The 57,671-nt window shown below is 50.4% G+C and carries 39 protein-coding genes (2 of these 39 cut by a window edge); 14 read left to right on the top strand and 25 right to left on the bottom strand.

The window, feature by feature from the left end:
* The 4 genes from ACYVB1_RS10000 to ACYVB1_RS09985 form a co-directional block, all read right to left on the bottom strand.
* Window positions 1-943 carry the 5' portion of a TonB-dependent receptor domain-containing protein gene (locus tag ACYVB1_RS10000; protein WP_460923398.1) on the bottom strand. Its footprint begins 1,469 nt before the window's first position, so the window shows 943 of its 2,412 coding nt (coding positions 1-943); the start codon lies at window positions 941-943; its stop codon lies beyond the left edge, outside the window.
* A 6-nt stretch (window positions 944-949) separates the two neighbouring features.
* Window positions 950-2,323 carry an HTTM domain-containing protein gene (locus tag ACYVB1_RS09995; protein WP_460923396.1) on the bottom strand — a complete coding sequence of 458 codons (1,374 nt, stop codon included), beginning with the start codon at window positions 2,321-2,323 and terminating at the stop codon, window positions 950-952.
* 148 nt (window positions 2,324-2,471) lie between these two features.
* Window positions 2,472-3,587 carry an imelysin family protein gene (locus tag ACYVB1_RS09990; protein ID WP_460923394.1) on the bottom strand — a complete coding sequence of 372 codons (1,116 nt, stop codon included), beginning with the start codon at window positions 3,585-3,587 and terminating at the stop codon, window positions 2,472-2,474.
* 91 nt (window positions 3,588-3,678) lie between these two features.
* On the bottom strand, window positions 3,679-4,788 hold the full coding sequence (locus ACYVB1_RS09985) for a DUF4856 domain-containing protein (protein WP_460923392.1): 1,110 nt from the start codon (window positions 4,786-4,788) through the stop codon (window positions 3,679-3,681).
* Between the two features lie 386 nt (window positions 4,789-5,174).
* Between ACYVB1_RS09985 and ACYVB1_RS09980 the strand changes: the two genes are divergently transcribed.
* Window positions 5,175-5,453 carry a hypothetical protein gene (locus ACYVB1_RS09980; RefSeq protein WP_460923390.1) on the top strand — a complete coding sequence of 93 codons (279 nt, stop codon included), beginning with the start codon at window positions 5,175-5,177 and terminating at the stop codon, window positions 5,451-5,453.
* Between the two features lies 1 nt (window position 5,454).
* Window positions 5,455-5,946 (top strand): DUF2231 domain-containing protein, encoded by a 492-nt coding sequence (locus tag ACYVB1_RS09975; protein ID WP_460923388.1) that lies wholly within the window; start codon window positions 5,455-5,457, stop codon window positions 5,944-5,946.
* A 200-nt stretch (window positions 5,947-6,146) separates the two neighbouring features.
* Here ACYVB1_RS09975 and ACYVB1_RS09970 read toward each other — a convergent pair whose 3' ends face one another.
* From ACYVB1_RS09970 to fucP, 6 genes are all read right to left on the bottom strand, one after another.
* Window positions 6,147-6,935, bottom strand: coding sequence for an L-fucose dehydrogenase (locus ACYVB1_RS09970; RefSeq protein WP_460923386.1), 789 nt, complete (start codon window positions 6,933-6,935; stop codon window positions 6,147-6,149).
* A gap of 8 nt (window positions 6,936-6,943) precedes the next feature.
* A complete protein-coding gene (locus ACYVB1_RS09965) occupies window positions 6,944-7,777 on the bottom strand; it encodes an amidohydrolase family protein (protein WP_460923384.1) in 834 nt (277 codons plus the stop codon).
* Complete coding sequence (locus ACYVB1_RS09960; protein ID WP_460923382.1) at window positions 7,764-8,621, bottom strand: fumarylacetoacetate hydrolase family protein; 858 nt, start codon at window positions 8,619-8,621, stop codon at window positions 7,764-7,766. Before ACYVB1_RS09960 ends, ACYVB1_RS09965 begins: the two co-directional genes overlap by 14 nt.
* A gap of 263 nt (window positions 8,622-8,884) precedes the next feature.
* Entirely contained in the window at window positions 8,885-9,649 is a 765-nt protein-coding gene (locus tag ACYVB1_RS09955; protein ID WP_460923380.1) for an SDR family NAD(P)-dependent oxidoreductase, read from the bottom strand.
* Between the two features lie 21 nt (window positions 9,650-9,670).
* Window positions 9,671-10,012 (bottom strand): L-rhamnose mutarotase, encoded by a 342-nt coding sequence (locus ACYVB1_RS09950; protein WP_460923378.1) that lies wholly within the window; start codon window positions 10,010-10,012, stop codon window positions 9,671-9,673.
* 194 nt (window positions 10,013-10,206) lie between these two features.
* Window positions 10,207-11,544 carry an L-fucose:H+ symporter permease gene (gene fucP, locus ACYVB1_RS09945; RefSeq protein WP_460923375.1) on the bottom strand — a complete coding sequence of 446 codons (1,338 nt, stop codon included), beginning with the start codon at window positions 11,542-11,544 and terminating at the stop codon, window positions 10,207-10,209.
* Window positions 11,545-11,785: 241 nt separating this feature from the next.
* On the opposite strand from fucP, the gene ACYVB1_RS09940 reads away from it, so the two are divergent.
* From ACYVB1_RS09940 to ACYVB1_RS09925, 4 genes are all read left to right on the top strand, one after another.
* Complete coding sequence (locus ACYVB1_RS09940; RefSeq protein ID WP_460923373.1) at window positions 11,786-12,691, top strand: ChbG/HpnK family deacetylase; 906 nt, start codon at window positions 11,786-11,788, stop codon at window positions 12,689-12,691.
* A gap of 114 nt (window positions 12,692-12,805) precedes the next feature.
* On the top strand, window positions 12,806-13,789 hold the full coding sequence (locus ACYVB1_RS09935) for a nitrilase family protein (protein WP_460923371.1): 984 nt from the start codon (window positions 12,806-12,808) through the stop codon (window positions 13,787-13,789).
* Window positions 13,790-13,823: 34 nt separating this feature from the next.
* Window positions 13,824-14,435 (top strand): DapH/DapD/GlmU-related protein, encoded by a 612-nt coding sequence (locus ACYVB1_RS09930; RefSeq protein WP_460923369.1) that lies wholly within the window; start codon window positions 13,824-13,826, stop codon window positions 14,433-14,435.
* 276 nt (window positions 14,436-14,711) lie between these two features.
* Window positions 14,712-15,983 carry a hypothetical protein gene (locus ACYVB1_RS09925; RefSeq protein ID WP_460923367.1) on the top strand — a complete coding sequence of 424 codons (1,272 nt, stop codon included), beginning with the start codon at window positions 14,712-14,714 and terminating at the stop codon, window positions 15,981-15,983.
* A gap of 138 nt (window positions 15,984-16,121) precedes the next feature.
* Here the strand turns inward: ACYVB1_RS09925 and ACYVB1_RS09920 are convergent, their stop codons facing one another.
* Window positions 16,122-17,297, bottom strand: coding sequence for an acyltransferase family protein (locus ACYVB1_RS09920; RefSeq protein ID WP_460923365.1), 1,176 nt, complete (start codon window positions 17,295-17,297; stop codon window positions 16,122-16,124).
* Window positions 17,298-17,366: 69 nt separating this feature from the next.
* Window positions 17,367-18,236 (bottom strand): creatininase family protein, encoded by an 870-nt coding sequence (locus ACYVB1_RS09915; protein WP_460923363.1) that lies wholly within the window; start codon window positions 18,234-18,236, stop codon window positions 17,367-17,369.
* Window positions 18,237-18,449: 213 nt separating this feature from the next.
* Between ACYVB1_RS09915 and ACYVB1_RS09910 the strand changes: the two genes are divergently transcribed.
* Window positions 18,450-19,211, top strand: a complete 762-nt coding sequence (locus tag ACYVB1_RS09910; protein WP_460923361.1) for a creatininase family protein — start codon at window positions 18,450-18,452, stop codon at window positions 19,209-19,211.
* Between the two features lie 54 nt (window positions 19,212-19,265).
* On the opposite strand, the gene ACYVB1_RS09905 is transcribed toward ACYVB1_RS09910, so the two are convergent.
* Together ACYVB1_RS09905 and ACYVB1_RS09900 are read right to left on the bottom strand one after the other, a co-directional pair.
* Window positions 19,266-19,811, bottom strand: coding sequence for a TlpA family protein disulfide reductase (locus tag ACYVB1_RS09905; RefSeq protein ID WP_460923359.1), 546 nt, complete (start codon window positions 19,809-19,811; stop codon window positions 19,266-19,268).
* 169 nt (window positions 19,812-19,980) lie between these two features.
* Window positions 19,981-20,748, bottom strand: a complete 768-nt coding sequence (locus ACYVB1_RS09900) for an NUDIX hydrolase (protein WP_460923357.1) — start codon at window positions 20,746-20,748, stop codon at window positions 19,981-19,983.
* Window positions 20,749-20,899: 151 nt separating this feature from the next.
* Between ACYVB1_RS09900 and ACYVB1_RS09895 the strand changes: the two genes are divergently transcribed.
* From ACYVB1_RS09895 to ACYVB1_RS09885, 3 genes are all read left to right on the top strand, one after another.
* Entirely contained in the window at window positions 20,900-22,801 is a 1,902-nt protein-coding gene (locus ACYVB1_RS09895; RefSeq protein WP_460923355.1) for a glycoside hydrolase family 3 protein, read from the top strand.
* Window positions 22,802-22,837: 36 nt separating this feature from the next.
* Window positions 22,838-24,352, top strand: a complete 1,515-nt coding sequence (locus ACYVB1_RS09890) for a DUF1593 domain-containing protein (RefSeq protein ID WP_460923353.1) — start codon at window positions 22,838-22,840, stop codon at window positions 24,350-24,352.
* A gap of 141 nt (window positions 24,353-24,493) precedes the next feature.
* Window positions 24,494-25,447, top strand: a complete 954-nt coding sequence (locus ACYVB1_RS09885; RefSeq protein WP_460923351.1) for a sugar phosphate isomerase/epimerase family protein — start codon at window positions 24,494-24,496, stop codon at window positions 25,445-25,447.
* Between the two features lie 65 nt (window positions 25,448-25,512).
* On the opposite strand, the gene ACYVB1_RS09880 is transcribed toward ACYVB1_RS09885, so the two are convergent.
* The 8 genes from ACYVB1_RS09880 to ACYVB1_RS09845 form a co-directional block, all read right to left on the bottom strand.
* Window positions 25,513-27,858 (bottom strand): DUF7133 domain-containing protein, encoded by a 2,346-nt coding sequence (locus tag ACYVB1_RS09880; RefSeq protein WP_460923349.1) that lies wholly within the window; start codon window positions 27,856-27,858, stop codon window positions 25,513-25,515.
* Between the two features lie 150 nt (window positions 27,859-28,008).
* On the bottom strand, window positions 28,009-29,730 hold the full coding sequence (locus ACYVB1_RS09875) for an IlvD/Edd family dehydratase (RefSeq protein ID WP_460923347.1): 1,722 nt from the start codon (window positions 29,728-29,730) through the stop codon (window positions 28,009-28,011).
* Between the two features lie 338 nt (window positions 29,731-30,068).
* On the bottom strand, window positions 30,069-30,905 hold the full coding sequence (locus ACYVB1_RS09870) for a fumarylacetoacetate hydrolase family protein (RefSeq protein ID WP_460923345.1): 837 nt from the start codon (window positions 30,903-30,905) through the stop codon (window positions 30,069-30,071).
* Between the two features lie 40 nt (window positions 30,906-30,945).
* Entirely contained in the window at window positions 30,946-32,277 is a 1,332-nt protein-coding gene (locus tag ACYVB1_RS09865; RefSeq protein ID WP_460923343.1) for a GntP family permease, read from the bottom strand.
* 72 nt (window positions 32,278-32,349) lie between these two features.
* Entirely contained in the window at window positions 32,350-33,252 is a 903-nt protein-coding gene (locus tag ACYVB1_RS09860) for a sugar phosphate isomerase/epimerase family protein (protein ID WP_460923341.1), read from the bottom strand.
* Between the two features lie 69 nt (window positions 33,253-33,321).
* A complete protein-coding gene (locus ACYVB1_RS09855) occupies window positions 33,322-35,634 on the bottom strand; it encodes an outer membrane protein assembly factor BamB family protein (protein ID WP_460923339.1) in 2,313 nt (770 codons plus the stop codon).
* Between the two features lie 204 nt (window positions 35,635-35,838).
* Window positions 35,839-36,816, bottom strand: coding sequence for a ThuA domain-containing protein (locus ACYVB1_RS09850; RefSeq protein WP_460923337.1), 978 nt, complete (start codon window positions 36,814-36,816; stop codon window positions 35,839-35,841).
* Window positions 36,817-37,436: 620 nt separating this feature from the next.
* Window positions 37,437-40,823, bottom strand: coding sequence for a ThuA domain-containing protein (locus ACYVB1_RS09845; RefSeq protein ID WP_460923335.1), 3,387 nt, complete (start codon window positions 40,821-40,823; stop codon window positions 37,437-37,439).
* A 642-nt stretch (window positions 40,824-41,465) separates the two neighbouring features.
* Between ACYVB1_RS09845 and ACYVB1_RS09840 the strand changes: the two genes are divergently transcribed.
* The 4 genes from ACYVB1_RS09840 (at window position 41,466) to ACYVB1_RS09825 (ending at window position 52,532) form a co-directional block, all read left to right on the top strand.
* Window positions 41,466-44,975, top strand: a complete 3,510-nt coding sequence (locus tag ACYVB1_RS09840; RefSeq protein ID WP_460923333.1) for a VCBS repeat-containing protein — start codon at window positions 41,466-41,468, stop codon at window positions 44,973-44,975.
* 223 nt (window positions 44,976-45,198) lie between these two features.
* Window positions 45,199-46,551, top strand: coding sequence for a vanadium-dependent haloperoxidase (locus ACYVB1_RS09835; RefSeq protein WP_460923331.1), 1,353 nt, complete (start codon window positions 45,199-45,201; stop codon window positions 46,549-46,551).
* Between the two features lie 120 nt (window positions 46,552-46,671).
* Window positions 46,672-50,205 carry a VCBS repeat-containing protein gene (locus ACYVB1_RS09830; RefSeq protein WP_460923329.1) on the top strand — a complete coding sequence of 1,178 codons (3,534 nt, stop codon included), beginning with the start codon at window positions 46,672-46,674 and terminating at the stop codon, window positions 50,203-50,205.
* An 80-nt stretch (window positions 50,206-50,285) separates the two neighbouring features.
* Window positions 50,286-52,532 (top strand): FG-GAP-like repeat-containing protein, encoded by a 2,247-nt coding sequence (locus ACYVB1_RS09825; RefSeq protein WP_460923327.1) that lies wholly within the window; start codon window positions 50,286-50,288, stop codon window positions 52,530-52,532.
* Window positions 52,533-52,548: 16 nt separating this feature from the next.
* Here ACYVB1_RS09825 and ACYVB1_RS09820 read toward each other — a convergent pair whose 3' ends face one another.
* From ACYVB1_RS09820 to ACYVB1_RS09810, 3 genes are all read right to left on the bottom strand, one after another.
* Entirely contained in the window at window positions 52,549-56,154 is a 3,606-nt protein-coding gene (locus ACYVB1_RS09820) for a VCBS repeat-containing protein (protein ID WP_460923325.1), read from the bottom strand.
* Between the two features lie 124 nt (window positions 56,155-56,278).
* Entirely contained in the window at window positions 56,279-56,836 is a 558-nt protein-coding gene (locus tag ACYVB1_RS09815; RefSeq protein ID WP_460923323.1) for a hypothetical protein, read from the bottom strand.
* Window positions 56,837-56,947: 111 nt separating this feature from the next.
* Window positions 56,948-57,671 carry the final stretch of a RagB/SusD family nutrient uptake outer membrane protein gene (locus ACYVB1_RS09810; RefSeq protein WP_460923321.1) on the bottom strand. The gene runs 914 nt beyond the window's last position, so only the last 724 of its 1,638 coding nucleotides appear in the window; its start codon lies beyond the right edge, outside the window — the gene reads right to left on this strand; the stop codon is at window positions 56,948-56,950.

The following is a 57,671-nucleotide window of genomic DNA, read 5'->3' as shown; positions in this document are numbered from 1 at the left end:
TTGGCTTATAGTGCAGCGAGCCAAAGGCAGTATGGGCATTAAACTCAGAGTTCTCGCGCCAGCCATCGCCGCGCTTATACTGGTAGAAACCGTAGTAGTGCAGCTTGCCTTTGGTGCCGCCAATGCTGTTGAAGGTGTTGAGTAGACCCCAGGAGCCAACTGTCTGGCGGGACGTCAACTCAAAAGGCTTGTCCTCCGGACCTTCCTTCATCACAAAGTTGATCATGCCACCAAACTGCGTACCGTACTGCAGCGAGGCCGCACCACGTACCACCTCAATCCGGTCCAGTGCCTCAACCGGCGGAGTATAGTAACTTTCAGGGTAGCCGAGGGCATCCGCCGAAATATCATAGCCGTTCTGGCGGGTGTTGAAGTTAGAAGTGCGGTTCGGGCTGAGACCACGCCCCCCGATGCCGAGCTGCAGGCCTGCTCCGTCGCTCTCCCAGATGTTGAGGCCGGCTACTTTGGCAAATACCTGGCGGCTGTTGTTGGTGGCCTTATTTGCGGTGATGTCGCTGATTACCACCACTTCGCTTTTCTTTCCCTCGTAAATGGCGGCACCCTCCACAGAATTGAGGCGGGTAATGCCGAAGGTTTTCTCCCGCTCTCCTTTTACGTTTACTTCGCGCAGTTGTCCTTCCAGCGGCTTCAGCGAGAAATCAACTACTTTATCTCTGCTGCTGATAGTTACCTGCTGCGTAACCGACCCCCAGCCTACGCTGTAGGCCGTCAGGGTATAGGTGCCGGGAACCAGGTTGGGGATGGCGTAATTCCCCTGCGCATCGGCTCTGAACAAAGAACCGGTGTTCGTGAGCAGCACCTCGGCCTGTGGCACAGCTTGCTGCGAGGCAGTACTGGTGATTTTACCAGTAACAGAGAATGTTTGTGCCAGAGCAGCCACATAGCTGCAGAGCACCAGAGCGATAGTGAACGTAATGCGCATTTTTATCTATTTCTGCCCGACCGCCTGTTGCGGAAGAGCCTCTTTATCTAAAGGTAAAATCCAGGGCTTTGGCAAAAAGCTTTCTTTTTCGGCTGCTAAATTAACAGTCGGGTCGATAAAAAGCCTGCTGCCACGTCCGTTCATACTCACATACACCTCAGCACGCACCTGCGTGTTGGGTATACCACGGGAGGCAAAATCCTGCTGCAGCATGTGGGCATACTGCAGCAGCATGTCGGGCTGCATGGCCATCTGCTTCTCCTGCGTAATGGTCAGATAGTCGCGGTTGTTGATTTCTACTTCGTAGCCTGTCTTCGGGTCGCGGACATAGAAAAAGGCTGTGCCGGACTTCTCCATCAGCATCACGCGCCACGAAAAGCGGTAGCCCTGCTCGGTCCAGAAAAGCGGGCCGGGGTACAGCAAGAAGCGCCATGGCACCAGCACCTGCAGCACGAAGTATACCGCCAGCAGGCTTAGAAGCAGTGGCTGCGCCCTTACGTTTGCAAAAGCAGGAGCGGCAGGCATACGCACTTTTGCCACATTCCGGAACCAGCCTAGCAGGCGCTCATGAAAGCTTTCAGAGAAGAAAATCAGCGTGCTCACCATCATGATGTAAGGGAACATTCCTATCTGGAACAGCACCGCCGTGAGGACATGAAACACCACTACCGTGAGATAAGCCAATATCCTGCTTTTGCGCCAGTTCAGGAAAAGCGGGATGGTCAAATCATAGAAAGCGCCGAACCAGCAGAATACAAAAGCTACCCACACTTCATCCAGCAGCGGACCAATAAGCGGCAGGTGTGTGTGAGCAGGCAGCCAGTAGCGCAGCGGCATAGCCTCCAATAGCCAATCGGGGTTTAGCTTGGCGATGCCTGCATAGAAGTACACCAGCCCCAGCTGCAGCTTAAAAATCAGCACGGCCCAGCGCGGCACATGGCTCACCCAAGTGTGTGGTTTGCGCAGCACATCCAGCGAGAAATGCCGGTGTGCCGGCACCAGCACCAGCAGCAGCGCCACGATGCTTACAAAGTAGTAGTGGTTGAGGTAGTTGGTTTTGTCGATAAGCTCGACATAGGTAAAACTGAGGAAAAACAACAGCGCCGAAAGGCGGTAAAACAGCCCCACCATGATGCCTAAAGTAGCCACAGCCATCACAGAAAAGAGGGCATACATGCCTGTTTCACCCAACGGCTGCACCCACTCAAACCCATAGTAGGTAAAGTATACCTTCGGCTGCACATACAGTTCTGTCACCCAACCCTTCCAAATGAAACGCAGTACACTGGCCAGCATCATTCCGCCGAAAATAATGCGGAATACGGCCAGGGGTGCTGCGGATACTGGTGCGGTAAGGTATGGCTTTAGCTTCTGAAGCATGTAAACTGTTGCTCTTGAACTTCTGGCTTTATTGAAGGAATTCTTACTATCTAATCAGTCCTCAAAGTTGTCATCGCTACCGGAGGGAGAAATCTGAAATATTTCATTCTGCTCTCTCCCTCCGGTAGCGATGACAATAAGTAATTATTTAATCGCCGTCGCTGTCGGTGTAGTTGATGGCAACACCCAGCGCAGAAGGCATGTCTGTTTTTGTCAGTACAATCAGCTTCTGCAGCTCGTCATATACTTTTGTGACGGCCTGCGGCTGCGTGGTAACGGCTTCTGATAAGGGACCCTGCACCGCGTTTGCGGCAGCGAGGGCAGCATCAAACTGGGCCACAATGGCATCAGACAACTTTCCGTTTCCGTAAGGTGCCCCCACATGGTCCAGGTAATCGTCAAGCCCCGGTCCGTCTGTACCGTTTGCTGTCATTCCCAGAAAAGCGGCCTTTTCGGCGCGAATCGCTTGCTTCAGCAAGTCCAGCGATGTCTGGCTATAGTACGCCTCCACCTTTTCCGGTAACGCACTGCCCGCTGTAAACCTGCCGCTCGGGAAGCCCACTTTGGCGCGCTTGGTCACGTCAATGTCAAAGTTCAGCTGGTTTACCAGGTTACCCACTGCGCTCCCCACGGCCGTGCCCGGTGCATTTTTGAAAGTAGCCGCATAGTTGCCGCTGGTCCAGCCACTGTAAATGGCAGTAGCACGCTGGTTCACCAGACCACTCACATCCTGCAGGTACTTTTTACGATTTGCGGCGTCGGCACCTGAGGTATACTGTTCCACTACGGCAGCCTCAGAGCCGGCACCGTACAGGAGGTAATCCAGGGCAGGAAAGCCTTTGGCATCCAGGTTGGCAGCAGCCTGTAAATCATAGGTGCCCGAGGTAACATTATTTTCTATCTCGGCAGCAGCCGTAGGGTAAATATTGAGGTTCGCGCGCAGCAACTGTTCCTCTGCAGGGCCGAACTCATACACACTCACATCCTGCAGGGCCAGGTAGGCCTCCTGGTAAGCGGTGCGGGCAGTGGCTAGTGTGCTGGCTGTAGGTGCCGCTACAAAAGCATCGACAGCGGCAACCATCGCTTCTGTCTTGTTTTTGAACGCTGCAAAGGCAGGCACAATCAGGTTATCGGCATAGTGTGCCACCATGGCCTGGCGGTCATAGTCTGTTTTGGGATCACCTCCTTCACTATCAGAGCCACAGCTGCTCAGCACAGCAAGGCAGGAAAGTGCCATTACAATATATTTCTTAAACGCTATCATGTGAAATATCTTTAAATGCGAAAGGCAGCAACTGAGGATTGGCATTTCCGCAGCTGCTGCACTTTCAAACTAACAATAATACTTTAAGCTGCTATAGCTGCCCTTTGATGTTATCCATGCCATAAGCAGTGCTCAGGATGTCAATGGCTGCGTTAATATCGTCGGCAGTTGTCTCGTAAAGGTTGTGGCCGATGGCGTGCATCAGTTCCTGGTATTTGGCAGCTGATAATTTTGGTGCTGTTTTGTACTGCAGGCCCATTGCAAAACCGATGGCTTCAGACAAGTAGTGGCTCTTCTTGGCCTGGTCAGCGATGTTTGTCTTGGCTGCGTTCAGTTCGTGAATGGTAGCGGCAGCTACTAAACGCTCCCACTCGTTACGGATGGTGGCAGCGGCTTCGTCTTTACCCTCCATGTCTTTTGCTGAGATAGCGGCACGTCCCTTGATGAAGGCATCCATCAGCGCTTTGTTGCTGCCCAGGGCGGCATCTACCTTGTTGCTGTAATTTGCCCAGTACTTGATGCCGGCTTTATTAGCAGGGAAATCAGCAGGAGCTCCAAAGTATCCGAAAGCCTCATCCCAGTGGTGCTCCATCTTTGTACCCTCGCCAGGTGTTACAGTGGTATTATCTACCGCAGGGCCAATTTTCTCGGCAGACAGGTAGCCTTCAACAGCCTGGTTATAAAACACAGCGCCCATCATACCTTTCTGAATAACCTGCGCATACTCCACTCCGTTTGCATCCACCAGGTAGCTCCTGCCATCAGCAGTAGTCAGTCTTCCTGCTCTTCCTTCCTGAGCAGGTAATCCAGCGATATTAGAAACAGAATTGCTGGCGGCAGCTACGTCCTCAAAAAGCTGCTCGAAAACAGGCTGCGCAGTAAGAATCGTTTTGTTCTTGAGTTGCTTACTGGTGGCTGCGTTCAGGGTAGCATCAGAAAAAGGATTGTTAGTGTTTGCATACATGTCCTTCATCTTCTGAGCATCTAATCGCGCGCCGTCATGGCCTGTTTTGATGTAAGCATCCAGTTCGTCCAGCATTTGCATGCGCTGCGTCTGTCCGGTATAGCTCACATTCTCAAAATCGTAGGTCTGCGGAACATTGTAGGAAGGCGCATCCTTTTCATCGGAGCAGGAAGAAAAAGCCACACATGCCGCAACAGCAAGCGTAAAGGTTCGGAGTTTAAAAGTGTTTAGCATCATTATCGTTTTATACCCTGTTTTTATTTAGACTCATTATAAATAGTTGAGCAAAGCTAAGCCCACCTGCTTAAAGAGGCAAGCCTTATTTAAAATAATTTTAAATAACATGGAACTTATTATCAGGTGTGATAACAAAGATTAGGAGCAGGAGCGAACACTTATAGGCTTTACCCAACTCGCACACAAACACTTACTTCAAAGAAGCGGACAGCATGAATGAAAGGGAGGAATTATCGGGGAATTATTGGAACGCTGCCTCATGATACCGTCCTATACAGGAACAAAGTATAAGCCCGTCTACATTTTTAATTATATTTGACAAAACTCATATTTTAATTTGAAGCACTATGAAAAGCGTAAAATTAGTAGCACTCCTACTTTTGCTTATGGTTCCATTCCTTTACTCCTGCGAGGAAAGCACGGATGTGGTAGATTCCGGCACCTACCAGGGCACTATTGAAGAGGTGGAAGCAGACAAGTCTGAGATTTATGTAAAAACAGCAGATGACAAACTTCTGGAGCTGTACTTTACAGAAACTACTACCCTGACCAGAAACGGTGAGACGGTGGCTTTCGACCAGCTGCAGGAAGGCCAGCAGGTGGAGGTTGAGGTAGAGAAGGTCGGACAAAGACTTGACCCGATAGCGGTAAGAATCCTGGAGTAGCATGAATGAGCTGACCTTCTGGCGAACAGAGATGTGGCACCCGCTCACATTGCATTTTCCCATCTCTCTTCTGCTGTTGGCAACTTTTGCAAAGGTAGTGGCTCTTTTCCTGCGGAGCAGCCAGGGACTGTTCTGGCACAGAGCCGGTGCTTACCTGCTTTATGCCGGTTGCCTGATGGCATGGGTGAGCATTTACACTGGGGACATGGCAGACGGAATGGTGTCCAGAAAGCTTTGTGACCCGACAGTACTGAAAAGGCATGAGATAGCCGCCTACAATCTTGCTTATCTCTTTTCCGCAGCCACAGCCCTGGAACTGGGCCTGCGCCTTAACCTGATAAAGGCAAAGGTAAAATGGCTGCAGGCAGTAGTGGTGCTGCTGATGGTGGCGGGAGCTGGTTTCCTGATATACACCAGCCACCTGGGTGCCACCGTCGTGTACGAGCAGGCTGGCGGCGTAAATGTGCCTGCAAGTGACTGCGCCGGCTTCTGACCAGGAGGGAGTATTTACCTGCTCGGGCACCCACCCTGACAAAAAAGGACAGCCCCTGCCTGAATAGCAGGGGCTGTCCTTTTTTAACCCAGCAGATGCACCCGTTTATTTTCACAACCAGGCCAGCCAAAAAGAAGACGATAGCAGCATACAACTCGTACGGCTAGAACAGGATAACAACTGGTACTTTAAAATATAGCCTAGGCATTTGCCATGGCCCGGTCCAGGTGCACGTAGCCGCCGTCTACGTGTATCAATTGGCCGGTGGTGTGGCTGGAGCGCTCTGAGAGCAGGAACGCTGTGGTGTTGGCAATTTCATGTGGTGTGGTCATTCTTTTTTCCAGCGGAATCCGGCTGGTGATTTCCTTCAGCTTCTCCTCCGGGTTGGGCAGTGTCTTGATCCATTTGTCGTAGGCGGGTGTCCAGCTTTCGGCTACAATGATAGCGTTTACCCGGATGCCATACTTAGCCAGTTCCACAGCCCACTCCCGGGTGAGGGCGTTGCGCCCGCCGTTGGCCGCCGCATAGGCAGAAGTGCCTCCCTGGCCGGTTTCGGCCGTTTTGGAGCTGATGTTGACGATGGCGCCTTTTGACTTCTTCAGTTCAGGCAGGGCATGATGGGCAAGCAGGTAGTAATGCACGAGGTTGTTGTGCAGCGAGTCCATGAACTTCTCATAACTGCCGTTCTCCAACCCCACCCCGTCGTTGAAGCCGGCGTTGTTCACCAGCCCTTCCACCCTGCCGAACTGCTCCAGGGTTTCCTTCACGGCCCTTTTGCATTCCTCCGGCCGCGACAGTTCCGCCACTACCTGAAAGGCTTTACCGCCCTTTTTTTCTATTTCGGCTACCGCGCCGGCGTTATCCTCTTCGTCTCGGCCTACTATCACTGGTATAGCGCCTTCTTCAGCCAGCACACCCACTATGCCCCTGCCAATACCCTTCGCTCCACCCGACACGATGATTACTTTGTCTTCAAGTCCTAAATCCATATTTTTTGTTAATTGAGCTTATAAAACCGGCTGGCATTCCCGCCGAAAAAGCCAGCCTGCTCCGCCTGGCTGAAGGAGGAGAAATAACTTTCCACGATGCCCAGCATTTCTCCATAACCTGCCGCTACCAGACACACCGGCCAGTCTGAGCCGTACATGATTCTGCCTGTACCAAACGCCTCCACCACCACATCCAGGTAGGGGGTAAAGTCCTCTTTCTTCCAGTGCTGCCAGTCAGCTTCTGTTACCATACCGGACAGTTTGCAGCACACGTTCTCATGCACAGCTATCGCCTTTATGTCGCTTGCCCATGCTTCTATTTCTTTCTCTTTGATTTTGGGTTTAGCCAGGTGGTCCAGCACGAAAGGCTGATTGGGAAAAGCGGCTACCAACTCCTTTGCATAACGGAGCTGGTCCGTGAATATGAGGATGTCGTACGTGAACCCGTGCCTACTGAGCTGGCTAATGCCCCGCTTGAAGTCTGGTTGCAGCATCAGCGCCCTGTCCGGCTCGCCCTGCAGCACATGCCGGAACCCTTTCAGCTTCTCAAACCGGGTATAATGCTCCAGCCGCTCCTGCACATCCGCTGCTCTTAATTCCACCCAGCCCACTATGCCTTTTACAAAGTCATAGGTATCAGCACTGGTTAGCAGAAAATCATTCTCCGCCTCCGACTGGTCCGCCTGCACCGCCACACACCCGTCGAAGCCGTGCTGCTGCAAAAGCGGCTGCAGGTCCTCCGGGCCGAAGTTGCGGCGGATTTTGGCCATGTCCTCTGTAATCCAGCTGTCCCTTACCGGGTCGAACTTCCAGAAGTGCTGGTGTGCATCAATCCTTTGCATAGGCTTTTACCTGCTGCTTTGAAGTTCCGAGGCCGTCAATCCCCAACTCCACCACATCTCCTGGCTTCAGGTACACCGGCGGGTTAAAACCCAGACCCACGCCGGCGGGTGTACCTGTCGAAATTACATCGCCTGGCAGCAGCGTCATGAATTGGCTCAGGTAAGAAACCAGGTGCGGAACCCGGAAGATAAAGTTGGCGGTGGTGCCGTCCTGCATCGTCTCGCCGTTCACCTTCAGCCACAGGCGCAGGTTATCTACATCCTCAATTTCGTCTTTGGTAGCCAGGAAAGGACCAATGGGCGCGAAAGTGTCGCAGCCCTTGCCTTTGTCCCAGGTACCGCCGCGCTCCAGCTGGAACGCCCGCTCCGACACATCGTTGTGCAGGCAGTAACCGGCCACATAGTCCATGGCCTCGGCCTCATCTACATAGCTTGCCTTCTTGCCTATCACAAAAGCCAGCTCCACTTCCCAGTCTGTTTTCTCTGAGCTCTTCGGAATAATGATGTCATCGTTAGGGCCTACCACTGCCGTAGTGGACTTCATGAAAAGGATCGGCTCTTCCGGTATTTTGGCCTTTGTCTCCGCGGCATGGTCGGCGTAGTTGAGGCCGATGCAGACAATTTTGGAGGGGCGGGCAACGGGGCTACCCAGGCGGCTGCTTTCCGGTATACGCTCTAATTTACCTTCGTTCTCTGCCAGGAACTTCTGCAGGCGGGAAAGGCCCTCTGTCTCAAAGAACTGTTCATTGTAATCTTCCCCGAAAGCGGATGTATCATAATAAACTTCATCCAGTATAATTCCGGTCTTCTCTTTGTTAGGTTCTCCGTATCGTATTAGTTTCATATCGTTAGTTTTGGGCTTTTCATAAGAGAGAAGCCTGTTCTAGTTTTAATTAGTTAATCAAACTGCGCTTTACATAACAGGCTAAAGGTCTTTTGCTTAAACTCCGTTATGAGTTTGTCATTTCGAACATGCCTGAGACGTGAGTCGAAAGGGACCTGCGAAGCAGTGAGAATTCTGCTTTATTTCATGCCCCCACAATATGACAGATTTCTCACTGCGTTCGACATGACAAAATGAATAGGAAATCTAGGTAATATTCCCGCTTAATTGTTCAGTTTCACAAAGCCGCCGTCGATGGGGTAATCGGTACCGGTGATGAAAGAAGCGTCGTCGGAGCAGAGGTACAGGATGAGCTTGGCTATCTCGTCTGGTTTTGCCATTCTGCCAATGGGCTGCGTTTTCGACAGCTTCCGGAACATCTCCTCCTCCTTGCCAGGATAGTTCTTTGCCAGGAAGCCATCCACAAAAGGCGTGTGCACCCGGGCCGGGGAAATGCTGTTGCAACGGATGTTGTCCTGGAGGTAATCCTTGGCAACTGACAGGGTCATGGCCTGCACTGCACCTTTGCTCATGGTGTAGGCGAAGCGGTCGTTGAGGCCTACAATGGCGGCAATAGAGCCTAAGTTCAGAATAACGCCGCCACCGTTCGCTTTCATCAGTGGTATAGCGGCGTAAAGGCAGTTGTAAACACCCTTCACGTTCACCTGGTACACCCGGTCGAAGTCCGCTTCTGTGGTGGTGTCAGCTCTGCCGATATTGGAGATGCCGGCGTTGTTCACGAGTATATTTAGTTTGCCAATGCTTTGGAAGACCTGCACCACTTCCTGCTGGTTGGTAACGTCGCAGGCATGGTAAGCCGCTTTGCCTCCTGCCTCCGTTATCTCCCCTACTGTTTCCCTGCCATTCTCCGGGTTCACATCCAGCACGTGCACTGTGGCTCCCTGTTGGGCGAAGAGCAGCGCCACCGCCTTCCCGATGCCGCTTCCGCCCCCCGTGACAAGGGCAATCTTATTGTTCAGTTCAAACATAGTGTGGTTCTTTCAGTATGGTTAACTTTCTTCCTGAAGGGAAAATATCTTCTTCATCAGCACCCACTTCTCTCCCTGTCCTGCTCCCGGAACCCGCTGCTGGTACTTCCACATCAACTGCTCCCACTCCTGCACCTTGGGGTTTGCCTTGTCCATGGCAGCCTTGCCCTCAAAACTGAAGGAGCTGTCCGTTTCCATTATCATGAAGAGCCTGTTGCCGAGCCGGTAAATCTCCATCTCCACCACCCCGGCGTCGCCTATGCTCTGCCTGATTTCCGGCCATATCGCCTGGTGCCAGCGTTCATACTCTTCTATCAGTGCCGGGTCGTCTTTCAGGTCCAGCGCCAGGCAATACCTGCTCATGCTTTCATTCTTTAAGTAGATGCCGTCATAAGTTACTAAAAAATTCAGCCGGAAAAAGCTCTTTTACATTCTCTCCTGACTCCCAGGCAGTGCTCAGGGAGCAGTCATTCTTTTCCGGGGGTGAAACAAAAAAGGGGCAAGCGGAAATATCCCTACGCCTACCCCTCTTTCAACCAGAAAACAAAGAAAATTCTTTAACCCGCCTTCTGAAATGTATCTGCTGGCACCACCTCTGCTTCACCCCCTGGCTTGTCCACATCATTACGCTCCAGCCTGCCAGAAACGACAGCATAAAAGGCCACTACCACAAAACAAACCAACGGCACATAGAAAGCCTGGCTGATGTCCTGTGTCAGGTCCGACACATAGCCCTGCACAGAGGTGATAACGGCCCCTCCCAGGATAGCCATAATCAGGCCTGATCCTCCAATTTTTGTATCGCCTCCCAGTCCCCTGATGCCCATGCCGTAAATGGTCGGGAACATCAGCGACATAAAGCCTGATATGGCAACCAGCGCATACACGCCCACCAGGCCGCTGCCATAAATAACAACTAATGTACAGGCTGCGGCCGCCACGGCACTTATTAGCAGCAGGATGCGCGGGCTCACGTACTTCATCAGGGCTGTGAATATAAAGCGGGAGACCATGAACAGTACCAGTGCGGCCATGTAATAGGTGGAGGCGCCGTCTTCGTTGAGCTGTATTTCCTGCATCACATAGCGGATGGTATAAGACCAGATACCTATCTGGGCACCCACGTAAAAGAACTGCGCCACCACTGCCCACACATAATGCGGTGTTTTCAGCAACCGTTTAAAAGTAGGAACCAGGTCCAGCTTTTCGCCAGCGTCTGAGGCCTTGGGCATATTGGTAAATTTAACAGCAAGCCAGATAAGCATCAGGAACACGGCCACCCCCACGTATGGGCCCATCACAGAGGTTAGTTCCTCCGACTGTATGGCTTTTAGCTGTTCCGGGCTCATGCTTGCCCGCTCCTCGGCACTGGAAAGGTTAAGCTCCGAGAGGATAAACACCTTGCTCAGCAGCACGCCCGTGATGGAACCGATGGGGTTGAAGGACTGCGCCAGGTTCAGGCGTCTCGTACCCGTCTCCTCCGGCCCCATGGCCACAATGTAAGGGTTCGCAGCAGTTTCCAGTATAGAAAGCCCCCCGGCCAGGACGTAGAGCGCAATCAGGAAATGTCCGTAGGCCATGGTGATGCTGGCCGGGTAAAACAGCAGCGAGCCCAGGATGAACAGGCCCAGCCCCGCCAGGATACCAGTTTTGTAAGTGTATTTCTTTATCAGGATAGCCGCAGGCAGGGCCAGGCAGAAGTAAGCGCCGTAGAAGGCCATCTGTATCCAGGAGGTCTGGAAGTCGGACATGCTCATGATGCGCTTGAAGGCCGCCAGCAGCGTATCCGTCATGTTGTTGGCCAGTCCCCACAAAAAGAAAAGGCTTGTGATGAGGATGAAGGGCCAGATGTTACCGGTTCGGAGAAGCGAAAGTTTTTTGGTGGCTGTTGTCATGTTTTTTTTTGCGCTGTAGCAGACCTGAATAACCTGAATTATAAAACAGAGTAATTCCTCACTCATTTTACCTCCTCCAATATAGCGTTTATTCAGGAAAATTCTAACTTAGCAATCAGACATAAGTTAAAGGGCAACAGCACCCTGTTTTACAGGTACTTGAAAGCAGTCTTGTTACAGCCCTGAGCCTCGCGATGTCTATTTATCCTATTCAAAATACGTTTTACACGAACACAGACGCATGAAAAAACTGTACACCCTTGTTACGTTTCTGCTGCTAATGCCCCTGTTCTTAACACAGCTGGTGCAGGCACAAAAATCTAAAACTCCCACCCTCCTGCTGCGGGCAGACGACATTGGCATGAACCACGCCGTGAACATGGGTGTAAAACAACTGGCCGAGACAGGTATTCCTTTCTCAGCGTCTGTTATGTTTGCCTGCCCCTGGTACCAGGAGGCTGTGGAAATACTGAAAAACCACCCGCAGGTAGCGGTAGGCGTGCACCTGACCCTGAATGCAGAATGGAAGAATTACCGCTGGGGACCAGTAGCCGGGCGCAGTGCCGTACCAAGCCTGGTGGACAAAGAAGGGTATTTCCTGCCTTCCATCGAAGCTTTTCTGCAGAGCGACTATAAGCTGGAAGAGGTGGAGAAAGAACTTACCGCGCAGATTGAAAGGGCCCTGAACTCAGGCTTGAAAATAAGCTATGTAGACCCACACATGGGCATGGCCCTGGCAACTCCTGAACTGCGCGCGCTCACTGAGCGGCTGGCAAAGAAATACAACCTGGGCATTTCCAATTACTTTGGCGAAACCTACAAGAGCATGTGGGCAGTAACCGTAGAAACCAAAGCCAAAGAATTTATGGACTACGCCAACAACCTGAAGCCGGGCAGCCTGAACGTAGTGGAACTGCATGTGGCACAAAGCGCCCCGGAGATGGACGTGTTGGTAGACATGAACAGTGCCTTGATGAACACAGACGATGGCAAGCCCAGAGCCAGCCAGCACCGCCAGACAGAATTGAATATGCTTATCTCCCCTGAGTTCTTAAAGCTGGCAGACAAGAAGTTTAAGCTTATCACCTATGCCGATTTAGTAAAAGCAAATGGGCTTAACAGCATGAAAGCACCGCTGGCACAGTAAGTAAACCTGCAGAGCGCAGGAAGCGACCTGCAACAAACCCGGCACTAAGTTAACACCGGCACAAGTTCCCTTTAAAATTCACCCCTGTACCTTCAGTACTATATTAAAAGCAAAATGAGAAAACTCAACGTTGCAGCCGCTCAGTTCGAGCCTAAAGACGGCGACAAGGCTTGTAATCTTTCTGTTATAGAAGAGTTGACTGCCAGGGCAAAAGCCCGTGGCGCTGAGGTTATCAGCTTCCATGAGATGTGTATTACCGCCTATACTTTTTTAAAAGACCTGACGCGGGAGGAGATGCTGGAACTGGCCGAAGAGATACCAGATGGAGAAAGCGTGCGGCACCTCACACAACTGTCAGGAAAGTATGATATCACCATTTTAGCGGGCTTACTGGAGGTAGAGAACGGGAAACTGTACAATACCTATGTGTGCGTAGATAAGACCGGCCTGCTGGCGAAGTACCGGAAGATTCACCCGTTCATCAGCAAATACCTTGAGCCCGGTTCGGAGTATGTGGTGTTTGACCTGAAAGGCTGGAAGTGCGGCATCCTGATTTGCTATGACAACAATGTAGTCGAGAATGTGAGAGCCACCTCCCTGCTCGGAGCAGAGATAATTTTCGCACCGCATGTCACGATGTGTACGCCTTCTTCCATGCCAGGCCGGGGCTATGTGGCAGACGAGCTATGGCAGGCACGGCATACAGACCCGGTGCCCCTGCGCCTGGAGTTCGACGGGCCCAAAGGCAGGCGCTGGCTCATGCGCTGGCTGCCAGCCAGGGCCTACGACAATGCCGTGTACTACGTATTCACCAACCCGATTGGCTATGACGGCGAGCACCTCAAGAACGGAAATTCCCTCATTCTGGACCCCTATGGTGAGGTGTTGACAGAGATAAAAAGCTTTGAAAACGAAATCACAGTGGCCACATTAACTGATGACAAGCTGCAACTTGCCGGGGGCCACCGCTACAAAAAAGCCCGCCGACCGGCACTTTACAGAGACATCATCGGGGCAGAACACCAGTCGGAAACAAAACCAGTCTGGCTGACAAGCAATACGCCTGTGCCTGATAAAGTGGAAGAGCTGCCCGAATAGGAACTGCCCCTGTTTCTTTACCGAATTATTGCACATGCGCCTGATAATAGCGGAATACGTAAAGGAATTTTCCAGTATTTTCCCAGAGCAAAAAGACACCCTGCCCTGGCTTCTGCCTCCCATACTTCCAAGGGTCTTAGCGGAAATGATACCTCCGCTGGGCGATAGCTATACCGTGAAAAATGGTATAGCAATTCATCGGACGGCCACTGTAGAAAAAGGCGCAGTGCTAAAGGCTCCTGTTATTATTTCGGAAAACTGCTTTGTCGGTTCCCATGCTTATTTACGGGGCGGTGTGTACCTGGGCAGCGGCACGACCATAGGCACAGGTTGCGAAGTAACAAGGAGCATCATACTGCACGATAGCGCTGTGGCGCATTTCAATTTTGTGGGCGACAGCATCATCGGCAGCTACGTTAATTTCGAAGCCGGCGCTGTTGTGGCCAATCATTATAATGAGCGAAAAGACAAGCAAATACGGGTAGTGCTGCAGGGGAAAGCTGTGAATACGCGTGTGGTAAAGTTCGGCGCACTGGTAGGCGACAACTGTAAAATTGGCGCCAATGCAGTGTTGTCACCCGGTACCATCCTGGCCAGAAATACCGTCGTGAAACGCCTGGAGTTGGTAGAACAGTTTACATTGTAAACTTTTAGCAGTTCAATAAACAGCTCCTTTGCAAAAGCTAATTGCTATGATAGGTGTACCTGGCAAGTGTACCTGAATGAGCAGACACTTTAGTCTCTTATGATCTCCTGTTAGCGGCTACTCCCTCCTCAAAGCCCGGTTTCAGTATAACCGCCCCTTCCTGCACATGGATTGATCACGGGTTCAAAAATAAATTTACATTTCTCAATATTTCATATATTGTCTAAAATGCATGTTTGAATCTTATCAAGTCCTATGAAACTCCGTGTTCCTGTTTTGCTATTACTTTTCCTGTTGCCATCATTAGCTTTCGCCCAGGCAAACTACAAACCAGGTTTGGTGGTCACCTCCAGCGGGGATACTTTAAATGGTTTCATTAACTACAGAGAGTGGGATTTAGCCCCTGAAACAGTATCCTTCCAGACCTCAGGTAACAGCGGGAAAGTGCAGGAGTTGAATGCTGCTACCACCCGCTATTTTGAAGTAACCGGCCTGGAAGCATACAGAGGCTTTGAAGTACTTATATCAACAGACAGAGTGGACGTAGGCAACCTTTCCCATGGAAGCCCGGATAGCAGCCCCTCCACAGAACATGTTTTTCTGAAAGTACTTCAGGATGGCACTAAAGTGTCCGTGTACTCTTATAAAGACAACATCAAGGAAAGGTTCTTCATAATGGAGAAAGGGGAAGCCAAACCACAGGAGTTGCTCTACAGGAGATACTATGACAAAAGGAACAGTACCCGGATCATAACACAGCATGCGTATGTTGGCCAGTTACTGAATGTGGCAAGGCACTTGAACGTACTAAGCGATAAACTACAGCGGGAAATTGAGGCCGCTGCCTATAAAGAAAAAGACATACTTCAGGTAGTAAGCAAGCTAAACGGGCTAAGCGACAGGGAAGCTGAACTGGACAAGCAGGGGAAAATGGGCTTTAGATTATTTACCGGTCTCGCCCTCAGCAGAAGCACGGTGGAGGTAAAGGGCCAGAATACTTTTGCTGATGCAGACGAAAACCCTGCTTCCTATATGCCACGACTTGCCTTTGGCGCTGATGCCTTCTTAAACAGGAACGTGCAACAGCTTGTATTCAGGTTAGAGGCAGCATTGACTCAGGGCAGCTACCAACTAAAGAAAACTGAGCCATCCGGGGGCGGCTCCTATTATAACCTGACCTATGGCATGAAACAGGCTACCGTTTCTGTCACTCCCCAGGTAATCTACAACCTGTACAACACAGATGCCTTAAAGCTCTATCTGGGGGGAGGCTTTGCGTTTAATTATTCTGATTATTCAAAAAACATCTACCACAGGAAGTACATATATCCGGCCCAAAATTCTGAGACGTTATATGTGACCGATGATTACATGGAGCTGTCTTCTTATTGGTCTACTTACAGCTTGAGAGCCGGAGTAGTTGTGAACACGAAATTCGAGATTTCTGCCATGTACCTGGCACCAAGCCCCATAACCAGGTACGCCCATATCGAAGTAGCAACAGGTTCTTTAAATATCGGCATAAACTACCTGTTCAGAGGCAACTAAAACAATAGGAAGGTCGTGTACTCCATCCCTTTCTAAGGCGCTAACATGCAAGGGTAAGCCGGGCATTGTAAAAAAAGAGAGGCTGGACATACAATTGTATACCCAGCCTCTCTTTTTGGAGAAAGGATAAACCTGCGCCTACACTTTTATGTAAATCTTCCTCTTATCCATCCAGTACCCGATGCCCCAGAGCAGGAGCATATAAGAAACAGCAAACAGCAGAGAGGCATTTTTATCGGAGAGCCATGCCAGGTAAAGGTTTTTATAGATCCAGCCGTTCAGGCTTTCGCCGCCTACTCTGGTCAGGCTCATTAGCCGGATAATCACTCCTGACAAGATGTAAATGAACAGCGGGTTCCGGCCGAACACCTCAAAGAAATAGGTCCAGCGCTTGTAGTTGGCCACTTCAATTATCAGCATCAGCGTAGCTAGTACGAGCAGGTCTAAACCGATGGTGTACATTACATACGAGCTGGTCCAGATAGGCTTGTTGATAGGAAAAACGAAGTCCCAAAGCACCGCCACCACGACAAAAGCTGCTGCCGACAAAGCCAGTTTGAACACGGTGCCCAGGTTGTTGCCCCGTTGCTGTATATACAAGCCTGCCAGAAAACCGGCTACTACATTCACCACGGCAGGCAAGGTACTCAGCAAGCCTTCCGGGTCGAACGGGATACCGTACCCTTTATACAAGTTGTCGGCAGGCAAAAGCAGCAAATCAAACTTCAGGGCAGCATTGCCCTCCAGGCTGTAAGGGTCAGGCTGACTGCCGAAAAAGTACATGATGGCCCAGTAAGAGAACAAGGCCATGACGCTGAAAACAATGGCTCCCTTCACTTTCAAATAATGCACCACCAGCGCCGCAATGCCATAGCACAGGGCAATCCTTTGCAGAACGCCCATTACCCGGATGCTGGAGAAGTCTATGGACGTCAATTCACCGGCAGCATTTCGCGTAACAAAGGGGAAGGTATTCAACAGGAGACCGAGCAGGAAAATGAGGGCTGTGCGCTTGAAAACTTTTTTCAGGAAAACGCTATCCTCCTGCTTCTCAAATTTCCGCATGCTGAAGCTCATGGCATTGCCCACCACAAACAGGAAAGTCGGGAAAACCAGGTCTGTTACCGTGAAGCCGTGCCAGGCGGCATGCCGGAAGGGCGCATAAATGCTTTGCCAACTGCCGGGGGTATTCACCACTATCATCAGGGCAATGGTCATTCCCCGCAGCACATCAAGCGAGAGGTAGCGCTGCCGCACCGTTTCCTTCAGCAGGCCATTGTCTGCAACTGCACTGGCTGTAAAAAGCTTATTCATGTAATTCGCTTATCTGATTTGTGTATTACAATTTGGGTAGATACCTGCTGTCCATCATAATGAAATGCTTCACTTTGTGCCGCCTACTTTGTCTACTTTATCAAAGAATTCCTTCTGGAGTTCCAGTGTCTTCGTGTCTGCCTTCACCGCTTTCAAAGCTTTCGTCAGCTGCTCCACCCTGTTTTCGGTCAGCAGTTTCCCCAGTTCCTTTGTTGCTTTTGCACCCTCGCCAGCATAGTGGTTCGGGTAACTGGCATACCACCAGATGCCGGTATACAGGTTCGGAAGCGAGGCCAGGCGCTTCAGGTTATCGCCGGATTCCTGCGTGGCCCGCTCCTGCTTTACAAGGTCCGGGCGCAGGTACAGCAGCGTTGATGTTTCGTTCTCGCCACCGTGCTGATCGCCGGCCGGGTCAGACTTGCGCGTTTTGTTTACTTTCTCTGCAAATGCCGGATCCTGCACCGGGTCGAAAAAGTACACGGCATAGTCGCGCCGCTTCTCCAGCTGCGACTGTACAAAGTAGCGCAGCAACTGCGGGTTGCCACCGTGGCCGTTCACAATTACTATCTTGTTAAAGCCGTTTCTGGCTATCTCCTCCACCGTTGCATCCAACAGGTCCCACACCAGCCTGCTCGGCAGGGCAAATGTTCCCGGTTGCTGCTTTGCTTCATAAATCTGCCCGTAGAAATAGTCCGGGAACACCACTGCATACTCGTTCTTTGTAGCACGCGCCGCCCACTCCCGCACATGAATCAGGTCGGAACCTATAGGAGCATGCGGTCCGTGTTTCTCCAGAATACCGATAGGCAGGATACAGGTCCGGTTCGATTTCTCCAGCGCCAGGGGCCAATCGCTGGCAGTCAGTTCATCCCATCGGGCCGGAATATGCTGCGCAAAGGCAGTAGACGTTAAGAGTAGAAGAAGTACCAGTAGCCTCATATGGCTTTTTATGTGAGGGTGAGTTATTTCTATATCAATATAGCAAGTTCCCTTTTTTACTGCTACTCTTTTCGGGCTTTTGTGTCTAAATTGAAAAAAGTGCAAAGCACAAACTGCACATCGCATCGCATAAAGAGTGACAGCGTATGCGGAAGGACAAAAAGGAGCAGGAAACACCAGCACCGCGTAAAAAGCTAAACCATTAAAAGCCTTATGAGACCATACATTTTAGCAGAAACAAACTGGAGGGACATTCAGCAGCAGCAGTTTGAAGTGGCTGTTTTACCCTGGGGCGCAACCGAAGCGCACAACTACCACCTGCCTTATGCAACAGACATAATAGAGGCGGACAACATTGCAGCCGAGGCAGCCCGTAAAGCCTGGGAGGCCGGGGCCAAAATTATCATACTGCCCACCATTCCGTTTGGAGTGAACACCGGGCAGGCTGACATTCTGCTGGACATTAACATGAGCCCCAGCACGCAGGCCGCCGTGCTGGGCGATGTGTTAGAGGTGCTAAACAGGCAGGGAATTTATAAACTGCTTATCATGAACAGCCATGGCGGAAACGACTTTAAAACCATGATTCGGGAATTGGGGCTGAAATACCCTGCCATGTTTATTTCAAGCTGCAACTGGTTCCATGCGATGGATAAGAACGAGTTTTTCGAGCATCCTGGCGACCACGCCGACGAAATGGAAACAAGCCTTATCCTGCACCTGCGCCCCGATTTAGTGCTGCCGCTGGAGGAAGCCGGTGAGGGGAATGATAAGAAACCAAAAATCAAAGCGTACAGAGAAGGCTGGGCCTGGGCAGAGCGAAAGTGGTCGCAGGTAACAGAGGATACAGGTGTGGGCAACCCTAAGAAAGCCACGAAGGAAAAGGGAGAGCGGTTCTTCGAAGCGGTAACTGACAAGATGAGCCAGCTGTTTATAGACCTCGCTAAGGCAGATCAGAACGACCTGTACGAGTAAACAATCAGGGCAGCTGCCGAAGGAACATGTTTCTTCGGCAGCTGCCCTGTTTTTTTAAAGAGCGCCTTTTATCTCTTCTATAGGCGTTTCTCCTATAAAGGAATTAACTAAACGCCCCTGCTCTGAATACACAAAAACAGATGGTGCCTGCACCGGCCCCAGAGTATGGATGATATCGTTTACAGAAGCCTGTGCAAAGTGGATGTTGCTTTTGCCTTCCAGGTCATATTCCCTGGCAAACTGGTTTAGCTGTGGCAAGCCAGCGTCAGACACAAAATACACAGTATATCCCTCAAAGGCCTCTAAATTTTCCCTTATCTGGGCAGCCTCGCGCTGGCAATGGTCACAGTCCGGCTGAAAAAGCACCAGAACAGTTTTCCCTTTCAGATCCTTTGCCACTAACCTGGAGCCATCCAAACGCGTGAGCCCCATCTGGGGAAGGTCGTTGGAAACGACTGCTGCTGTCGTGCTGGCTGGAGTGGCTGCTGCCGGTGCAGGTGTTGCTTCCCTGCTATCGGACCTGCTGCCCCGGTTGTCGAAATAAAAAATGAGGGCCAGCACCACCACAACCGCCACTAAAATAAGTATTCCCTTCTTCATTCTGTTCTTTTGTATTGCTTACAAACTTTACTGAGTTACGTATCCGCGCCGCAGAAGCCCAAGCTAAGTATAAATTAATATGACAACATCAGTCTGTCCTGCTATAACACATTTTCATTCCGTCAGTTCAAAAAAATCACCTCAGGCTGCATATACACGACTTCTTTTTTTACCAGCCCTGCTGTAATCCGTCCTGCAGGGCAGCCGCATATTTCTCCTTGTCAAAAGAATAAAGGTACGGTGCCTTGTGTGCCACGCCCATTTTACGTTCCTCTAACCTGTTCAATATGCCATAGCCCAGCATTTTGCGCTGGAAGTTGCGACGGTCCAGCCGCTTGCCCAGGATAGTCTCATACAGCCTCTGCAGTTCCGGCATGGTAAACTTTTCGGGCAGCAGGTTGTAACCAATTGGCTGGTCATTGAGCTGTTTCCTGAGAGTTTCAAGTGCCTTCTGCAGTATCTGGTCATGGTCCATCGCCAGAGGCGGCATATCCTGCAGGTCCCACCAGGCACAAGCCTCAGAGGTAGCATCAGGACGGGGCACAGCCTTCGAAAAGTTAACCAGCGCATAGTAGCCTACCGTGATAAAGCGCTGCAAAAACCAATGGTCCTCGTCAGCCTCTAACGCATGCGACACCAAAAGCTGCCGGTTCATTTTCCTGTCGGAGCGCGAGGGGTTGCCAAAAGTATGGAACTGGCGGAGAAAAATATTACCCAGGCCCGTGCGTGACTGCAGCACCCGAACAGCAGCATGCTCCACCTCTTCCTCCTTATAGACAAAGCCTCCCGGCAGCGCCCACTTGTCGGCATGCTTCATTCTCAGGAGCAACACCTTCAGTTGGTTATCATGAAAGCCGAAGATCACACAGTCAACTGAAAGTCCCGGGTGAAAGAGCGCTCCCCCTTTCTGAAGCATGTTACTTACTTCTTCTTCCACAGCTAGATTTGTTTTTTATTTTAAATAAGTAAATAAAAGCAGAAGGAATGGAACAATATCAGAAAAATAATTTACATTGTGTTATAAAGACACATTGTTAATTATCTCTCCAGTTATACTCCATATGAAAAGAAAGTTACCAAACCGGCTTATGAAGAAGCTGCCACTCGCCCTGCTACTGGCTGGCATGGCCTGCAACAGCAGCCAGCCAACAGGCAGCACAAGCGCTACTGCTGCTTCCCCTGCCACAACGGCAAGTTACCGCGACCTGAACAAGAACGGCCGCATGGATGTGTATGAAGACAGCACGCAGCCGGTGGAGGCCCGGGTAAACGACCTGCTGGCCCAGATGACAGTAGAGGAAAAAGCGGGTATGATGTTCATCAACGGTACCTTCATTAACGAGGATGGCACCATTGAAAAAACGCCGGAGACGAAGGGAATGGCCGCCAGGTTGCCCACAGCAGGCGAGTCCATCTCCGGAAAGCACATGAACCACTTCAATTTCTGGGATGCACCCGAAACACGGGCACTGGCCACAGGCTATAACGCCATACAAAAGGCTGCGGAGAATACGAGGCTCGGCATTCCGGTTACCATTGCCTCGGACCCGCGCAACCACTTCAGTGAAAGCATCTTTTCGATGGCAGCTGTTGGCTTCTCGCAGTGGTGCGAAACCCTGGGTCTGGCAGCCATAGGCGATGAAAACCTGACCAGGCAGTTTGCCGACATTGCCCGGCAGGAGTATGTGGCAGTTGGTATGCGGGAGGCGCTGCACCCGCAGGTGGATTTGGCTACAGAACCCCGGTGGGCCCGTATCAGCGGAACTTTTGGTGAGGATGCCAAACTGACAGCCCGTATGGCCAAAGCGTATATACTTGGTTTCCAGGGAGAGGAGCTAGGCCCTAACAGCGTGGCCTGTATGACAAAGCACTTTACCGGCGGCGGCCCGCAGAAGGAAGGCCTGGACCCGCACTTTGAGTTCCAGAAAGGGCAGGTATACCCGGGCAACAACTTCGATTATCACCTTATTCCGTTTGAGGCAGCATTTGATGCCAACACTGCTGCCATCATGCCTTATTACGGCGTGCCAACCGGCCAGACAGACGAGGAAGTCGCCTTCGCTTATAACAAAGCCATCATCACAGGCCTGCTACGCAACAAGTATAAGTTTGACGGCGTGGTGTGCACTGACTGGGGACTGATAACTGATGTGAACATGGGCGTAACCGTATGGCCTGCACGTGCCTGGGGAGTAGAGCACCTGAGTGAGGAAGACCGTGTAAAGAAAATAATTGATGCCGGTGTAGATCAGTTTGGTGGTGAAAGCGTGCCGGAACTGGTGGTAAAACTGGTGAAAGATGGCCGCGTAACGGAGGCGCGGATAAATGAATCGGTAAGAAGGCTGCTGCGACAGAAGTTCCAACTGGGCCTGTTCGACAACCCTTATGTGGACGTGGAGAACGCGGTAAAGGTGCTGAGTAACCCAGCGTTTAAAGCGGCCGGCGAAGCCTCCCAGCGCCGTGCCATGACACTGCTGAAAAACGACAACAAGGTGCTGCCGCTTCAGCAGGGCAAACTGAAGCTGTACGTGAAGAACGTTGACCCGAAAGTGGCCGCACTATATGGTACTGTGGTAGAAAACCCGAAGGAGGCTGATATGGCCATCATTCGCCTGAAAACGCCCTGGTACCCGGTTGAAACAAAGAACCCGTTTGCCCAAAGCTTCCACCACGGCGACCTCGACTTCAAAGGCAAGGAGAAAGAAGAGATACTGCAACTGCTGAAAACAGTACCTACCATCGTGGACATTAACCTGGATCGTCCGGCCGTAATACCGGAAATCAGCCAGAACGCGAAAGGCTTGTTTGCAGACTTCGGAGCCAGTGATGCTGCCGTGCTGGATGTGATCTTCGGAAAAGCGAAGCCGGAAGGAAACCTGCCGTTCGAGCTGCCATCTTCGATGGAGGCGGTGCGCAACCAGAAAGAAGACCTGCCTTACGACTCAAAAGACCCGCTGTATAAGTTTGGGTTTGGCTTGCGCTATGAGTAGCTTTATTTTTCTGGAGCAGCTTTATTTACGAATGCGATGCTTAAATCGAAGTTAGTGCTTTTTGTACTGCTGGGTGTACTGCTATTGGCTAATACTGTAGCCACGGCACAGTCAACGGCTGGCAAGCCCCGCACGGTCATAACAACCGATGGTGAAGTGGATGATATGGATTCTTTCATAAGACTCCTGCTGTATTCAAATGAGTTTGACATTGTAGGGCTGGTGTACAGCAGTTCGCAGTGGCATTATGCCGGCGACGGAAAAGGCACCCTGTTTACCTCCGAAATGCCAAACACGGCGGAGCGTTACGGAGAACGCAAAGACCTGCGCTGGCCGGGCACCACCTGGATGCAGCATCACATTAACCAGTATGCAAAGGTTTATGATAACCTGAAGCAGCATGCCCCGGGGTACCCTTCTCCGGATTACCTGCTGAGTATCGTCAGTGTTGGCAACATTGAATTTGAGGGGGAGATGGAGAAGGATACAAATGGTTCTGACGCCATCAAGAAAATTCTGCTGGACAACAACCCGAGCCCTGTATACCTGCAAATCTGGGGCGGCACCAACACGGTGGCACGTGCTTTAAAGTCCATAGAAGCGGAATACAAAGGAACGCCGCAGTGGCAGGATATCTACAGGAAAGTATCTGATAAAGCCATCATCTACACTGTGCTAGACCAGGATGCCACCTATGGGAAATATATAGCACCCAACTGGCCGGAGATAAAAGTACTCTACAACTCTGACCAGTTCTGGAGTTTCGCCTATGCCTGGCCAAGAGTGGTGCCAAAAGAACTGCAGACCTACCTGGGTGGCATGTGGTTCTCCCAAAACATCAAGTTTTACCATGGCCCCTTGTTGGAAGGCTACTACCTCTGGGGCGACGGACAGCAGATAGAAGGAGATCCGGAGCATACGCATGGCAGCATCCTGCACTCCGTGAAGTCCGGGCGAAGCCGGTACGATTTTATATCGGAGGGCGACTCCCCTGCCTTCTTTTACCTGCTCGATGTGGGCCTGAGAAGCATGGAAGATGCTTCCTACGGCGGCTGGGGAGGGCGCATGGTGCAGTCTGCTAACAACCCAAACCGCTGGGAAGACGGCAAGCACGTCACCGACTTTAATACTTATACAAATAAAAACGACACCACCTTTCCGCAAACCCGCTGGATAGAGGCACTGCAGAACGATTTTGCCGCCCGCGCCGACTGGTGTGTTCTGCCTTATAAAAAAGCAAACCACCCTCCTGTCGTGAAGCTTAACCAGCCAAAAGACATAAAGGTAAAGCCTGGCCAGAGAATGAGCCTCAGCGCCTCCGCCAAAGACCCGGATGGCAATACCCTCCGCTACCGATGGTGGCAGTACGAAGAGGTCGATACCTATGAGGGCAAAGTGAGTGTTCAGGACGCAGACAAACAGAAAGTTTCCTTTACAGTACCTCAGGATGCTAAAAGCGGGCAAACCATTCATTTTATACTGGAAGTGACCGACTCCGGAACACCCAGCTTAACCCGGTACCAGCGTGTGATTGCAACGGTTGGAGCGTAAGCCCGGGCAACAGGCGCAGGTTTCTTTTACTGTGCCAGCCTTGAGCTGCCTCTGTACAACCTTTTGCCTCTGTACAACCTTTTTCGACATCTAAAACAGGAACAAATCTTTTACCAGTTAAACACCTTTGAACACAACCGAATGCTAAACAGAAGAAATTTTTTCAAAACAACCGGGGCTCTTGCATTAGGCAGCTTGCTGCTCCCGGCTTGTGCCGATGGCACCACATCGCAGGCCGAAACCACTGAAACAGCGGAAGGCGTGGGCAACGCAAACACAGCTCCAAGAGAGTTGTCTGTGGGCCTGCAATTGTTTACTGTTCGCGAACTGCTGGAGAAGGACCTGCAGGGCACGCTGCAGAAAATTGCGGACTTGGGCTTTAAAGACCTGGAATCAGCTGCTGGTTCAAAAGGCCATTATTATGGCATGAAACCAAAAGAGTTTGCCGCCATGGTGGAAGGCATGGGCATGAAGCTCCGCAGCAGCCACGTACTGCCGGGCACACAACTCCCTACAGAGGCTCCGCTGCCTCCGGACTTTCTGACGCTGACCAACGGACTGCAGCAGCTGGTGGACATGGCCGCCGAGACAGGCCAGAGTTACCTGACCTGCGCCTATTTGTTCCCAAGCGAGCACAAGACCCTGGACCAGTACAGGCGACACATCGAACTCTTTCACCGCGCCGGCGAAGCCTGTAAAAAAGCAGGTTTGTCTTTTGCATACCACAACCACGACTTCGAATTTGAAACACTGGAAGGCCAGCGGCCATACGACCTGATCCTGGCGGAAACGGACAAGGATCTGGTGGAGATGGAACTGGACCTGTACTGGGCTACCAAGTCTGGCAATGATCCGGTTGCCTTGTTCGAGAAGTACCCAGGCCGCTTTCCGATGTGGCACGTGAAGGACATGGACAGAACAGAAAAACAGTTCTTCACAGAGATAGGCAACGGTTCTATCGACTTCAAGCGCATCTTCGACAAAGCAGAACTGGCAGGCATGAAGTACTACTTCGTGGAGCAGGACGTAACCCCCGGAAACCCGCTGGACAGCATCGCTACCAGCTATAAGAACCTGGCGAATGTACTGAGCTAGTCTGGGATTAAAATGCTAAAAACAAAAAGCACTGTTCTGGTATTCAGAACAGTGCTTTTTGTTTTCTAATGCGCCTGCAGCGCCGTCTCCTGTTTGCTCTTTTCTGCCAGTTCCTCTAAAGTCCAGGCTTTGCTTCTTCCAGCGCTTTCTTCTCTGAGCTTCTTGACTTCTTCGGGTGTAACGACAGGTGAAAGCTCTGCTCTGGCTGTGAAACCTGATGCTTTATTAGTAGCTGCAGCCGCCATACCAGGTATATGACCGGGTGGTCGGGGAGCCGCACCACCAAACTCATACCGGATATAGCTTAAGACAGATGCAATCCATTCATCACTATTCGCTTCCATAGACGGCATGATACTGGTGTAGGATTTACCGTCAACAGGCCCGGAAAGCCCATGGAGTAAAATCCTGGCCGCTGTGTTTTTTTCAACAAAAGCTAAGCGCTTCGATCCTGCAAGAGGAGGAGCAGGCATGTTAGCCCCTCCGATGGCTAAACCCTTTCCATCTGCGCCATGGCAACTGGCACAAACCGACTTGAAAGTAGCCGCCCCTTTCAAAATCAACTCTCTGTCGGCCTGAGCAAGCTTGCCTAGTTTCTGTCCGTAAGTGCGCACCCCTTCATTCTTATCAAGCGCTGCCTTGGTAGCGACAAGCATTTCATTGTCTGCGTTTTTGTCTAAAACCTCTTTGATGATGGCCTTAGCCTTCTCTGACTTACTGTTGTACAGCGAGAGCAGCAGTTGAACACGCACATCATGATGCGCATCGTCTGTAAGCTCCCCTACCTTTTGAATCAGGTCCTCGTCATTCTTCTCCAGATACGGTTCACTAATCCAGACAGCAGTTCTCCTTACCTGCGGATGCTCATCTTTCAGGGCATCATACAGGATAGACTTATCTATAGCATCTAGCCCTTCTAATGTCCATAAAGCATGTATTCTGGCAAGATGGCTTGGTTTCCTGGAGAAGAAGCCGTGCTCCCCAACTGCCATTTTCCTCAAGGCTGGAATCACAGACTTGTCACCACGGGTAATAATTGATTTCTGAGCTTCATCCCGCCACCAGCCATTAGGATGATCCAAGTGACTTAAAAGCGTGTTGCCGGACTCTTCCAGCATATTTGGTTTTGGCCCTGGCTTATAGCTATCGTGAACGACCCGGTAAATACGGCCATGGCCTGTATTCTTCGCTAAACCCAGGCTATCAATTTTCTGGCGCAGGAAAGACCCGGGCTTTGTCCAGTTTCCCTGCTGTATAATGCCCCGGTGCATGTCTACAATGTAAAGATTTCCATCGGGGCCTGTGGCACTGTTAACCGGCCGGAAATTCATATCCGAGGAGGCTATAAACTCCTGCCGTTCATATGCGTTCTCCAGCTTCACTTTCCCGTCCTGGTTGATTACTTTGGCCCGGCGAACAGAACGAGCGACTGGCTCACAAACAATATAGTCTCCAACAAAATCAGAAGGGAACCGATCTCCCCGATAGATAGATTGTCCGCATGCAGCCGTAAAGTGATTTAATGTAACATCAGAGCGTAATCTTTTGGTCCCGCCCTGCACATCAGGTGTGGCCATGATGGGCCATACCTCCGCAAACTCGGCACTGTACTGATCAGCAAAATCCAGGGTACCATAAACAGGATTGATTTGAAACCCTAAAGCCGGGATCTCTCCCCCTGCTCTGGAGTAGTAAATCCGTCCATAGTTATCATGCGTTACTCCCCATTGTCCGCCGCCCCCACTGATGATCGTATCAACCTGCATGGTGCCATTGGTGTAACGAAAACGTACTGGTTCATAGGTGACATACATCCAGTTATCCAGGTTCCAGTCCAGTCCGCTTCGCTGATGTTCCATGTTGGCATCATTCACATTATATTTGTCGTTTTGGTACACGACCTTCTTCACATCTGCCTTTCCATCCCCATCAGAGTCTTTATAGCTGTGGATGGTGATGCTATTGGTTTCATTAACCAACAGTTCGTCGTTTACACATTGCAACAGGCGGGGTAACAGCAGACTGTCAATGAACACGGTGCTTTTGTCCATCTTGCCGTCATTGTCAGTATCTTCCAGCAACGAGATGCGGCTTATGGGCTCCTGCTCCCCTGAAGCATCCGCATCCTGCATGTACGTGAGCATTTCCGCTACATACATTCTGGCATTACCATCCCATGCAATGGCTACCGGTTCCTTAATCATAGGTTCACTGGCAACTAACTCCATCCGATAGCCCTCGGGCAAATGCATGGTTTTCATACTTTCTTCAGGCGAAAGGTATGCTCCTGTAGGATTAGGAATGAAAGCAGGCTTGGGGTTGACCTGGCTCATTTCATTTTCCTTTGGCGCATTGCAGCTAAAAGCCAGCAAAGACAAAACAGCAAAGCTCGCTATATGTACATTATTCATTTAAGTTCTGGTTAATAGTGATGACATGAAATAAATACAGACGCATGTTTTACCTTTTAGCTGTTCATGAGCGTTATCAGAAACAACATCACCAAGCTCTCAAGCTTAGGTTGCTATAAAGCGCAACCTAAGCTTGAGAGCTTCTTTCAATCAATGCAGATCACGCGTCACCTCTGAACCGGAACCGCCCCGTAGTATATCCAGGTCGGCGCCCAGGTGGGCTTGCTGCACATGATCGATGTGTATTTTCACGTACCCTCTAACAGCCATGGGCGCAGGCGGTATCCAGGCTGCTCTTCGTTTTTGCAGTTCTTCTTCACTCACATCCAGGTGGAGCCTTCTGTTTGGCACGTCCAGCTCGATCATGTCGCCGTCCATCACCAGGGCCAGGGTTCCACCAACAGCAGACTCAGGAGACACATGCAGCACCACTGTGCCGGCTGCCGTACCGCTCATTCTTCCGTCGGAAATACGCACCATGTCCCGCACTCCTTTCCGCAGCAGCTTTTCCGGGAGGTCCACATTACCGACCTCCGGCATGCCGGGATAACCTTTTGGCCCCACTCCTTTCAGCACAATCACACAGGTTTCATCAATATCCAGTTCCGGATCATCAATACGCGCGTGATAGTCTTCAATGGTTTCGAATACCACCGCCCGCCCGCGATGTTGCATTAGCTCCGGCGAAGCGGCGGAAGGTTTGATGATTGCTCCATTCTCACAGAGATTTCCTTTCAGCACAGCAATGCCAACTTCCTTTTTAAAGGGGCTATCGATGGATGCAATCACATTCGTATTATAACAGGTGGCCTCAGCAGTATTCTCGCCAATGCCACGGCCATTTACGGTTATAGCACCCTGATGAAGATACTGTTTGATTTCCTTGATAACGACAGGCAACCCTCCGGCATAAAAGAACTCTTCCATTAAAAATTCCCCGGATGGCTTCAGGTTGACCAGCAAAGGAATCTTGCTTCCTATTTTGTCAAAATCTTCTATATTCAAGTCAACCCCAATCCGTCCGGCAATTGCCAGCAGATGGATGAGAAAGTTTGTAGAACCTCCTACAGCAGAATTCACGACAATGGAATTCTCGAAAGCCTCACGCGTTAGGATTCTGGAGAGCTTCAGGTCTTCTTTAACCATTTCAACAATCCTTCTGCCCGAGAGCTGGGCCAGCACCTTCTTGCGCGAATCCACCGCAGGGATGGCAGCAGCTCCCGGCAGCGTCAGCCCCAGCGATTCCACCATACAAGCCATGGAGGAAGCCGTGCCCATAGTCATGCAGTGACCCTGGCTGCGGGCCGCTCCTATTTCCATTTCGTGAATATCGGCATCTGAAAAGTTTGCTACCTTCTGCTTCTCCTTGTGCAGCCAGTTAAATGATCCCGAGCCTACACATTCTCCCCTGTACCGGCCATTCAGCATAGGCCCTCCCGGCACTATAATAGTAGGAAGATCCACGCTGCAGGCTCCCATCAGCGTGGAGGGTGTAGTTTTATCACAGCCTGTCAGCAGTACCACCCCATCCAGCGGGTTCGCCCGGATAGATTCTTCTGTATCCATGGCGGCCAGGTTCCTGAACAACATGGTAGTAGGCCGCATGATGGTTTCCCCCAGCGAGGTAACCGGAAACTCCAGCGGAAAGCCACCGGCCTCTATCACCCCTCTTTTTACTATTTCTGCAAAGTCGCGCAGGTGCCCATTACAGGGCGTCAGCTCCGACCAGGTGTTACAAATGCCAATAACAGGCCTCCCCTTGAAGTAATCATCAGGGTAACCCTGGTTGCGCAGCCAGGACCGGTGCACAAATCCCATCTTGTCAGACTTCCCAAACCAATCGTAGCTTCTTAATTTCTTATCTGTTGACATATATTCTTATGTTATTTACTGTGATATGATTGAGGTCAGGATTTAGTCCGAAACCTTCTACCTCGCCTGTTCTTGCCGCTGTTGTGTGTTTTCACCAACAGCTTGTAACTTAGCATTTGGATGTTCTAAACCCCCTCCTAACCCATGTGTCATTTCGAACGCAGTGAGAAATCTGAGATATTGCGGGGTCATGAAATAACACAGATTTCTCACTGCGTTCGAAATGACACCCTAGCTGCTGTTTCCTTAAGTTGACGGCATTGCCTCCTACCCCTCCGAGAAAGTAAATTTCTGCAAAAGTATTTGTTCACCGCCCCCCAGAGATGAGCAGGCTTACCCTACTCCACAAAATTTACCAGCGTGCCGATAGGGGCAATCGTAATTCTGATTTCATCATCCTGCTCCAGTGTGAATTCGTTTTCGGGCACAATGCCTGTTCCGGTCATCAGCAAGCTACCGTAAGGAAAGGAGCATTCTCTGTAGAGAAAGGACACCAACTCCTCCGGCTTGCGCTTCATCTGTGAGATTTCGATGCTGCCACTAAAGACCCTGTCGCCCTCACGAAGGATTTCTATTTCGATAAGTGTGTCTGCCGGCAACGGCTCTTCTGTCACGAGGACACAAGGACCTACTGCTGCGCTGCCATCATAGGTTTTCGCCTGTGGCAGGTACAGCGGGTTTTCTCCTTCAATGCTGCGGGAACTCATGTCGTTGCCAATGGTGTAGCCCACAATTTTCCCGGATGAGGTAATCACCAGGGTCAGCTCCGGTTCGGGTACGTTCCAATCAGAGTCTTTGCGTATGCGTACCTTTCCTCCCGGTCCTACCGTGCGGTGCGCTGTTGCCTTAAAGAACAGTTCTGGCCTTTCCGCTTCATATACCAGGGCATAAAACTCTCCTCCACCGCTCTTTTTCGACTCTTCCTGCCGGCCCACTTTACTGCGGTAGTAGGTAACCCCACTTGCCCAGATTTCCTGGCTTTGAACCGGAGCAAGGAGCCCCTGCTCAAGCAGATCGCCTGCACCCGGATCCGGAGATGTAGTCTGGGTTATCTGCAGCATTTTCTCGTAAAGCTGGTCATCATTCAGAAAATCGTCCCACTGCTGATCCTTTACAGGATAGAAGGCTTCATCCTTCTCGATAACAACACCTTGTTGCGTTCTGTATAATTTCATGAGATTTTTTATTTATTACAAATCAAAATCAGGTTTAGCATCATGTAAAAAGCAGGTAGCTCAGAAAAAGAAAAAAAGCGGCTGAGCCGCCCAGCACCAATGTTCCCACAGTATATAGCCTGTACCCCGTTCTCACCTTCATCCCGGACATCTGCGTCACGACCCAGAAAAAGCTGTCGTTTGCATGGGATACCACCGCAGAGCCTGCACCAATGGCAATCACCACCATGGCTTTCTCCAGTTCAGTCTCAAACCCGAGCGACGTCATCATCGGGAGCACAATAGAAGCAGTTGTGATCAAAGCAACGGTAGAAGAGCCTTGTGCCGTTTTAATAGCTGCTGCCAACAGAAAGGGCAACCAGATATTCAGGTGCACGCCAGCCAATGCTTCGCCTAAAGTAGCAGCTATGCCAGAGTTCTGCAGAATTTTCCCAAAGATTCCTCCTGCTCCCGTTATCAGGATAACGGATGCCGCATCCCGTAAGGCGTTTCCAATCCAACCTTGTGCAGACAGCATTTCCGGCTTTAACTTTTTAGGAAGAATCAAGGACAAAAACGCTCCGATGCACAAGGCCACCACTGGTTCTCCGAGAAACAAGATAACATGATAAGCATCCGGACTCAAAAGCGGGTTTAAGTATTGCGCAGAAGATTTCGCAACAATCAGCAGGATGGGCACCAGTACAGGTATGGAAGACTTAAAAGGCCCCGGGGCATCTTTCAGCAGCAGGTTTATTTCTTCTTCTGTGGTCTGTGGATTGGGCTCTATATAAGTTTTAGCAGCGTATTTCGTGGCATACAACAAGCCTACCGCCAACGCCAGCGCACTGATTGGCAAGCCCAGTAGCATCACAAACCCAAGGTCAGCACCTAAAATACCGGCAGCGGCGATAGGACCCGGCGTGGGTGGCACCATGGTGTGCGTGGCGGTAAGGCCGAGGCCAAGTGCAATAGCAGGGCCAGCCAGGGATATGCCTGCTTTTTTGGACAGGCTCCTGTTGAGGGGAGAAACGAGCAGAAAACCACTGTCAGCAAAAACAGGGATGGAAACGAAGTAACCGATAATGCCCATGGCTGCTGTCACCCGTTTTTGCCCGACTATCCGGAGCACTTTCTCGGCCAGTGCATAGGCGCCGCCGGAATTCTCCAGGAAAGCCCCGATGATTACTCCAAAAATGATAATAAGACCTATCTTACCCAGTGTTTCACCGAACCCGGCGTTGATGGACTGCACAATAGTTTCAAGGGGCATTCCTGTCACAACCCCATAAAAAATGGCAACCAGAAACAGGGCAATAAAAGGGTGTACCTGAAGGCGTGTGGTTAGTAAGATGATGAGTACGACACAGAGAAGCAAATAGAAAACTGCCATAGAGAGAGTTATAGGTCAGACAAGGAGAATATCTTTATATAGTTAAAGTCACTTTTACCCGCTTAGTGGCTCCTAAATATTCCGCTTCACATGCTCTACAAGCCAGTCTCCCACTTTTTCATAATCAACATCCTGGTCATCCCGGCTCCATTGCTCCACACAATAGACACCTTTAAAGCCCTTTTGCTCGGCAAGCCTGACGCACTTGTCAAAATCATAGGAGACATGCTCCAGATCCTTGTTAAAGGCAGCAGCCTTGGCAGAGACCATGTACGCATAGGGTAATATTTTCTCCAGCGACTGATACATGGTTTCTGTTGGATAGTTGCCAAAATCAGGCAGCGTGTGGAGGTTGTCTGGTCCTGCTGCCTTGTTGATTCGCAGGTGTATTTCCGGATCCATTTCGATTCCAAAATGATTCTCGGTCAGCAGCACCAGTCCTTTGCTCTTTGCATACTTGTTTACCTCCTTCATGGACTGGATAGATTTTTCAACTGATCCGGTTCCACTCCCGGGATTGATGCGTATCGCCTTGGAACCAAGAAAGGCAACTGCATCCATCCAGCTTTTTGCATGTGCGATGCTTTTCAGCCTTTCGTCCTCATTTGTGGCTGCGAGGTTATAATCAACAGGACCGTCGAGCTGTACGTTGAGCAAGGTGGAACCGGAAGCTTTTAGTTTTCCCTTCAGTTTCTCCAGGTAAGGTCGCTCCAGTGAGTCGAAATGATAACTCCAGAACTCCACTTTGTCTATACCAAACCTGTCCCTGTAAAATGCCGGCACATCCAGGAGAGTCAACTCATGCTGGATGTTTTCGACATGCTCCGGCTTTGTTTGCTGAAACCTGTTCCTGAACAGCACTGTCCCCATTCCTATCCGGTCCATTTTATCCTTGAATACGAGACTGAAGGAGGGTAAAACCCATGCGGATAAAATGAGTCCTGACGATCTGAAAACAAATGTTCTTCTGTTCATAAGTTAGCGCTTGTTGGTTCCGGTTATTGATTCAATATGCTGCTATATAATATATAATCGTTAAAAGGTTCACTGTTTTTTCTGTGAGGCAAGCTGTGGTAAAGCAAAAACGACATAGCCCCCCTGCGGCTTTGCGCGCTGCCCTTCTACTTCGCTTTCCTTTTTCTCGCGCGCCCACTTCAGCGGTGTCGTGGCAGTAACCACAAGAAAATGGCGCCCTTTCACTTCGTACATGGCGGGGAGCCCCTCGGTGCCGGTGGGAAGTTCACCTGTCCATAGCACCTTGCCACTATCTGCGTCAAAGGCGTAAACCTTTCCGTCTTTGGCAGTAGAGAAAACGATGCCCGTCGATGTCACCACCATTCCGTTTCGTTGCGCACGGGGCACACCTGTATTTTTACCACCTTCCGCAGCTGCGTCCTGGTCCAGGCCAATCGGCACTTTCCATTTTATCTTTCCTTTATTCAAGTCGTAGGCAATGAGCGACGACCAGGGAGGACTAATCAACTCAGCGTGCCCCAAGCCCCAGCCCTGGGTAAAGTAGCGCACAGAGGGTGCATCAGTGCCTTCAGGGTAGAGTGGCCCAAATTTTCCTTCGCTCTTCTCACCTACCCGACGTAATTCTTGTCCTCCAGGTGCTCCTCCTGACGCCACCACGGGTCCGGCAGGCATGGTTACCTCCTCCTGCTCTTCCTGCACAGGTTTACCGGTCTCGCCTTTCAAAAAGCTGTACAGGCGCTGCATCGTTGGCTGGTCTATGTGCTGGAAGGCAGGCATGTCACCTCTGCCTGTCATCACCACATGCTGGAAATCTTTATAAGTAAGCCGCCCCCCTACATCCAGGAGAGATGGTCCTACCAAGCCCGCACGGTTTGCGCCATGGCAGGGCTGGCAGTATTGTGTGTAAGTATGCTGGCCACCTTCGACCTCACTTATAATGGCAGGCTTCACCTCGTTTGATGCAGCTTCCCGCTTCTCCAGTTTTTCATAGAAAGACGGCCAGTCGATGCTCAGCACATAAACCATTCCCTGCTCCGGGTTGGCTGCGGTGTTACCCCAACTGGCTCCCCCTACAGCGCCTGGCAAAGCAAGTGTCTCGCGTTTATGCGAGAGCGGGGTGTAAAGACCAGTTTGCATCGAATCAATTCTTGCTTTCAAGGCAACTCGCTCTTCGGAGGTTAGAAAATATGGGGTAATATCATCCGCAGTCATGTGCTGGCGGGCGAAAGGAGGCACTACGGTCGGGAAAGGCTGTGTAGGCCAGGCCTGCTCTCCCGGTACTTCGCTTACCGGCACCGGCCGTTCTTCAATTGGCCAAAGCGGCTCTCCCGTCACGCGGTCGAACACAAAAAGGAACCCGTTCTTGGAGGCCTGTGCCACCGCATCAACCTTTTTCCCGTTATGCTGCACCGTCACCAGCTGAGGAGCCGCTGCTGCGTCGTAATCCCACAGATCATGATGCACCATCTGGTAGTGCCATAAACGCTTTCCCGTTCGGGCATCTAAAGCCAATAGGCTGTTGCCGTACAGGTTGCTCCCAATACGGTCGGTCCCATAGTAATCGTAGGTTGGGGAACCGAGCGGGAAGTACGCGATGCCCCGGGTTTCGTCAATTGATATCTCGCCCCAGGTATTTACACCGCCAACATATTGGTAGGCGTCTTTGGGCCAGGTATCATAGCCATATTCACCGGGCTGCGGAATCGTATGAAATGTCCAGGCCAACTCACCTGTCACCACATTATAAGCGCGAACATGACCCGGGGCGGAAAAGTAGCCCTCGCCGGTAGATGAACCTAAAAGAATCAGGTTCTCAAATACCTTTCCGGGGGTGCCTGACTGCACGCGCGCAATTGTGTTGGGGTCGCGGCCCAGGTTTTTCTTTAAATCAACTAAGCCATTCTCGCCAAAAGAAAGAATCGACTTACCGGTGCGGGCGTCAATTGCCTGCAGGTAATCATTCATCTGAAAGAGCAGCCTCCGGTCTTTACGGTCCTTGCTTTCCCAATAGTTAATGCCGCGCCTTGCAATTCCCCGGAGGTTGGCATGGATCCAGATTTCTTCTCCGGTTGTGGCGTCGAGGGCGATGAGCGAGTTGTTCTTTGCCAGCACGTACATCACGCTGTCGACAACAATCGGGTTGAACTGGTACACATTATCATCGCCGGTAGAATAAAACCACGCCGTCTGAAGCTGATTTACATTTGCTTTCGTGATCTCGTCGAGCACAACGTACTTTGACTGATCAGGACCACCACCGTAGTCTTTCCATGTTATATGCTTGTCGGCAGCAGACTGATGCACCTGCTGCTTAGATTCCTGCCTGACTACGCCATTACACCCCACACAGATTGTTAGCAGCAGTACTGCCCTGCAAATCATAGTTGGTAATCTTCCAAAGTTATGCGAGCTCATAAAAGGCATTTTCCTGTACTGAAATTAATTTTGCTCTGAATGTTCTGCACCGAAAATGGTTGGCAGTTTTATCTGGTTTGTCTGGACGAGCCTGGAAAGAATTGCTGCGACAATAAGCCACCGCACTCGCTCCTCAAAACAGCACTGTTGCGAACCTGCCGCCGCACTGGCTTATTTTACCGTTTTCGGAACGTTGGATTGCACGCCATTAGCAGGCACCTCCATTCCCGCAGCCCAAACAATTCCATTCAGCAGGAAGCGCCGGTAGTCTTCTACTGTCTGCATGTTATCGTGGTAATCTACACCGCCCATCACGAAGCCACGGCCACCGTCCTCGCGTTGGTAAGCCCATGCCGCCACCTGAGGGCCCTCCGGTGATTTTGCTGGCGTGCCTATAAGCAGATCGGTCCGCTTTTCATCCATCGGCAGCAGGAACCGCACGAAAACTTCGTCTCTGTACGTCCAGGGCTTCACGCCTCTCAACACAGGATGGCTTTCGTTTTTTGGAGCCATGGACCACTGGTCGTTCGGGTTTCTTGATCCTCCCTGCACCCAAAGTCCTCCTGTCCAATCCATGAAGTACCTGCGTGCCGTCCAGTTCTCCACCCAGTTAGCGTAATGAAACACCACGACGCCTACTCCAGTCTTGATCAGCTTGTCCAGCTCCTTCAGGTATGCCTGGGTCTCAGGATCGTAATTCATATGGTCTGTCGTCGGATCAGGAGGGAACAAAGGATGTGTTTCATTCGCAGCCCGGTCTGAACTGCTTAAGATGACGATCGCCGAAGCGTCTTTCAACTCATTCAGGTCCCGGGGAGCTTTGCCAACGAAAACCTTTGTCGTGACACCTTTGAGGTTTGGTGAGCTTTCCAGGCACTGGGCGAGCATCCTCAAATCCTTCTCGTATTCATGCCGGCCAAGAACACCGTGGTCTTTTGGTCCGGCCAGGAACACAATTTTCTTCGTCTGCGCCCTTGCCTGGTTTGTGAAAGAGTTAAGGCCGAGCAGTGCAAATGCACATAAAAGAATCGCTACGGCACTAAAAAGAGAAGTTGAGAACCTGTATGCTTCCATTTGCCTGACGAGCCGAAGAGCGCATAACCTGATGTCATTTTGATAGGAGATCTTGCGGATATTAGAATTAGCCATACAGCAGATTAATTAGGTTAAACAGGTAATGGTATAGAAACCTTTCTCTAATGTTCGAAAGACTTGGTACGACATCACAAAGTGAGCTGCCAAGCGATTAATCACTTATCAGATAAAACACCAGATACCTCTAATTCACTGAACAAAGGCCGAAACATCTGGAACAGTCACAGCTCAAAAGAAGCGTGTAAACGATTTTATAAAATGAGGTAACTCAGCGGCATCTGATTATTAACCGGAAGCATGGCATCAGGAATCCGGTGGGCAAAGTGCATTATGATCACCTGATAGCCCACTATAATCTGCATCAGCTATAAGCCTGCAGCCTTTTTCCTGCCAGAAAACAGCCTATCTACCATAACATGCAGCAGAACACAGCTAAAGAAAAAATCAATTTAGAAAATTATTCAGTAAATGCAACCGATTTCAACAACAATTTCATTTCTCCTGGCGCTGTAAAGTATAGAGAGTTGACACCAAGGCTTACCTTTCAAACACGAATACAGCAGGAACAGCAACTTGCCTCACGGTTTTTCAAAGCCTGCTGGAAACATGCTTTTAAAAATAAAGGCCCGCTGCATCCACAGGGGCCTTTATTCTTTATGATAGTTTCAGGTTTGTCAATTAGCGGCCATGTCCAGACCATCTTCCAGATTAAACCGGATCCAATCCAGCATCATCAGGGGCCTGTCTTTCACCTCCATGTTACGGAACACAAAAAACAACTCGTTTACACCACCCGGGTCCTTTACCTGTGCAGTGATGGTTCTGGTCGTCCCCCACCCGGATCGGTCAGGGCTCGAAGGCACAGTGGCAGTACCTAGCAGCTTTCCGTCCGGAGCATCTGCCCTTACTTCAATAGTGCCTCCGTCTGTTCCAACTGCCAGGTTAAATGTCAGCGTCTTGATGCCTGTTAAATCGATATCGCGGAAGGAGATATAAGACTTGTCCCGGATATCAGTCACAAGCGAAGGCCCGTCTCCGTGGGGTTGCTGCCGCCCTACGTTCAGGAACGAAGCGAAGTCCTCTGCCTGCACTTTTGGGTGGCGCAGGAGTACCACTTCCCGCCCGGTGAGCGGACCTGTTACGGGATGGCCCTTGTCGGTGTAGCTTGCCGAGACAATATATGTACCGGACTCGCCGCCACCTATGTGTTCGTTCAACCTGTAAGTGCCGGCCAAAGGCAAGCTACCCTGGGCACCATCTGCCAGCGACAGGATATACTTCACCATTTCTGTGGTTTCCTGCACCGAGTGCTGCGGATGTGCGGCCATCATCGCCGTACCCCAGTTGCCATTGCCTCCTGTAATAATCTTTTTTGCCAGCATAGGCAAAGCCGCATCATTGCCTTTATAGCGCACCGCTACTTCCTTGTAGCTTGGCCCTATGGACTTGTCGGCTACGGCATGGCAGGACTTGCAATCACTTTCTGCTATCAGGGTTTTTCCTCTTACAAACTTCACAGAGCCTCCCTCGGCATTCTGGCTGTTAGAACTCAGCAAAGCAAGGTCTTTTCCTTCTGAGAGATAATCCACCGCAAATTTCACCTGGCTGGCGGCAATGCCTCTGTTTAGCTGCCCGTCTTCTTTGTCACGTACACTCACCTTATAGTTCAGGACTCTGTTGTCGAAAAAGAAACTGCGGTTACCGGCAATTTGAATGGCCACCTCCGGTACATCGTTTCCGACTTTTATCTCAGTCTCAGCTGTTGCTATATCCCCTTCCTTGTCTGTCACCGTCAGCTTTGCCCGGTAAACACCCGGTTTGGTATAAGTAAAGACAGGGGCTATGTCTGTAGATTGCTCACCGGCACCTGATTCCCAGGCATAAGTCAGTTCGTCCTCTTTATCATAGTCAAAGGATTGCGCGGCAGAGAACTGTGCTTTGAAAGGCGCTGCTCCTACTGTTTTCGCTGCCATTATCTGCGCAATCGGCTGCCTGTTGCCTTCGGCATACTCAATTCTGACCAGCGTGGCATCCGGGTTACGGGCAAAGTAGTTGGCCCCATACTGCAGCACATACATGGCTCCGTCGCGCCCAAACTTCACATCGATTGGGTGAGCAAACTCCTGGCTATCGAGGAATGATTCTATTTTCTGCAGGTTCCCTTCTTCATCGAAGGTGAGCACTTTCATCCAGTCGCGCGCCCACTCATAAATGAACATCTTGTTATCGTAGTAATCTGGAAATTTGCTTCGGGACTTCTGATAATCGTTCGCGTAATAGAATGGCCCGGCCATGGCAGAACGCGAACCGGTGCCCAGCATCGGAAACTCCTCAGACTCACCATAAGGGTACCAGATCATCGCTTCGCGGGCAGGAGGCAGCACTTTAGAGCCGTAGTTGTTCGGCGACTCATTCACTGGCCGTCGTGGGTTAAATTTGGGCCCCACCTCATTGGTGGCGAAGTTGAAATCAGCGTAAGCTTTGTTGTCGCCTCCAAAATAAGGCCAGCCATAGTTGCCGGGGCTACGCGCCTGGTTCCATTCGTCCTGGCTCAGCGGTCCTCGCTCATTGGCTACTCCTCCGTCCGGACCCACATCTCCCCAGTATACAAAGCCCCGTTTGTCCACCGTCATACGGTAGGGGTTGCGGGCGCCCATCACATAAATTTCCGGCCTGCCCTGTGAGCCATCACGCGGGAACAGGTTACCTTCTGGTATGGAGTAAGACCCATCCGGGTGTACTTTAATCCGCAGTATCTTGCCGCGCAAGTCATGGGTATTGCCGGATGATTTCTGCGCATCGAAGGGTCCTCGTCCCGGCCGCTCATCGATGGGCGTGAAGCCATCCGATTCTTTTGAACTGGTATTATCGCCGGTCGTCAGGTACAGCAGGCCGTCCGGCCCGAAGTAAACGTTTCCGGCAGAGTGGCAGCAGGTTTCGCGCTGCACAGGCACCTGCATCACTACTTTTTCGGAACGCATGATCAGGCTGTCGCCGCCCAATAACTTAAACCGCGAGAGGTTCTGCACCGCCTCATCACCTACAGGCGAGTAGTACAGGTAAATGTAGTTATTCCGGTCGAAGTCAGGGTCCAGTTCCAGGCCAAGCAAGCCATCTTCGTAGTTCCCTTCGGTATGCACATCCAGCTTGGCCAGCACCTTCGTGGCTTTCTTTTCCGGGTCATACAGCTTTACACTGCCCAGGCGCTCGATGAACAGCACCCGTCCATCGTTCAGAATCTCCATTTCTATCGGCTCGTGCAGGTAGGTATCCAGCACTACCTGCAGAAAGCGGTTGTCTTCCGGCACCTGTTCGGTATAGGCCTTATCATAATCCAGCGCAGGACCCTCCAATGTATATTTGATACCATTCAGCACATGCTGCAGGAAGTCCTGGTTCTGGTAGCTTGCAGCAGTACCTCCCGCCGCTGTAAAGAACATACGCCCGCCATCGTATTCCCGGTACCAGGACACCGGCTCTTTCTCTTCTCCTTCCACCAGTACAGTAGCATCAGAACTTAAAGCATAGGTGGTATGAAAAGCGTCCTGCTGCTTCCAGCTTTTGGATAATCCTTCTGTTAACGCGCCTTCTCCTCCTACCAACTGCATGTTTACTTCAGAAGCCGTGTCCAAGCTATCAGCTTGTTTTACAGAAGTAGCTCCCAGCATGCGGTTAAACCAGGGCCACTGGTAACGGGAACTGCCTGCAGCATGAATACCAGCAATGCCTCCTCCGGCCTGCACAAAGCGCTCCACCTCGTTTTGCTGCCGCGTGTTTAGAACATCCTGCGATGTGTTCAGGAATACAACGGATCCGTATCTTTTCAGGGAATCTTCTGCAAAGTAGGCCGGGTTGGTGGTAGTGTCTGCCTGCAGGCCATTTTCAGCCGCATAGGCTGCCAGGGCTGCCATGGCCGCATCAGAAGTTTGCTGCGTGGTGCTGTTTTTTGAAAAGATGAGGATGCTGTTCTCTTTCTCTCCGGAGCAGCTCCACAGAAAGACTAGCAGGATATAAAACAGGACGTGCCTGCACAATCTATAAGGGTGTTGCTTTAGGGTCATGTAGGCTGAATTAGTTTAGCTATTCCTTTCTAAATTTATGATTTTCATGTTGTTTAGGCAAACGAAAGGTTCAGTATCTGGTGTTGTGCCTTTAGAAGAAGGGCAACCGAACAGCAGTTTCTATAAGCCCAAGCAGCCTGAATCTGGAAAGGGACCACAGCACGAACAAAGCAATGGTTTACTAAACTATTATCAGCAGTTTCACCGAAGTCTCAGGACAGTTGTTCCCCTAAAGCCGTCCACTTAAGCCTTCGCTGCCGATGTGGTGTGTTTTCACCAACAAATGCTGGTCAAAAGGCTCAGCAAGGGCGTTGACAGATATGATTATCAAATTGTTTCTCTTAAGTTGATGATATTGGTTGTTCCCCCTGCTTTTTGCCCTGAAATGAACTTAATTTTTGTGATAACTGCTAAACAGTTACGGTGGAAACAGTACGGTTTTACACCTGAACAAGCCTAAGGGCCATTGTAACAGCTTCTGATTTGCAGAGAGATGGTTTTTTATTTAACTAATTCTTACATTTAAGAATTTATTTTATTAAAAATTTGTACCGGAACCAACAATAGGTTGTACTCATTTGAAATTTTAATGTAGCTGTACGTGTCTTCTGTACTGTTTACGCCTCCCTTGCCATGCATGATATGAAGTATATATTCTTCTTTTTTTTAGGTACTACCTTCCTCTTAAGCAGCTGTGATAACAAAAAAGGGGACCAGCTCTTTCACCTACTGTCTCCGGAGGATACAGGAATCACCTTTAGCAACACATTGCCTGAGAACGACACGCTCAATGCCATTGAATACGATTACCTGTACAATGGAGCCGGTGTAGCCATCGGAGACATTAACAACGACGGGCTGCAGGACATTTTCTTTGGCGGCAACATGGTGTCCAGCAGGCTATACCTGAACAAGGGTAACCTGAAGTTTGAGGATGTTACTGAAAAAGCCGGTGTGGCGACCGACCGTTGGGCAACCGGCGTATCAATGGCCGATGTAAACAGCGATGGCCACACAGACATCTACGTATGCGTAGCCGGACCAAATAAAACAGCAGACAAACCGAACATGCTGTTCATCAATAACGGAGACGGCACTTTTACGGAATCTGCCAGGGCGTACGGGATAGCAGACACAGGATATAGTACCCAGGCTGCTTTCTTTGACTATGATAAGGACGGCGACCTGGACATGTACCTGCTCACAAACGCGCTGGAGAACTTTCCGCGCAACAATGCCCGGTTTAAAAAAGTGGATGGCCAGGGGCTGAGTACAGACAGGCTGTACCGTAACAACGGAGATAATACTTTTACCGATGTTTCCAGAGAAGCCGGAATCCTGATTGAAGGATACGGACTGGGTGTGGGCATTGCCGACATCAACAACGACGGGTGGCCTGATATTTATGCGGCAAACGACTTCATCACCAATGATATTCTCTACATCAGCAATGGCGACGGCACCTTTACGAATCGCTCAGAGGAGTACCTGAAGCACCAGAGCTGGAATGCCATGGGCACTGATATTGCCGACTTCAACAACGATGGCCTGCTGGATATTATGACCGTGGACATGCTGCCACCTGACAACCAGCGGGAAAAAACCATGATCGCGGCCGCTAATTATGACCGCTACAGGCGGAATCTTTCAATGGGCTACCAGCCGCAGTATGTCCGCAACAGCTTACAGTTAAATAACGGTAACGGTACCTTCAGCGAGGTAGGCCAGCTGGCGGGTATTCACCGGACAGACTGGAGCTGGGCTCCCTTGTTTGCTGATTACGACAACGACGGCCACCGGGACCTGCTGATCACAAACGGCTACCGCAAGGATGTCACCAACCTCGATTTTATTATCTATAAGCGCCAGGAAGGGCAGTTTGGGGATGACGCCCATCAGGCAAAGACAATGGCCAAACTCATCAAAGAACTCCCAGGTGTAAAGGTGCATAATTACGTTTATCAGAACACCGGCAACCTCTCTTTTGCCGATAAGTCTGAGGAATGGGGCTTGGATGCCCCCTCCTACACCAACGGCACCGCCTTTGCAGATTTGGACAATGACGGCGACCTGGACCTCATCATGAATAACATCGATGAGGCCGCCTTTATCTACAGAAACGATGCAAACACGCTGCCTGACCGGCATTACCTGCGCGTAAAGCTGGAAGGTGACACGAAGAACAAAGCCGGCATGGGAGTAAAGCTTACCCTGAAGTATGGTGGTCAGCAGCAGTACCACGACCATTCGGTGTACCGCGGCTACAAGTCTACAGTAGAGAACGTGGTTCATTTTGGGCTGGGCAAAGTCGCGCAGGTAGACGCACTGGAAGTAACATGGCCGGATGGCAGGCAGCAGACAATCAAGAACGTAAAGGCCGACCAGGTGTTAACCCTGAAGCACGCCAACGCCACAGCTCCGGCTACCCCACCAGCCACCACAACCATCGCTACTCTTTTCCAGGGCCTGGACAGCTCCGCAACCGGAATCAGCTACCAGCACAGGGAAAATGATTTTGTAGACTTTAAGTTGCAGCCCCTGCTCATGCAGAAGTACTCTCAGGGTGGGCCAGGCATTGCCGTGGGCGATGTGAACGGAGACGGGCTGGAAGACTTCTATGCGGGGGGCTCCTCTGATGCTTCCGGTAAGCTTTATCTACAGACGGCAGCAGGCAAATTTACTCAGGCGCCTTTTACAGATGGAGTAAAGCATGGCGATGACATGGGTGCTCTGTTCTTTGATGCGGACAGTGACGGCGATCTGGACCTGTACGTGGTAAGCGGCGGAAGTGAATTCAAAGAGGGAGCCGCAGAATACCAGGACCGGCTTTATATGAACAACGGCAAAGGAGCGTTTACACTCACTCCTTCTGCGTTGCCTGCCACCAAGTCGAGCGGCTCCTGCGTGGTAGCGGCAGACTATGACCAGGACGGTGACCTGGATCTGTTTGTGGGTGGCAGAGTGGTGCCACAGCGCTACCCTTTACCAGCAACCAGCTACATCCTTCAGAATAACGGAGGCAGGTTTACGGATGTGACAGAAAAAGTATGTCCGGAGCTAAAGCAGTTCGGTTTAGTAAGCACCGCCCTGTGGACAGATGCCGACCAGGACGGGCAAATAGACCTGATGGTAGCGGGGGAATGGATGCCTGTGACTTTGCTTAAGAACAAGGGGGGCAAGTTTGTGGCTGCAAAAGACACAGGGCTGCAGGATGCCATCGGTTGGTGGAACAGCCTGGCAGCAGGTGACTTCGACAACGACGGCGACACAGACTATATAGGCGGTAACTTCGGCCTAAACTCTGATTACAAGGCTTCCCCCGAGGAACCCGTTACCATTATGGCGAAGGACTTCGACAACAATGGCAGCATAGACCCTATACTAGGCCGTTACCTGATGGGCAAGAACTACCCGGCTCACCCACGCGATGCCATGACCGATCAGATGGTTTCGTTTAGAAGAAAGTTCCAGTCGTTTGAGGCCTACGCCAGCATAGGCTACGAAGAGATTTTCACGAAGGAGGAGCTAACGGATGCCATTGTAGCCAAAAGCACCCATTTAAAAAGCAGCTATATCGAAAACCTCGGAAACGGGAAGTTTAAAGTGAGCCCGCTGCCGGTTCAGGCGCAGGTGGCACCAGTGTTCGGTATTACAGTCAACGACTATAACGGAGACGGCAACCTGGACCTGCTGCTGACAGGTAACAACTACGGCACAGAAATACAGGCAGGCTGGTACGATGCCTCCATTGGTCTGTACCTGCAGGGGAATGGGAAAGGAAGCTTTGCACCGGTTCCTGTTACCAAGAGTGGCTTCTTTGTGGATACGGATGCAAAAGGCATTGCCGAGCTAGTAATGCCGGATGGTAAAACCCTTGTACTGTCGGCCTCTAACCAGGGCCCTGTAAAATCATTTACCTATGGGCAGCAGAAGAAGCTGATAGAACTTAAGCCTGCCGATGCCTGGGCCATTGTGACGCTACAGGATGGAAAAAAAATGCGGCAGGAGTTTTACTACGGTTCAGGCTACCTGTCACAATCGTCCAGAACACTGGCTGTACCTGCAGGTGCACGGGCTATTGCTATACATGACTTTAGCGGAAAGAGCAGACAGGTTGCTGTACAGGCAGACAAGCTGGCGCTGCGCCCTTAGCTGCCCCTGGCATGTACGCTCCCTCTTTAGGGTTATTTGCACGACTTTTTTAACCACCTGTTGATAAATTTACAGAAAGCAGAATAATAGTGTCCAATACAGGAACTAGTTTTACCAGAAAGTAATTGGTTACTTACAAGCGCTGTAGTAATTTAGAGTGCCGAAAACACATACAGTGAAGGCGCTGAACAAACTGCCGAACTCAAACATCCTTTCAAAGACCATGAAAAGTGTCAAGTCCCTAGTACTCTTCTTGTTTGCATTACCCTTTATTTTTGGTTGCGAGGAAAAACACGACCAGGCAGGCCTGGATAAGTTCTCACAGTCACAGTTGATCGTATGGAACAGGCATCTGAGTGAGATCATTATCAAGGATATCTTTACTCCACCTGTTGCCAGCCGCATTTACTCTTACCCAAATATTGCGGCCTATGAAGCCCTGGCTCCTGCTTATCCTGCTTATGAGACACTTTCCAGCCAGTTTAACGGCTTGGCTGATGTTCCTCAGCCCGACACCACACAGGAAATCTATTATCCTGTTTCGAGTATCATCGCCTTCTCCACAGTAGGCAAAAAGCTTATCCTCGATGAGCTGAAGATGGAGGAGTACGAAAACGAGTACCTGGCGCGGGTTAAAGAAATCGGCATCAAGGAAGATGTGCTGAACAACTCTGTTGCCTATGGCCGCCAGGTAGGAGAACACATACTGGCCTGGGCAAAGAAGGACGGCTACATAGAAACACGTGCGCTCACCAGGCATGTTATTACAAAGAATCCGGATGCGTGGCAACCTACTGCTCCTGACTATATGCCTGCTGTAGAGCCTCACTGGAACAAAATCAGGCCGTTTGTAATGGATTCTGCAGCACATTTCAAGCCTAAGATGGCAACTGCTTTTGATTCTACGGCTACTTCTGAATTTTATAAAGAAGCGATGGAGGTGTACGACATCGTAAAAAACATTGATGAGGAGAAACTCCTGATAGCCCGTTTCTGGGATGATAATCCAAACATATCCTACACCAAGGGACATGTGACCTATTTCCAGCAGAAGTTAACACCTCCCGGCCACTGGGTGTCCATTACCAGTTCCGCAATCCGAAAGAACAAGCTGGATATGATGGAAGCTGCTGAAACATATGTAATGGTTACTACGGCTTTGGCAGATGGATTTATTTCCTGCTGGGATGCCAAGTACGCCTATAATTCTATTCGCCCGGACACGTACATAGAGCGCTATATTGACCAGGACTGGGATCCGATTCTGCAGACGCCTCCTTTTCCGGAGTTCCCGAGTGGCCACAGTGTTATATCAGCAGCGGCGGCCACTGTACTTACCCATAAGTTTGGAGACGCCTATGCCTTTGTTGACTCTACACAGATGGCTATAGGTTTGCCAGTGCGTAAGTTCAACTCCTTTAACGAGGCTGCGGCAGAAGTAGGAGAAAGCAGGATCTACGGTGGTATTCACTTCCGTCCTGCCTGTGACCTAGGAGCTGAACAGGGCAAGGAAGTAGGAAACCATGTTATCTCCAAATTAAGAACCCGCAAAGCAGCACAAACAGCGAAGCTATAAGCAGTCTGCCTGTCCTCTATTTTGATGAATATTTTTTAAAAAGCAGCCTGCCCAGGTTAACCAGCCGGCAAGCTGCTTTTTTCAATTACTGAGCCCATGTATGCATCACCCAAAGCCTGTATGCCCTATAGTTTAAAAGCTGCATCGCTTGCAGCAGTTCTTTTTCTTGCCGGCTGCAATGCCAGACAGGAAAAAGAGACACCAAAAGAAGCCGCGGCAGAGACAGCAACAGCACCCCAACTATTCGACCGCCTCTCAGATTCAGAGACAGGCATTACTTTTTCGAACACGCTTACAGAAACGCAAACGCTCAACGTACTCGAATTTGAGTACTTCTACAATGGCGGCGGTGTAGGGGTAGGCGATTTTAACAACGATGGGCTGCAGGATATCTTCTTTTCCGGCAACATGGTGCCCTGCAGGCTGTACCTGAACAAAGGGAATCTGGCGTTTGAGGATATCACGAAGCAGGCGGGTATCAACACCTCCGGTCGTTGGGCAAGCGGTGTGGCCGTAGCAGATGTCAACAACGACGGCTATCAGGATATATATGTCAGCGTAACAGGCCTGACAAGTTCAGAACAGCGCAAAAACCTGCTGTACATCAATAACCAGGACAATACCTTTACAGAGGCTGCCCAACAGTACGGCCTTGCCGACGACAGCTACTCAACGCATGCTGCTTTCTTTGACTACGACAAGGATGGCGACTTGGATCTCTACCTGCTCAACCACTCGCTGGAAGAAAAAAACCCTAACCTCCTGCGCCCCCAAATAAAAGATGGTTCAGGGAAGAACACCGATAAGCTGTACCGAAACAACGGGAACAACACGTTTACAGATATTTCGAAGCAGGCGGGTATACTGGTGGAAGGCCAGGGCCTGGGCATCGCCATCAGCGATATCAACCAGGATGGATGGCCGGATGTGTACGTGTCAAACGACTACCTGTCGAATGATATCCTGTACCTGAACAATGGAAACGGCACTTTTACAGATAAGGCTGCCGCTTACTTCAAGCACCAGAGCCAGTCGGCTATGGGCAACGACATAGCCGATTTCAATAACGACGGCTTGGTGGACATCATTACGGTAGACATGCTGCCGGAAGATAACCTCCGGAGCAAGCTGATGTTTGGGGGCATGAACTATGACCGGTTTATGGCGGAGATACAGAATGGCTATACCCCGCAATACATGCGCAACACGCTTCAGTTGAATAATGGCAACGGTTCTTTCAGCGAGATCGGGCAATTGGCGGGTGTACATAGCACAGACTGGAGCTGGAGCCCCCTGTTGGCCGACTTCGACAACGACGGCTACAAAGACCTGCACATTACGAATGGTTTCCCTAAAGACATCACCAACCGGGATTTTATTATGTACCGTATGCAGGGCCTGAACAGCACCGTACCGATGGATGTGCTGAACAAGGAGCTGATGAAAGTTATCAACCAGCTGCCCAACGCGGAGAAGTCGAACTACATGTACCGGAACAACGGAGACTTTACATTTAGCAACCAGACCAAGGCCTGGGGCCTGGAGGTGCCGTCTTTTTCTAACGGAGCCATTTATGCCGACCTGGATGGCGACGGGGACCTGGACCTTGTTACAAACAACATAAACGGAAAAGCCTTTGTGTACCGCAACAATGCGGAGAAACAGGTTGGAAATAATTTCCTGCGGATAAAACTGCAGGGGGGTGAAAAAACAGCAGGTTATGGCGCCAAAGTGAAGCTGTCTCAGAATGAGAATACCCAATACCATGAGTATTCTCCTTACAGGGGGTTTATGTCTACGGTAGAGCCTTATTTACACTTCGGGCTGGGGCAGGATTCTGTAATAACGGCTTTGGAAGTTACCTGGGCTGATGGGAAAGTACAGCAACTGGAGAACGTGAAAGCAAACCAGCTGCTTATACTCCACCACAGAGATGCTGTTGCGGCAAAACAACAGAAGAGGCCTTCCGCACCCCCTGTATTCCAAAGCGCAAACGCAAAGCATAAGATAAACTACACCCACAAAGAAGAGCCTTATATTGATTTTAAGGTACAGCCGCTGCTGCCGCACAAGTATACGCAGAACGGTCCGGGTATATCGGTGGGCGATGTAAACGGCGATGGGTTGGAAGACTTTTATGTGGGAGGAGCTTTCAAGTATCCGGGAAGGGTTTTCCTGCAATCAAAAACCGGCACCTTTACAAGCGCTGCTATCACAGACCAGACGAAGTACGAGGAGGACATGGGCAGCCTGTTCTTTGATGCGGACGGTGACGGTGATCTGGACTTGTACGTGGTAAGCGGAGGAAACGAGTTCCCTGCCAATTCGCCTTACTTCCAGGACAAGCTTTACAAGAACGACGGCAAGGGCAACTTTACACTGGATACGCAGGCATTGCCTAATACGACCACCAGCGGGTCGTTTGTAACAGCGGCTGACATAGACAGGGATGGCGACCTGGACCTGTTTGTAGGGGGCAGAATGTCCCCGCAGCACTATCCGGCACCTGCCGAAAGCTACATCCTCCTGAATGAGGGAGGCAGGTTCCGTAACGCCACGGCACAGGTACTGCCGGCGCTACAAAACCTGGGAATGCTCACGGCTGCTCTCTGGACCGATTTCGACAATGACCACTCAGTAGACCTGATTGTAACAGGAGAAAGCATGCCGGTTACTTTCTTCCGGAATGTGAATGGAACATTACAGAACGTAACGGCCGCTACCGGCCTGTCCAATACCAGCGGCTGGTGGAACAGCATCGTGGGGGGCGACTTCGACAACGACGGCGACATCGACTACCTTGCGGGCAATCTGGGCCTAAACACCAAACTGAAAGCATCAGATAAAGAACCCGTAACCGTTTATGCGGCAGACTATGACCGCAACGGCAGCATGGACCCTATACTGGCGCACTATGTGATGGGCAAGAATGTGCCGGCGCGTCCGCGGGATGATATCTTTGACCAGATGGTGTCGATGCGCAGGCGCTTTACCACTTACGACAGCTATGCCCGTGCTTCAGTTACAGAGGTGTTGTCTCCGGCAGAGATGAACCAGTCTTATGTGCTGAAAAGTGTAAACATGCACTCCAGCTACATCGAAAACCTGGGCAATGGGAAATTCAAAATAACATCCCTGCCCATGCAGGCACAGTTTGCCCCTGTGTTCGGTATCACGGTGAATGACTATGACGGTGACGGTAACCTGGACGCACTGCTATCCGGTAACTCGCAGGCACCAGAGGTACTTAGCGGCGCTTACGATGCATTTACTGGCTTGTTCCTGAGAGGAAACGGCAAAGGAGGTTTCCAGCCAGCAACCCTGCAGCAGAGTGGCTTTTTAGCAGATGGCGATGCCAAAGGTATGGCCGAGCTGACACTTTACAACGGCAAACCACTTATCTTGACTGCCAACAACGATGGGCCTTTACAAGCCTATACTGCTGCTGGCCCAGGAAGCCAAGCACAGGTCATTAAGGCTAAACCTTCTGAGGTAAGAATGGAGATAACACTGAATACCGGTAGAAAGATTGTAAAAGAACTTTACTACGGCTCAGGTTATCTGTCGCAATCTACCAGAAGCATTGCCCTGCCTCAAAATGTCGTATCCGTAGTGGCATATGACTACAACGGGAAGAGCAGAAAGATTAAGTAGCAAAAGCCCCTGATGGGGCACAAACAGTAACCAAGAAGATGCATCAACTTCACAGACATATAAGAAGTACATCCTGTGCCATGCTTTCAGCTTTACTCCTGCTAACCTCCTGTAGTGAAGAAAAGCAGGCAAACGGGAATAAAGATATGGCCGCGCTACTGGAAGAGGTTGCACAGACATTTTACGTTCCAGACAACAGGTTTGCCAACCATGCCCGTGTTGCGCATTTCGATGAACTTGCGTCCACAGTTTCCGGCAGGAAGAAATTTGATTACGAATACCAGAAAGCTATCGAATTATTACGTTCCGGAAAACCTGAAGAGGCTGCCAATTTATTTGAAAAGCTCCAACAGGAACTGCCTCAGCTCGCTCACAGCTTTACTCCAAAAGACGTTAACCTGGCCGACAAATTGGAAGCAGACATTGCACAGGCCTACCTGCGCTTTGGTGAACAGGAGAATTGCCTCATTAACCATACCTCAGCCTCCTGCATTTTCCCTATTGCCAGCGCTGGATTCCACCAACTTCCGACCGGCTCCCGAAAAGCCATAGAGCACTATACGGCGCTTTTAACACGTAACCCGGATGCGTTACAGTACCGCTGGCTGCTGAACATCGCATACATGACGCTTGGAGAGTATCCACATCGGGTGCCCGAGAAATGGCTTATTCCAATAGAGAGCAAATCAGAACATCCGGTAGCGCGTTTTGAGGAAATTGCCGGGGATTTGGGCGTTGATGTGGATAATATTTCCGGCGGATCTGTCCTGGAGGACTTTGACAACGATGGCTACCTCGATATCATGGCCTCTTCCTACGGCCTGCGGGACCAAATCCATTATTTCCATAACAACGGCGACGGCTCTTTCTCTGACCATACAGAAAAGGCCGGCTTGAAGGGTATTACCAACAGCCTGAACATGACGCAGGCAGACTATAACAACGATGGCTTCATTGATGTGCTGGTGCTGCGGGGTGCCTGGTTTGAACAGCAAGGCAAACAGCCTAACTCGCTCCTGCGCAATAACGGGGACGGTACCTTTACGGACGTAACAGCAGAAGCAGGCCTGCTTTCTTTCTACCCTACCCAAACGGCCACCTGGGCTGACTTTAACAATGATGGCTGGCTGGACCTGTTCATAGGAAATGAAACATCCGATAAGTTTACGCCTAAACCATGTGAGCTGTATATCAACCGCCGTGGCAGGTTTAAAAATGTTGCCAAAGAGGTTGGCATTGAGTTAAACCAGTATGTAAAAGGAGTGACTTCCGGCGACTTCGACAATGACGGCTGGCAGGATATCTACGTATCCACGCTGTACGGCCAGAACTATTTGTTCCGCAACCTGGGTCTGGGAAAAAGTGAGCAGCTGCGGTTTGAAGATGTAACAGCAAGGGCTGGCCTGGACAAGCCCATGATGTCGTTCCCTACCTGGTTTTATGATTATGACAACGATGGCTGGCTGGATATCTTCGTGTCAGGCTTCAAATTCAGCTCGGACCCCAGCGTCTCCTATAATGTGGCAGCCGAATACCTTGGTTTACCGAACGATGCCGAAAAAGCAAGACTCTACCATAACAACGGAGACGGCACCTTTACAGATGTAGCAGAAACAATGGGTATAAGCAAAGCTTTGTACACCATGGGCAGCAACTTTATAGATATTGATAACGATGGTTGGCTTGATACGTACCTTGGCACCGGAGACCCAAGCTTTGAATCCATCATCCCCAATAAGCTGTTCCGCAACAATGCCGGCAAAGGTTTTCAGGATGTAACGACAGATGCAGGAGTTGGCCATCTGCAGAAAGGGCATGCTGTCTCGGCCGGTGATATAGACAATGATGGCGACCAGGACATATACACTGTAATGGGAGGTGCTTTTGAAGGCGATAACTACAGGAACGCGCTTTTCAAAAATACCTATCAGGAAAACACCCCTTCCACTAACAACTGGATATCCATCAAGTTCGAAGGGACAAGAGCAAACAAGGCCGCCATTGGTACACGTCTTAAAGTTACGGTTACAGACCAGGGCAAAAGAAGAATTCTTTACCGTGATATAAACTCCGGGGGGAGTTTCGGGGCCTCTAGCCTGCGGGCAGAACTAGGCCTTGGGCAGGCAACTCGAATCGATAAGCTGGAGATAACATGGTCCGGTTCTAACCGCACACAAGTGTTCGAAAATATTACTGCGAACCAGTTTATTCAAATAACAGAAGGAAATGCACAGGTAAAGAAGCTAAATAACCAGAAGCTGAACTTCCAAAAGAAAAAAGGTGCGCATGATTTACACCATGCGCACCTTTCAACTCATCAACAGTAAGCTTTGATAACTTACTTTACCTCCTGTTTGCAGCCAAACCTGTTTGCTGTACATCAGTAATCTCCGTCCGCAACTTTCCTGCCTTATCCATTATCTGAACAGATCTGGTGCCTGCCGGTAACCACAGTGTTCTGGAAGACTGTGACAAGTAGCCGGAACCGAAGTAAAACTCCTGCTTTCTTTTAGTGCCGTTAGCCAGTTTGATGATGGCATAAGCATCAGACGGTAAAACAGGAACAGCATGCAAAGCTTTTTGAGGTGTCGCCCGCTTATAAGCCTTCAAGGAATCATTATGAGCAGCCACAAGTATCAGCGGGGTTCCATTTACGGTATTTACTTCCGCCATTCCCTTGGCATCAGAATCAACCATAAACCCGCTCTTGTTCACATCAACAGGTGAGAACTGCCCTTTGCCATTGCCTTTCAGGTAAAGGCCCGTAAAAGCGTCATAACGCCCTACTACCACTTCGGTAGCATAAGAGTTGCCGACCAGCAGCATGTCCAGGTTTCCGTCGCCGTCATAGTCATTTACCGTAATACCACATACAGGGGCAAACTGTGCCTGCATGGGTAGTGCAGTCATCTTAAATTTGCCGTTACCAAGGTTCTCGATGTAACTGGTTTCAAAGTTCTCGCTCTTGACAGCGTATGCCCCCTCCAGCCTTTCGGGAGTAAATATTTCATCAAACGATTTGCTGGCATAGTCTTCATAGGTCCTGAACTCCCTGCGCATGGATACCATTTGATCCGTAAGGTTGTCCCGGCCGTGCACCAGCTGTTTTTTGCCCTGGATATAATGGGTTATCACCGCATCTGTCGTACCGCTCTTGTCAAAGTCTTTGGCATATACCTGAACCGGCTGGTTTTCTGAGGCCTTGAACTTAGAATTAAGCCCCAGGTTACCTGCTACAAAATCGATGTCTCCGTCATTGTCAAAATCTCCTGCCGCCAGGCTGTTCCACCAGCCGCTCGTTCCGCTGAGTCCTGTGGCAGCGGTCACGTCTTGTAGCTTGCCATCTACGTTCTTCAGAAACTTCACTGGCATCCACTCTCCTACCACCACCAGGTCTACCGCATTATCTTGGTCGAAATCGGTCCAGAGTGCGGCAGTCACCATCCCAATGTCAGAAAGCATCGGTCCAACGGCCTGTGTTACATCCCTGAACTTACCACCGTTATTCTGCAGGATATAGCTCTTTGCTGGCAGCGGGAACGCTCTTGGCTGCACTCTTCCTCCTACAAACAGGTCCAGGTCTCCGTCCTTGTCATAGTCTGCCGCTGTTACACAGGAACCACTGGCAGTTAACTGCGGTAAAGCCGAGGCATCAAGCGTAAAGTTACCTTTGCCATCATTCAGATACAGCCGATCCTGGTAGGCTTTGTCTCCTGTTGCATATTCACTTCCACCGCTTACTACATACAGGTCCAGGTCGCCGTCACCGTCCGCATCAAAGAACAGGCTGCCCATGTCTTCTTCCGGCTTCTCTCCTAAGGCAAGCGCTCTGGAGCTGAACTTCCCGTCCTTCCCCTGCAGAAAAAAGGTGCCGGGATAGGTGGCGCTACCGCCAACGTAGAAGTCCTCCAGCCCATCTGCATTTACATCGCCCACCGATATACCCGGACCATTCTGCGAATACTTATGCGGCAGCAGCGGCTGCAGCTTAAAGTCTACATACTCCTGGCTTTGGTCTTTATAAGATATGCCTACATCGGCTGTTATATCCTCAAAGAAAGAAGCATTATTTTCTGCAGGCTCTCCCGCTGTGTTTTTTTCTACTGCATCCTTGTAGCTTACAACAAGCACCTGATCAGACTTTACATTTTTCAGTACCTGGTGTTTTCCGTCGGGCCATGTAATTTCCACCACATCCACCCGCTCAACTGGCCCCAGGCCAAAATGCAGCGTATTCTCTACTGTCGACTGAAAACCCCTGCCAGGATACTGCTCCGCCGCCTGCATCCTGTCATTATACCTTAGCACCGCTCTTGCGCCTATACCAGCTTTATTGGCGGCAGCCCCTTCAAACTTTATCCGGAGATAATGCCTGTTACCTCCTTCCTTGTCTTTACCTTCTTTTGCACGGTTAGCCCGTTCCGAAACCATGTTCTGGTACACAAAGGCCTTCTCATCCACATTGTTGATGATAATATCAAGGTCTCCGTCATTATCCAGGTCAGCATAAGCGGCGCCTGTCGAAAAAGATTCCCGGTCAAAACCCCAGTTCACAGACTCATCCGTAAAGGTTAAATTCCCGCTGTTCCGGAACATGAAGTTGTGCTTTTTAGATCCCTCCATGGTTTCGGCTATTTTCAGGAGGTGCGTTTCGATACCTCTGCTCCCGAAAGCGGATCTGGCCTGTGTCAGGTAGTAGGTGGCGAAATCGAGGTGCGTGATGTCTTTGCGGATACCGTTCGTGATAAACAGGTCCCGGGTGCCATCATTATCAAAGTCCGCAAACAAAGGGCTCCAGCTCCAGTCGGTATAATGGACGCCGGCCAACTGGCTTATTTCACTGAAAGAGCCATTGCCATTGTTTAGGTGCAGGTTGTTGCGTACATACTGCGGCATATATCCCCGCTGAAGTGCCATTTGAAACTCATCGTATTTTTTTACCCCGTTCATGAGTTTCTGCCGCCTGCTGTCGTCCGGCATCATGTCCACGCTGATAATGTCCGGAAGCCCATCGTTATTGAAATCGGCGATATCCGTACCCATCGAGAAATGGCTTGTATGCTTTAAATAGCTGCGGATACTTTCTGTGAACGTGCCGTCCTGGTTGTTGATGTAGAGCAGGTCATCATAGATAAAATCATTGGTGACATAGATGTCAGGCCAGCCATCCTGGTTCATGTCGCCGATACCAACGCCCAGGCCATAGCCTTCTTTGATGATGCCGGCTTCTTCTGCAATGTTGGTAAAGGTGCCGTTGCCGTTGTTCCGGTACAACCTGTCTACGCTGGAACTCTTGCCTGTTCCAGCTTTTGCTGCCATCACATTGGGGTTTACATCCGCACGGTTTACGGTAGCCAGGTACACATCCAGGTCCCCGTCTTTGTCGTAGTCGAAGAACACAGCCTGGCTGGTATAGCCGGTGTCTGCCAGCCCGTACTTTTCGGCCTCTTCTTCAAACAGGGGGCTATTGTCTGCGCCTGTGCCTTTGTTTATAAACAGGAGGTTCCTGCGGCGATCAGGGTCTTTATACCCTGACATGCAGACGTAGACATCAAGCAAGCCGTCGTTGTTTATATCTACAATAGAGGCTCCTGTTGCCCAATTGGATGTTTCTACACCTGCCTGCTGCGTCACATCCTTAAACTCAAGGTTGCCTTTGTTCAGATAAAGTTTGGCAGAAACCATGTTTCCTGTGAAAAAGACATCCTGCAGACCGTCGTTATTCAAGTCGCCAACCGCTACGCCACCCCCGTTGTAGAAATACTCAAAGTTGAGAAGGTTGATAGAGTCGTTGGAAGTGAGTGTATTTTCGAAGGTAATGCCGGTATCGTCCGGGGACTTTAGCTCGAACATCTTTTCTTCCTGGCTGCAGCTGGTAAAACCTACAACTGCAACAGAAAGGGCCAGTGCTTTAAGAAGAACGGGTAAACGAAAAGTATTCAGTGTCATGATAGCTGAACGGCATGTTGTAAGTGGAGGGCGCAAAATTCAGATGCTCCCACCCTTCGTGTTTTCTTTCAGGAAAGCAGCCGGTTGTATGAATGCATCTAAAAACAGACAACACATCTGCCGCCTAAAAAGTGACATTTTCTATTTCTCCGGCAACAACGGTATAAGTGGTTTCGCCTGTAGCAGACATGCTGAACCCAAAGTTGCCGGATACGCTGTAATTAGTGGCGTCGTATTGGGAGATTTGCAGTTCTCCGTTTGTGATGCCACCACTGTACTTCTCTTTTGTTTCCTGCAGGGCTGCTTCCGAGACGCCATTCAGGAAGTAAGCCTTCCCATCCCCGGCAGTACCGCTTCTGAGGCGGTAAGAACCTACCCTATCGGTCCTGAGTTTTACAGAGAGCATAATGGCTGTTGTGTCTCCGTCCAGCACCTGCACACCAATGATAGTCAGGGTGTCGCCTGTGCCAATGAACGCGTCGGCTCCATTCGTAATGGTCCGTGATCCTAATTTAAAATTTCCGTTTGAGGCTCCCCATTTAACACCGTTCACCACAGCGGAGATGCCGCTACTTGTACTGTTTACAGGATCAGGAAACTCGTCTTTGCTACAGCCAGCTAATACTAAACTGCCAAAAACAGTCAAAATGAATGCACAATATTTACTCAAGAAATTTTTCATCAGGTATATTCTTATCCACAGTCTAAAAATAAGAAAAGGATCACAAACTGTGATCCTTTTCTCATCAACTAATACAGAAGGGGATGTAGTTCCTTCTATAAATTCTCAAATTTAGAACCCATTGTTTTGATCCCCCTGCAGGGCTGGGTTTCTGTCGATTTCCGCCTGAGGTATAGGCAACAATTCGTTTATACCTGTCTTGAACGGACGTCCCATGGCATTTAGCACACTAGCTGCTCTGCAGGTTCTTACAAGGTCAAAGAAACGGTGTCCTTCAAAGGCAAGCTCTTTGCGTCGCTCTGCAATGATGAGGTCACGAAGTTCGGCCTGGCTTACGTTTGTAACAGGCTGCGGGCAGGTAGCACCTTCCATGCTCTCACGTGCGCGTCTTCTCACTGCGTTCAGTGACTCCAGTGCCTCCTGTGTTCTGCCAAGTTCATTCAGTGCCTCAGCATTCCAAAGGAGCACATCAGCATAACGAATAAGCGGAATGTTCAGCGGCGAGTTAGCAGGACCTGTTATCTGGCTCTCAGGTATCAGGAATTTTTGTATACTATAACGGGTACGTGACCATGGCGAGAACTGGTAGGGAGAATTTGGATCACCAGGTTTTTCTCTTGCATAGTCATAAGGAATCCCGTTAACGGTATCACCTATCATCAAGATAGAGTACTCCAGACGTGGATCACAAGGCTCAAAGGCCTCCACAATGTTGTTCACCTTGATATTCGGGTTGCCTCCGTAGTTATCAGGTGTCAATGGCCCGATTGGTGTACTGTACCCCCAGCCAGAGATTTCATTTGTACGGGGTGATAGCCACTGGTTTAGCGCAAGT

It is taken from the genome of Pontibacter brevis, assembly GCF_054779655.1.
This window is presented reverse-complemented; position numbering and strand designations above follow the sequence as displayed.

Excerpts from the sequence above, each read along its gene's own strand:
- ACYVB1_RS09995 (WP_460923396.1), bottom strand. The coding sequence starts at position 2,323 with ATGCTTCAGAAGCTAAAGCCATACCTTACCGCACCAGTATCCGCAGCA.
- ACYVB1_RS09990 (WP_460923394.1), bottom strand. The coding sequence starts at position 3,587 with ATGATAGCGTTTAAGAAATATATTGTAATGGCACTTTCCTGCCTTGCT.
- ACYVB1_RS09985 (WP_460923392.1), bottom strand. The coding sequence starts at position 4,788 with ATGATGCTAAACACTTTTAAACTCCGAACCTTTACGCTTGCTGTTGCG.
- ACYVB1_RS09980 (WP_460923390.1), top strand. The coding sequence starts at position 5,175 with ATGGTTCCATTCCTTTACTCCTGCGAGGAAAGCACGGATGTGGTAGAT.
- ACYVB1_RS09975 (WP_460923388.1), top strand. The coding sequence starts at position 5,455 with ATGAATGAGCTGACCTTCTGGCGAACAGAGATGTGGCACCCGCTCACA.
- ACYVB1_RS09970 (WP_460923386.1), bottom strand. The coding sequence starts at position 6,935 with ATGGATTTAGGACTTGAAGACAAAGTAATCATCGTGTCGGGTGGAGCG.
- ACYVB1_RS09965 (WP_460923384.1), bottom strand. The coding sequence starts at position 7,777 with ATGCAAAGGATTGATGCACACCAGCACTTCTGGAAGTTCGACCCGGTA.
- ACYVB1_RS09960 (WP_460923382.1), bottom strand. The coding sequence starts at position 8,621 with ATGAAACTAATACGATACGGAGAACCTAACAAAGAGAAGACCGGAATT.
- ACYVB1_RS09955 (WP_460923380.1), bottom strand. The coding sequence starts at position 9,649 with ATGTTTGAACTGAACAATAAGATTGCCCTTGTCACGGGGGGCGGAAGC.
- ACYVB1_RS09950 (WP_460923378.1), bottom strand. The coding sequence starts at position 10,012 with ATGAGCAGGTATTGCCTGGCGCTGGACCTGAAAGACGACCCGGCACTG.
- fucP (WP_460923375.1), bottom strand. The coding sequence starts at position 11,544 with ATGACAACAGCCACCAAAAAACTTTCGCTTCTCCGAACCGGTAACATC.
- ACYVB1_RS09940 (WP_460923373.1), top strand. The coding sequence starts at position 11,786 with ATGAAAAAACTGTACACCCTTGTTACGTTTCTGCTGCTAATGCCCCTG.
- ACYVB1_RS09935 (WP_460923371.1), top strand. The coding sequence starts at position 12,806 with ATGAGAAAACTCAACGTTGCAGCCGCTCAGTTCGAGCCTAAAGACGGC.
- ACYVB1_RS09930 (WP_460923369.1), top strand. The coding sequence starts at position 13,824 with ATGCGCCTGATAATAGCGGAATACGTAAAGGAATTTTCCAGTATTTTC.
- ACYVB1_RS09920 (WP_460923365.1), bottom strand. The coding sequence starts at position 17,297 with ATGAATAAGCTTTTTACAGCCAGTGCAGTTGCAGACAATGGCCTGCTG.
- ACYVB1_RS09915 (WP_460923363.1), bottom strand. The coding sequence starts at position 18,236 with ATGAGGCTACTGGTACTTCTTCTACTCTTAACGTCTACTGCCTTTGCG.
- ACYVB1_RS09910 (WP_460923361.1), top strand. The coding sequence starts at position 18,450 with ATGAGACCATACATTTTAGCAGAAACAAACTGGAGGGACATTCAGCAG.
- ACYVB1_RS09905 (WP_460923359.1), bottom strand. The coding sequence starts at position 19,811 with ATGAAGAAGGGAATACTTATTTTAGTGGCGGTTGTGGTGGTGCTGGCC.
- ACYVB1_RS09895 (WP_460923355.1), top strand. The coding sequence starts at position 20,900 with ATGAAGAAGCTGCCACTCGCCCTGCTACTGGCTGGCATGGCCTGCAAC.
- ACYVB1_RS09890 (WP_460923353.1), top strand. The coding sequence starts at position 22,838 with ATGCTTAAATCGAAGTTAGTGCTTTTTGTACTGCTGGGTGTACTGCTA.
- ACYVB1_RS09885 (WP_460923351.1), top strand. The coding sequence starts at position 24,494 with ATGCTAAACAGAAGAAATTTTTTCAAAACAACCGGGGCTCTTGCATTA.
- ACYVB1_RS09880 (WP_460923349.1), bottom strand. The coding sequence starts at position 27,858 with ATGAATAATGTACATATAGCGAGCTTTGCTGTTTTGTCTTTGCTGGCT.
- ACYVB1_RS09875 (WP_460923347.1), bottom strand. The coding sequence starts at position 29,730 with ATGTCAACAGATAAGAAATTAAGAAGCTACGATTGGTTTGGGAAGTCT.
- ACYVB1_RS09870 (WP_460923345.1), bottom strand. The coding sequence starts at position 30,905 with ATGAAATTATACAGAACGCAACAAGGTGTTGTTATCGAGAAGGATGAA.
- ACYVB1_RS09865 (WP_460923343.1), bottom strand. The coding sequence starts at position 32,277 with ATGGCAGTTTTCTATTTGCTTCTCTGTGTCGTACTCATCATCTTACTA.
- ACYVB1_RS09860 (WP_460923341.1), bottom strand. The coding sequence starts at position 33,252 with ATGAACAGAAGAACATTTGTTTTCAGATCGTCAGGACTCATTTTATCC.
- ACYVB1_RS09855 (WP_460923339.1), bottom strand. The coding sequence starts at position 35,634 with ATGATTTGCAGGGCAGTACTGCTGCTAACAATCTGTGTGGGGTGTAAT.
- ACYVB1_RS09850 (WP_460923337.1), bottom strand. The coding sequence starts at position 36,816 with ATGGCTAATTCTAATATCCGCAAGATCTCCTATCAAAATGACATCAGG.
- ACYVB1_RS09845 (WP_460923335.1), bottom strand. The coding sequence starts at position 40,823 with ATGACCCTAAAGCAACACCCTTATAGATTGTGCAGGCACGTCCTGTTT.
- ACYVB1_RS09840 (WP_460923333.1), top strand. The coding sequence starts at position 41,466 with ATGAAGTATATATTCTTCTTTTTTTTAGGTACTACCTTCCTCTTAAGC.
- ACYVB1_RS09835 (WP_460923331.1), top strand. The coding sequence starts at position 45,199 with ATGAAAAGTGTCAAGTCCCTAGTACTCTTCTTGTTTGCATTACCCTTT.
- ACYVB1_RS09830 (WP_460923329.1), top strand. The coding sequence starts at position 46,672 with ATGCCCTATAGTTTAAAAGCTGCATCGCTTGCAGCAGTTCTTTTTCTT.
- ACYVB1_RS09825 (WP_460923327.1), top strand. The coding sequence starts at position 50,286 with ATGCTTTCAGCTTTACTCCTGCTAACCTCCTGTAGTGAAGAAAAGCAG.
- ACYVB1_RS09820 (WP_460923325.1), bottom strand. The coding sequence starts at position 56,154 with ATGACACTGAATACTTTTCGTTTACCCGTTCTTCTTAAAGCACTGGCC.
- ACYVB1_RS09815 (WP_460923323.1), bottom strand. The coding sequence starts at position 56,836 with ATGAAAAATTTCTTGAGTAAATATTGTGCATTCATTTTGACTGTTTTT.